A 53415-nucleotide genomic window follows, 5' to 3' on the forward strand; every position below is an offset into this window, starting at 1 on the left:
ATTGGTGCGATACCCGCAAAAGCGTTGCATTCTGCTGGGCCCTGACGATCTGTGCTTTGCCTGCCCTGCCGATTTGCGCCTTGACCTGCCCATCGGCACGCGCCTGTCGCTTTTCCCGATGACCGAGACCACCGGGGTCAGTGCCGGCCTGCGCTGGCCGATCGAGGGGCTGACATTTGCCCCCGATCGGCGTGTCGGCACCTCTAACCGGGTCACGGGGCCTGTCAGGCTGTGCATGGATGGTCCGGGGATGGTGGTGATCCTGCCGCATGATCAATTGCACGCGGCGATTACGGGGCTTATGGCGGGGGCGGGGGCAAGCGGCTGAGGTGGCGCTCACGCACGAAGACGTACAATCCCGCCCCTATGATGATGGCAATGCCCGCCAGCGCCTGGGGATCGGGAAGATCGTCGAAGACCAGCCATCCCAAGACCGCAGCGGCAACGATTTCCAGATATTGCAAAGGTGCGATAACCGCGGTGGGGGCCAGCCTGAGAGCGGCGCTGATGAAAAGATGCGCGACCGTGGCGGCCAGGCCCACCCCGGCCAGCCAGACCCACGCCACCCCCGAGGGCCAGACCGGGTCAAGCGGCGTGATGCCCGAACCGCTGGCGCCCGCCAGTAGCGGCACGATGACAAGGCACGCGGCAAGCGCGGTCCAGGCCTGTAGCGCAACCGGGTGCAGCCTTTGCGCCACCTGCCGCGTCAGCACCACGTAAAGGGCAAAGCAAAGCGCCGTCACCAGCGGCAAGAGCGCCACCGTTCCAAAGGCAGAAAAACTGGGCCGGATCACCAGCATCGCGCCGGCAAAGCCCGCGATGCAGGCCAGCACCCGGCGCCACCCCACTGATTCGCCAAGGAAAATTGCGCCAAGCAGCGTCAGGATGAAAGGTTCCACGAAAAAGATCGCTATGGCATCGGCCAATGGCAGCGTGCCGAGGGCCGTGAAAAATGCGCCGGTTGCCATCAGGATCAGCATCGCCCGCGCCAGGTGCAGACCTGCCTCTGGCAATGTCGGGCGAGAAAGGCAGCCCAGAATCGCCGCCGCGGGCAACAAAACCGCCACCTGGACCAGGAACCGGGCGGCGACGATCTGTCCGACAGGGATCGTTGCGGCAGCCATCTTGGCAAAGCTGTCCATCACCGGGGCAGTCACGGTGAAGCCGATCATCAACAGGATGCCGGTCAAGATCCGGTCTGGCGATTGGGGCATGAGGTCGGTTTGCCGCCTTTGCCATGCGTCGTCCAGCACCATTGCGCCGCGCTGCCGACTTTTCAGCGCCCCGATCCGGGACGATTATCGCCGGAGCCGCTCGCGTCTGGCAGGGTTCTGCCGCTTTCGCTGGAAAAATCCGAACGGCTCGCTTATGTCGGCCTCGATCCAAGCTACAGGAGGCAAGGCGGACATGGCCCGCATCACCTATATCGAGCATAACGGCAAAGAGCATGTCATCGAGGTCGCCAACGGGCTGACGGTGATGGAGGGCGCGCGCGATAACGGGGTTCCCGGTATCGACGCGGATTGCGGTGGGGCCTGCGCCTGTTCCACCTGCCACGCCTATATCCATCCCGACTGGATGGCTAAACTCCCGCCGGTCGAGGCCATGGAAGCCGACATGCTTGATTTTGCCTTTGCGACCGATCCTGCGCGATCGCGCCTGACCTGCCAGATCAAGGTGACCGATGCGCTGGACGGTCTGGTCGTACAGCTACCTGAAAAACAGATATAATTCGCCCTGCGCCCGTGAGCGGCACCCGTTGGGCGGCGGGGTCCTGACTGACAACACCCGCCGCTGGACGCGGCGGGTGTTGTTCAAGCCGGCGGTGCGGCTGGATTACTTTTCCACTTCGCCCGTCATGATCTGACGCAGGAATTTGCTAAAGCCGCCATTCCCGTTGGATTTGCCTCCGCTGGTTTCACCCAGTTCGGTGTCGAACATGGTGGCCTTGTCGCTGAGCAGCGGCCAGTTCATGCGGGACGAAAACGGGGTGGGCGTGCTGGTCATCAACTCGACATGGCCTTCGCCGATACCGCCCAAAAGGGGCCAGTTCATCCGCGAGGACAGCGGGGTCGGGTCCTCGGTCTTGAGTTCGAGATTCGACTTCCGGCTGCTGAGCAGCGGCCAGTTCATCATTTTCGAGAACGGCGTCGGGTCGCTGGTGAGTTTCGCGGGCCCTTCGGGATTGGTATTGTCAGTCATGATCCACCTAACTTTGATCCGGTCCACCAAAAGAAGATTGGCTTCGACCGCAGGATGGGCTTATCGGCCTGCGTTGGGCAAGGTGATTTTTCGCCGCGTCCGGGATTCGCGTCTTGACGGCGGAACCATTGCCTGCGCGATACGCAGTTTACGCCACGACCGTGCGAAATTCGAGTCGTCTCAGCCTTGCGCGGCGCCCGACCGCGCGTTCCCGCCGACAAGGAGATCCTCATGCCCGAACCCCTAGCCGTGCTGCGTATCTCACCGGTGCGCCGGTTCGCCGGTCTGGTCATGCTGGCACTGCTGGCGGGCTTGATGCTTTATGTGGCCGCGCTTCGACCGCCGGATATGCTGGGCTGGCGGGTTTTTCTGCTGGCGCTTGGCGGGGCTGTCCTGGCATTGACCGAGGCGATGCGTCGCGCAACGCTGGGGTCGCTTTGCCTGACGCGGGCGGGGCTTTTCGACGGCGAGGGGCGTCAACTCGCCGCGCTGGACGATATCCGCGCGATATCCCGGGGGCTTTTCGCGATCAAGCCATCGAACGGCTTCACCCTGTTGCTGTCCAGCCCGGGCCCGCGGGCCTGGGCGCCGGGGCTGTGGTGGCGGCTGGGCAGGCGGCTGGGTGTGGGGGGCGTGACCTCTGCCGCGCAGGCCCGCGCGATGGCCGAGATCTTGTCCGCGCTACTGGCCGAACGTGATGCCCGGCGCGATAACGACCGTGGATGAGCCCGGCCTTTACGCACCGTCATCCCATTCCAGGAAACTGTCGAACCGCAGCCGCGTGATGACCCTTGTTTCCATGTTGATCGTGTCGGACAGGCCCACATTGAACAGCGGGACGAAATCGAAATAGGTTTCGACCATGATCTGGCGGTCGGCCTTCATCGCAAGCGGGATCTTGTCGAGGTAATCGCTGTTCAGGTCGGCCGCGGTCAGTTTGGGGTGGGCGCTCGACGTGCTATGAGACCAGTCGAGGTTGAGCTTGCGTTCGGGATCGTCTGCCGCGCAATGGTCTTCGCAATAGACCATGCTGACCCGGATCGCGGCGCTTGCATCGTCGGCCGCGGTCAGGAACTCGAAGACATCGTCCATCCCCTCGATATAGGCAGGGCCGATCTTTGTGCCGATTTCGCGGCTCATCAGGTCGGACAGGGTGTAGGCAGCCTTCTGGTTGACCACGCGCATGTAATAACCGTCGAAGAAGACCAGGCTCATACCCACCCACGCCATCAACAGCGGCAGCACGATCACCAGTTCGGCTGACATCGACCCGTGGACGGAAGATGCGAAGTGGCGCAGACGGGCGGCAATGATGCGGATCATCGGCCTAACCTCCCGAACCGGGCTCGTTCACGAAGAACGAGGTGGATGTGAGGTAAAATCCGTCTTGCGGGGCCTGGTCCAGTTTCAGCCCGAGGCCGACGCCGGGAAAGAACGGATCGACCGTCAGGCAGGCGCGCACCATCATCAGCCCGTTATCGGGCCCCTGGTTGAAAGTCGTGACCGGCAGGATCGTCTCGGTCCGGTCCACGCATTCGGGCGGTTCGCTCGGCAGGTTCCATGTGGTCTTGGAAATCGGCACCATTTCTATGGCAAGGGTGTTTTCGCAATCGTAAAGGAACGCGGCCTGCTTGCAGACGATTGCCTTGAACTCGTCATGCTGGATATCGGGCCAAGTTCCAAGACGCAGGCCCCGCATCGAGATATCCATCGCGCGGTCCAGCAGGAACTGGCGGGCCATGATGATCGAGGTCTCGAAAGACATCAGCATCACCGACACCACCAACGGGAACAGGATCACGAATTCGATCGTGGCGGTGCCTGTCTCGGCCCGTGCCCACCGCTCAAGACGGGCCCTCAAGCGCGTGATCGGGGCAACGCGGGTCACTGTGTCAGCCTCAGCTTGTTGATTGAGGTCGCAATGGCGGCAAAGACCTCGGACAGGTCCGCGCCATTGGCCGCGAAATAGTTGTTGGTATTCGAGGCGCAGGCCTTCATCACTTGCTCTGCGTCGGAGCCGGGCGAGACTTCGAACCCGATCGAATAGATCAGAATGCCCTGTTCCTTGGCGGCGGTGCAGATGTTTTTCAGGCGCGTGTTCTTGACCACGTTGTCGTGGCTTTTCACCGGATCGGACAGGAAATCGAACGTCTCGTACCAGTAGGTCGTGAATTTGGCCCAGACCTGAGGATAGGACATCTGGTAGGGTTCGCCGATGACAGCGTAATCGCAAACCTCGACGGTCTGGTATTTGCACCATCCCCACCAGGTGCAGACTTTCTTGGTTTCGTAATGGCAGTCGGTTTTGACAGGGTCTCCGGCATAGGGTTCGTCCTGCCAGCCGTTTTTGACCTTCTGGTGGTTAGAGTTCACGTAAAGATACTTGTCCTCGGCTTCGCTGTAGACCGAGTAGACGTCGGCGCCGTCCTTCATGCCGCCATTGCCGTCCGGCACCTTGTAATGCCAGATTTCCGAGGGACCGTCGCGATACTCGTCCAGCAGGTAGTGCTGATCGGTGTTCTGGCCGTCGGTCATCAGGACGATGACCTTCATGTTGTAATCTTGGTCGTAGTCATACGGTCGCCCGACAAAGACCTTGTCCACCATCGCCGTGGTCTCGCCCGGCGGGATCTTGCTGGTCAGCCCGGTCACCACCTCGCGCGTGCCGGGATCAAGAAGGGCAAGGCCCCATTTCACCCCAAGGTCGATCGAGGTGTTTCCTGCCGCCTGCAAGGCATCGAGGGCGGCGTAGACCTCAAGGTGGCTATCCATGAAGGGTTTGATCTCGCGCCAGCTTTCGCGCTTGCAGGTCCAGTCCTGCGCGGGCGGGTGATAATCGTTATAGTAGGACTTGGTGGTCCAGGGGTCAAAATGACTGGTCCGACTGAGTTCCAGCAGGGTAGACAGGGACGGGGTGCTGAAATCGGCCTCGTCGAAATCGACGCAATGCGATGACTCGTGTTCGTCGGTGACATTATAGGCGCTCAGCAGCGTGGGGCCGACATTCACCTGTTCCGAGTAGGGCACGATGCTGATCGAGACCTTGCCGTGTTCGGTCGTGCAGGCCGTGCCGGAGCTGGGTTCCGCGGACTGGTTGCACTGCATGTAATAGACGAATTCCTTTGCGGCCTTGCGCAGTTCCTCGATCTTCTTGGTGCTTGTATGGGTCGATTTCCAATCCATGGAGCCCGACACGTCCAGCACCATCGAGATTTCCAGATCGGTGATCCCCTCTTCGGCCGTGCCTGCGGCCGCGGCGGTCAGCGTGTCGATATTGACCAGCTTGAGCAGGAGCGTGTCGAGCTCGGCCTCGGCGGTCGCCGTCACGCGGCGATAACTGAGCGTTCCCGACGCCTTGTTCTCGACGACAGTGATCTTGTCGGCGCTGACATAGTCGCCCAGCCCGGCCTTGTCGAAATAGTCCAGAACCACCTTCTTGGCGTCCAGCTCGTTGCCGAGCCCGGTCGCCGCCAGAACCGCGCGGTCAAGCGTCGATTGCAACTGGGTGCGGGTCATTTCGAACCGCATGAAATCGATCGCGATCCCCGCCATGGCAAGCATCCCGACGAACATGAACAGCGAAAAGATCAGTATTCCGCCTTCCTCGTTCCGGCGGAAACGGATCAGCCGGCGTGCTGTCCGGCCCGGCAGGAGGCGGACATTCCGGGTGCGGCATGACGATTTTGGCATCTCGTTGTTCCTTCTCCGGGTCGGCAACGCAGGGGGGATGCGCAGACTCCGCGTTCGCAGATTTGGCGCGCGGGGTATGGCGAAATTGGGGCGAATTCAGGGGTTTTTATATGAAATTGCGGACGTTTGGTCCGTACCGCGCCTGTATCGGGGGTATTGTTGTCGTCGTGACGACAACCGTGCGATGGGGGGAAATGGTGCCACCGAGGCCGGGCAAGGCGCGGCATCGTTGTGTCTGACCTCTCGACTTGGCGGCCTGCCGCACCGATATTGTCGGCATGAGTCTGCCCCCCGGTTTCCTCGAAGAGCTTCGCACGCGCATCTCGCTGACGCAGGTGGTTGGTCGCAAGGTCGTTTGGGATCTGCGAAAGTCGAACCAGGGCAAGGGCGACATGTGGGCGCCGTGCCCGTTCCACCAGGAAAAGACCGCCAGCTTTCACGTCGACGATCGCAAGGGTTATTACTATTGCTTTGGCTGTCATGCGAAGGGCGATGCGATCTCCTTCGTGAGAGAGACCGAGAATGTCGGCTTCATGGAGGCGATCGAAATCCTTGCCCGCGAGGCCGGGATGCAAATGCCCGCGCGCGACCCGGTGGCGCAGCAAAAGGCAGATCACCGCGGACAGTTGATCGAGGTAATGGAACAGGCGGTGCGTCATTACCGGATGCAGTTGCATACCGGCGCGGCCTCTGAGGCGCGCGCCTATCTCGAACGGCGGGGGCTGAATGCGGATGTGCTGGCGCGCTGGGAAATCGGGTTCGCGCCGCCGGGCTGGCGCGGGCTGTGGACCCACTTGTCGGGCAAGGGCGTGGCGGCGGACCTGATCCTCGGTGCGGGGCTGGCACGCAGATCGGACAAGGGCGGCGAACCCTATGATGTGTTTCGCAACCGCATCCTGTTCCCGATCCGCGACGGGCGGGGCCGGGCCGTTGCCTTTGGCGGGCGGGCCATGGACCCGGCAGATACCGCCAAATACCTGAATTCTCCCGAGACCGATCTGTTTGACAAGGGACGGACGCTGTTCAACCTCGCCCCTGCGCGCGAGGCGGCGGGCCAGGGGCGACCCCTGATCGTGGCCGAGGGCTACATGGATGTCATCGCGCTTGCAGAGGCGGGATTTCCCGGCGCGGTGGCGCCGCTGGGAACGGCGATCACCGAGGACCAGTTGCGCCTCTTGTGGCGGTTGCATCCCGAACCTGTCGTCGCGCTGGATGGCGACAAGGCCGGGATCGGCGCGGCCCGCCGCCTGGTGGATCTGGCGCTGCCGCTGCTAGAGGCGGGGCAGTCTTTACGTTTCGCGTTGATGCCACCGGGGCAGGACCCGGACGATGTCATTCGTGGCGCGGGGGCGGGCGCGATGGAACGCTTGTTGGCCGAGGCGCGTCCGATGGTGCGAATCCTGTGGGATCGCGAGACCGAAGGGCGTGTCCTTGATAGCCCCGAACGAAAGGCCGCGCTCGACCGTGATCTGCGCGCGGCCATCGCCCGGATCAAGGACCCCTCGATCCGCCGACACTACGGCGAAGAGGTCAACCGCCTGCGATGGGAGTTGTTCCGCCCCGCACGCAGCCCCGCGCGCAAGGGCAAGTGGAAAGCCCCGGCACCTGCCGCACCTATGCCTAGCACCCGCAATTCGGCTCTGGCCGCCGGCACGCCCCGGTTCGAGGAGTCGTTGCGCGAGGCCGTCGTTCTGGCAGTGCTGATCACCCATCCCGCCCTGCTGTCGCAATTCGCGGGCGAGCTTGAGCAGCTTGAATGCCATGATCCAGACCACCGGCGGCTTCAGGGGGCGCTTCTGACGCATCCGCATGATGACGACGCGGCGGCGCTGCGCGCCGGGCTGGCCGCGCGGCTGGGCGAGAAGACCCTTGAAAAGCTTTTTGCCCTCAGCCATGTCCGCATTGCCCCGCCGATCCGCGACCCGGCTGATACCGAGAAGGCCGCGCTGTGCCTGGCTGAAGAACTGGCAAAGTTATCGGCAGCGCGTGGTGCGGACCGCGAGATCGAAGACGCGATGCGCGATCTCGAAGGTATGGCCGATGAGGGGCTGACCTGGCGACTGGGGCAGGTGGCCGAAGCCCGCAACCGCGCAGGCCGCGCCGAGAGTGAGGACAAGGCCAACTATGAGCTTGGGCCGAACGGGGCCCGAATCAGCCGGGACGAAAAGGATGCCTTTGCGCAGCTTTTGCAACAGATCGACTTTGGCCGTCGCGGGCGGCGTGGACCTTCGCGTGATGGCTGACTAAATACGGACACGAACAAAGGGATGCGGGTGTTCTTCCCGATGATTCGCGCTATTGATTCGTGCATATCGCCGAAGCGAATCGACCTCCCTCAAGGAGCTTTACATGGCCGCTAAAGACACCGACGACCGCAAGACCGACGAGCAGGAGCCGGAAATCTCGCTCGACATGAGCCAGAGCCGGGTCAAGAAGATGATCGCCGAGGCCAAAGAGCGCGGCTATATCACCTACGACCAGCTCAATCAGGTTCTGCCGCCAGAGCAGGTGTCTTCCGAGCAGATCGAGGACGTGATGTCGATGCTGTCGGAAATGGGCATCAACATCATCGAGGAAGAGGAGGGCGCGGAGGAAGGCGACGAGAAATCGACCGAGGTGGTCGAGGCCTCGACTTCGCGCGAGGTGACCGTCGCGCAGACCCAGTCCGAAACGCTGGACCGCACCGATGACCCGGTGCGGATGTATCTGCGCGAAATGGGCTCGGTCGAACTGCTGTCGCGCGAGGGCGAGATCGCCATCGCCAAGCGGATCGAGGCCGGCCGCAACACCATGATCGCGGGCCTGTGTGAAAGCCCGCTGACCTTCCAGGCGATCACGATCTGGCGCGACGAGTTGCTGAACGAGGATATCCTGCTGCGCGACGTGATCGACCTTGACGCCACATTCGGCCGGTCGATGGAAGGTGATGACGGTGAAGACGAACCGGTGGTCGATGGGTTGGACGTAGAGGCTGCGGCAAACACCAACAAGAGGCGCGACGACCAGCCCGAACTGGATGCCGATGGCAATCCGATCAAGCGCGACGACGACGACGACGACGACGATCAGGCCAACATGAGCCTTGCCGCGATGGAGGCCGCGCTAAAGCCCCGCGTGCTGGAACTTCTGGACCGTATTGCCGAGGATTACATCTGCCTGTCCGATATCCAGGACAAGCGGATGACGGCGACCATCGGCGGCTCGAACCGCTTTTCCGATCGCGACGAGGCAGAGTACCAGAAACTGCGTGCCGAGATTGTCGTGCTGGTCAACGAGTTGCACTTGCACAACAACCGGATCGAGGCATTGATCGATCAGCTTTACGGCATCAACCGCCGGATCATGGCGATCGATTCGAGCATGGTGAAACTCGCGGACCAGGCCCGCATCAACCGCCGGGAATTCATCGACGCCTATCGCGGCCACGAACTCGACCCGCAATGGATGGATCGCATGGGCCGGCAATCGGGGCGGGGCTGGCAGGCCTTCGTTCAGCGTTCTGGCCCCAAGGTGCAGGAACTGCGCGCCGAGATGGCGCAGGTCGGCCAGTATGTCGGCGTCGACATCTCTGAATTCCGCCGTATCGTGAACCAGGTCCAGAAAGGCGAGAAAGAGGCGCGTCAGGCCAAGAAGGAAATGGTCGAGGCCAACCTGCGCCTGGTGATCTCGATCGCCAAGAAATACACCAACCGCGGGCTGCAATTCCTTGACCTGATCCAGGAGGGGAACATCGGCCTGATGAAGGCCGTGGATAAATTCGAATACCGCCGCGGCTATAAATTCTCGACCTACGCGACGTGGTGGATCCGCCAGGCGATCACCCGGTCCATCGCCGACCAGGCCCGCACGATCCGCATCCCCGTGCACATGATCGAGACGATCAACAAGCTGGTGCGCACCGGCCGCCAGATGCTGCACGAGATCGGCCGCGAACCCACGCCCGAGGAACTGGCCGAAAAGCTGCAAATGCCGCTGGAAAAGGTTCGCAAGGTGATGAAGATCGCCAAGGAACCGATCAGCCTCGAAACCCCCATCGGCGACGAGGAAGACAGCCAGCTGGGCGATTTCATCGAGGACAAGAACGCCGTGCTGCCGCTGGACAGCGCCATTCAGGAAAACCTGAAGGAAACCACGACCCGCGTTCTGGCCAGCCTGACCCCGCGCGAGGAACGCGTGCTGCGCATGCGTTTCGGCATCGGTATGAACACCGACCACACGCTGGAAGAGGTCGGCCAGCAATTCAGCGTCACCCGCGAACGCATCCGCCAGATCGAGGCCAAGGCGCTGAGGAAGCTGAAACATCCCAGCCGGTCGCGGAAGCTGCGGAGTTTCCTGGATCAGTAGGGAAGGGAATATGCTGGACCAGACAACTGCCGAGAACGCGTCGAGGTTCCATTGGCATGAGGGAATGAAGTTCGCGCACGAGGGCATCAAATCGTTGATGCTCTTGAACGGTGCTTCGACGGTATCAGTCCTTACTTTTGTTGGAAATACCAACGAAGGGGACGATAGGCTCGTTTATGCAATGGCTTGCTTTGCTCTAGGGGCTTTGTGCGGTCCAGTATCGTTCCTTTTCGCTTACTTGACGCAACTGCAATACGGTAATGACAATTTTGGTGCTGCTTGGAAGCATCATTGGGCGACGTATCTCTTTATTTTTAGCGGAATATGTCTTTTTTTGTGTGGAGTTGCGCTTGCCGGGTTGTCATTCTTGCAGCTTGAGCAAGCGTAGGGTGGGTAGCAACCCACCACCCACCACCCCCAACATGACCGCCCATCGGTGGGTTGCACCCACCCTACGGTCGGCTTGAAACACTTAGTTTCCTCACGCATGGGGCAGACGCTTCTTGCCCACCCGACCGGGCCGGGCACAGCCAGCACCGGACCGGCACCACCCCACCAATCCGCGCGCGCTCACGGCGATGTGACACACCGGCCAAGCCCCTGATTTCAAATGTCCCGTGCGCCTGGCCCCGTCCCTGTGACAATTGGTGCCCCGGACATCGTCGCGCCGTTTGACGTATGTCAATTCAGATTTACACACATCCGGGTATCGACCTGCCATGACAACCGCACCTCACTCTTCGCGAGCGGCCGGCGGACGGGGCGGCTTTCCGTTCCTGCCGCCCTTGCCGCTGTTCCTGCTCAACCCCATCCTGAAGCGCGTCGTTCACAAGATCGCGGCCGATAACCCCGACATGTTCGATCGTCTGGGCCAGCACCGGCACGCTTATTTCCTGATCGATCCGGTGGATGTGCCCCTTATGCTGTATCTGCGCCCCGATCCCGAGGCGCTGGATTTTCGTGCCGTGGGCCGGCGGCGCGCGCCGCCGCCGCACATCGCGCGCATCTCGGGCAAGTTTCTCGACCTGCTGACGCTGATGGATACCGAACAGGATGGCGATGCCCTGTTTTTCTCGCGCGACCTGATCGTGACAGGGGATACCGAGGCGGTGGTCTGTTTGCGCAATGCCCTGGATGACGTGGAAGAGCCCATCGCCGAAAGCGTGGCCGCGATGTTTGGCGCGCCGGGCAAGATGGCGCTCAACTCGCTCCGGCGCATGGCGGAAAATGCCCAGAAAAGAAAAGAGGCCAAGTGATGATCAAGCCCGAACTGATCTGCCCCGCGGGCACCCCCGCGGCCCTGCGCAGTGCCGTGGATGCCGGCGCGGACGCTGTCTATTGCGGCTTTCAGAACGCCACCAACGCGCGGAACTTCACCGGGTTGAACTTCACCGTTCCCGAGCTGGAGAAATCCGTCGCCTACGCCCATGAGCGCGGCACCAAGGTGCTGATCACGCTCAACACCTTCCCGCCGGCGGGCAAGTTCGACCTTTGGAAAGAGGCGGTGGACAACTGCGCCCGTCTGGGCGTGGACGCGATCATCGTGGCCGATATCGCGGTCGCGCATTACGCCAAGACCCACCATCCCGACCTGCGCATCCACCTCAGCGTGCAGGCCGCGGCCTCAAGCCCCGAGGCGATCACCTATTACGTCAAGGAATTCGGGGTGAAGCGGATCGTGCTGCCGCGGATCATGACCGTCAGCGAGATTCGCGGCCTGGTCGAGGAGATCCCCTGCGAGGTGGAAACCTTCATCTTCGGCAACCACGGTCTTATGGTCGAGGGGCGGTGTTCGCTGACCAACTATGCCACGGGCCTGTCCACGAACATGGATGGCGCCTGCTCGCCCGCGGCCTGCGTCAAGTATGAGCGCGATGCCGACGACAACATGTCCACCAAGCTGTGCGACTACACGATCGACCGGTTCGGTCCCAATGAAACCGCCGGTTATCCCACGATCTGCAAGGGTCGCTACAAGTGCGACGCGCGCGACGGCGGCTACTACGCCTTCGAGGAACCGATCAGCCTGAACGCCTCGGACATGCTGCCCGAGTTGATCAATGCGGGTGTTCATGCCTTCAAGATCGAGGGGCGCCAGCGCTCGCGTGCCTATGTCAAGAAGGTGGTCGCCGCCTTCCGCGAGGCGGTGGATTCGATCATGGCGGGGCAAGAACCCAAACTGGCCGACCTCGTGGCCCTGACCGAGGGACAGAAACAGACCGAGGGCGCCCTGAAAACCAAGAAATGGCGGTAATCGAGATGAGTGCAGAACTGACCCTGGGCCCGAACCTGTTCCACTGGCCCGCGCAGCAGAAACTGGATTTCTACAACCGCATCGCGGATGAAAGCCCGGTCGGCACCGTCTACCTCGGCGAGGTGATCTGTTCCAAGCGGACGCCGTTTTTCGAAAAAGAGCTCGACTCGGTTGCCGAACGCCTGGAACGCGCGGGCAAGAAGGTCGTCTATTGCTCGCTCTCCGAGGTGGTGATCAAGCGCGAGCGCAACCTTTTGCGCGAATGGGCCGAACAGGAAGGCCGCGACCTTGAGGTGAATAACACCGCCGCGCTGTTGTATCTCAAGAACAGGCCGCACCGCATCGGTGGCCTGTTGAACGTCTATAACGAGGAAACGATGGCCTACCTGGCCGGCGAGGGCGCGACGCATTTCGCGTTGCTGCCTGAATTGCCGCGCTCCGTCATCGAGGCGCTGGGCGTGCGTGCGCGTCAGTTGGGCGTTGGGCTTGAAGTCCAGGTCTTTGGTCGCGGTTCGCTGGCACTATCGGCGCGCTGTTATCATGCCCGCGCCCACGAGCGGACCAAGGATAACTGCCAGTTCGTCTGCGAAGAAGATCCCGACGGGATGACGCTGAACACGATGGATGATCAGCCCTTCCTTGCCATCAACGGTATCCAGACACTGAGCTATGGCTATCTCGACCTGATGTCGGACATGGCCGATATGCGTGCCCTCGGGGTGACCCATTTCCGCGTGATGCCGCATACATGCGACATGATCGCGGTGACGCGACTGTTCGATGATGTTCTGCAGGGTCGGATGGATGCCGAGGAAGGCGAGGCCAAGCTGCGCGAACTTGGCATCGATGCCCCCTTTATCAACGGGTTCTACCATGGCGCGGCAGGCGATGCCTGGGTGTCGCCGGTGGCGGCCGTCCCGGCCTGAGCGGGTCGTGCGCGGCAAGTGATGGTGACGCCCGGCCTTGGCCGGGCGTTTTCCGTTTTGCCCTCGTCTTGTCCGCGGCGCGCGCAGGGCCTAGCCTCAGTGCGTCATCGAACAGGGGGTGACAATGCAGACGACCTTTTCCATCTTGACGCGCGGGCCGGGCCTTTACGAGTTCATGCACGAGGTGGCCGAATGGCTTGCGGGGCGGGGGGACGGGCTGTTGTCGCTTTTCGTGCGGCACACGTCCTGTTCGCTCCTGGTGCAGGAAAACGCAGACCCTGATGTTCAGCGCGATCTCGACGGGTTCTTTTCCCGGCTTGTTCCGCCGGGCGACGATCCGCAAATGGGCTGGCTGACTCACCTCCTGGAAGGTCCCGACGACATGCCGGCCCATATCAAGGCTGCGATATTGCCTGTGTCGCTGTCGATTCCGGTGCGGTCGGGGTGTCCGATGCTGGGCACATGGCAAGGGATCTATCTGTATGAACATCGCCGCGCGGCACAGCGGCGCGAGATCGCGGCACATTTCGGATGACACCACATATAGGGTAACAAATGCCCCCTACCCAAATTCTGGAGGCTCCCCTATAGTGCCTGTGGATAACACGGACGCACCACCGAGAGAGAGGCCATGCGCTGCCCGTTTTGTGGAAATATCGACACCCAGGTAAAGGATTCGCGTCCTGCCGAGGATCATGTCGCCATCCGGCGCCGGCGTTTGTGCCCCGCCTGTGGCGGGCGCTTTACCACCTATGAACGGGTGCAGTTGCGTGATCTCGTCGTCATCAAGTCCAATGGCCGGCGCGAGGATTTCGACCGCGACAAGCTCGAACGCTCGATCCGCATCGCGCTTCAGAAACGTCCCGTCGATCCCGAGAGGATGGACCAGATGATTTCCGGCATCGTGCGGCGGCTGGAAAGCATGGGTGAGACCGACATTCCCTCCAAGGTGATCGGCGAGATCGTGATGGAGGCGTTGGCTCGGATCGACACCGTGGCCTATGTGCGCTTTGCCAGCGTTTACAAGAACTTCCAGGAAGCGGGCGATTTCGACAAGTTTGTCAGCGAATTGCGCCCAGACACCCAGAAAGAAGAGTGAGCGGGACCGATCACGCCCGCTTCATGGCGCTTGCGCTTTCGCTGGGGGCGCGGGGGCTGGGCCGTGTCTGGCCCAACCCGGCTGTGGGCTGCGTGATCGTCAAGGACGGCCGGATCGTCGGCCGCGGCTGGACCGCGCCGGGCGGGCGGCCCCATGCTGAACCAATCGCGCTGGCCCAGGCCGGTGCGGCCGCGCGTGGCGCCACCGCCTATGTCAGCCTGGAACCCTGTTCGCATCACGGGCAGACGCCGCCCTGTTGCGAGGCGCTGATCGCCGCGGGGGTGGCCCGTGTTGTCACGGCACTTGAGGATCCCGATCCCCGGGTCGCGGGCCGGGGACATGCGATGCTGCGCGCCGCCGGGATCGAGGTGATGACCGGGATTCAGGCGGATGCCGCGCGCCGCGCGCATCGCGGGTTCCTGTTGAACCGGCAGGCGGGCCGCCCGATGGTCACCCTGAAGCTGGCCAGCTCCTTTGACGGGCGTATTGCCACTGCGACCGGCGAAAGCCAATGGATTACCGGGCCCGAAGCGCGGCGGCTGGTCCATATGCAGCGCGCCCGCCATGACGCGGTGATGGTGGGCGGCGGGACCGCGCGGGCGGACGATCCGCAACTGACGGTGCGCGGAATCGGCGTGCCGCGTCAGCCTGTGCGCGTGATCGTTGCACGACGGCTGGACCTGCCCACCACCGGTCAACTGGCCGCGAGCGTTGACGCGGCACCTCTTTGGCTGTGCCACGGGCCGGATGCGCCCGCAGCGCGCGTGGCCGATTGGACGGCGCGCGGCGCGCGGCTGGTCGAGGTTGCAGCCGGGCCGGGCGGCCACCTTGACCCCGCCGCGCTGATGGCAGCGCTGGGCCGGTCTGGGCTGACGCGCGTCTTTTGCGAGGGTGGCGGAACCCTTGCTGCCTCTTTGTTGGCCACGGGGCTGGTCGACGAACTCGTGGGGTTCACTGCCGGTATCGCGCTGGGGGCCGAGGGGCGCCCGGCGCTGGGCGCGCTGGGGATCGAACACCTTGCCGAAGTCCCCCGCCTGCAACTGGTCGAGACATGCGCGATCGGCGGTGACGTGATGCATCGCTGGGAAAGGATCTGAACCTCAGCGCCACCACAGATATGCCTTTCCCGCCAGCAGGCCCTGCACCTTTGACAGCGCGCGCAATCCCGGTCCGGGGCGCGGCAGAGCGCCGCTTGCCAGGCGGTCGGCCACGATTTCCGCCGGGCAGGGGCGGCCGGTCACGGGGTCGCGATAGCGTGGATAGGCAATCAGAACCGCGTGAACCAGCGCCACCAGGTCGGGCCGTGCCGCGCGCCGGGCCGGGACCGGGGCCAGGTCGCGCGTCAATCCCCAGCCCGCGTAGAACGGCACACCAAGACAGGTGACAGGCACCCGCCGGATCAACGCCTCGAAGCCCAGGCCAGAGCACAGCGTCCAGACCTCGTCGACCTCGGCCAACAATTCCGGGGCCCCCGTGCCCTCGATCACCCGATCGGCCAGCCCTTGCAGGATCGCTGGATCGACGGTGCCGGGGCGCAGCCCCGCCTCGACATCGGGATGGGGCTTGTAAAGGATCACCGCCTTCGGGTTCTCTGCGCGGCAGCGTTCCAGCAGCGCGCGGTTGGTTCGTTCCGCCGGACAGCCCAGCTGGATCGCGGCGTCATCCTCGACCTGTCCGGGCACGAGAATACGGTGCCCCTCCGGCAATGGGGGGGGCGAGGCGCCGCCAAGGTTATATTTCGACAGCCCCGCCTCGCAAAGTCGCGCGATCAGCCGCTCGGCGCGCAGCCGCTCGGCCTGGGGCAGGGCACATGCGGCAGCGATCAGCCTCTCCAGCCGATTTTCGCGCGCCGGGTCGTAGCAAAGCCCCAGGTCGTCGGCAACCAGCGATAGCGGGGCCACCAGCGCGGCCCCGAGGCCCCGCGAGCGCAAGAACCCGTCCTCGACCCGCACCGTGCCCGGCGGCGCCGCTGCCGCACCCCAGACCATCGCCCGGCGGCCAGTCGCCGCCGCGCGCGCCGCCGCACTGTCCGCATCGGGGGCAAAGCGGACCGCCCGCTGCCCGCCGAAAAACCCCTGCACCGCGCCGCGTTTCCAAAGCCTCATGCCGGCGGCCACCCAGCCCGCACGGTCCTCGCGCCAGGCGCGGGTCTCGGCTTCAAGTGTCGCAAGCGCATCTTCCAGGGGGCACAGCCGGTCGCGAAACGGATCGTACCAGGTGGGGGCGAGGATCATCGCGCCTGCGAAAAGCTGGGCACGGGTCAGGCGGCGAACGCGCCGGGGCGGGGGGGTTTCGTCCTGGCTGAGCCCCCAGCCGGCATAGAAAGGCTGGCCAAAAACGCGGGGACGATGTCCGGCCAGGATGGCCTCGAAACCCATCTGCGAGGACACGGTATATACCGCGACAGCCCCCTCCAGAAGCGCCCAGGGCGAGACCGGGTCGGTCACAAGGCGCACCGTACCGCCCGCATCATCGCTGCTGAAATGGCCGGGGCGCAGACCATGGGCGGTTTCGGGATGGGTCTTGATCAGGATTTCCGCGCCCGGATTCTCGATCCGGGCAAAGGCCAGCATCTCGTGAAAGGTCGCCCGCGTGGCCCCGCTGGCCGTGACCGCGGCATCGCCCGCGCTCTGGTCCACAACGAGGACGTAACCGGGGGACGGGACGGGGGTTTCCGGCACAAAACCGGTGTATTTCGTCAAGTGTCCGGCCCTGATCCGGGTGATCGCGTCGCGGGCACGGTTCAAGAGCGCGGTATCGTCCAGCGAGTGTCCGGCCAGTATGCTTTCCAGCGCAGACGGTCGGGAGGGGTCGAAATGCACGCCCTGCCCATCCAGCATCAGGCCAAGCGGCGGCGCGGCGCCGCGCGCGCGCCCCGGCAAGACCGAGCGCAGGAAGGCATCCTCGACCCGCAGAACCCCCGCCCCCCGCGCGCGGGCCACGCGCAGTCCCCGCGCGGCGGTGGGGCTGGCGCCCCAGATCCCGACCATGTCCTGGGAGGCGGGTAGACCAACGCGGATATCGTAACCGGCAAGTGTCAGGATACGCCGCAGCCGCGCATCACCCAGGAAACCGCCATTATAAACGAAAAGCCGCCGGGCTCGCGGGCGCCCGGCGGTTTCTGGCATGTCGTGGCCTGCCTCGGCCATATCGCGGTCAGTTTCCGCCCAGGCTTGCAACCGAGTTGGCCGAGGCCGCGGTGCCGGTGATTGCAGAAAGTGTTTTTTGCCATTGTACGAAGGGCGCCTCGGTCACGTAGACCGTGTCGCCATCGCGGATGGCGAAATCTCGGGCAAGGAACATCCCGTTAGGTTCGGTCAGGTCGAGAACGTAGGCAAAGCGCTGTGCCCCGACGAGGTCTTCGCGGCCGAGCACGAGGTTGGCGATTTCCTCGGGTTCGTTGCGCAGGACGAAAACGCCGGTGGGATCGGCAAGGTTGGTCGACAGTCCGCCGACCTGGGCAATGGCCTCGATCGCCGACAAGGTCGTGGTCTCGAATCTCACCCGGCTTTGGGCGCCAGTCGCGCCCAGCGCGGTAAATGCGCGGGTGTCTGCCTCGACGAGGATCTTGTCGCCATCGCGCAATGCGATGTCCAGTTGCGGATGATCATATAGATCCTGGAACCAGATTTCACCCCGTTGCGCGCCGCGAATCACGGTGATGCGGGCAATCTCGGGTGCGATGGCGACGCCGCCCGCGGTGGCCAGCATCGTGGCCAGCGTCCGGTTTGGCCGCTCGATCGGGTAGATTCCCTGGCCGCTGACAGCACCCACAACCGACACGGCTGCGCCGTTTCCGGCCAGTCGCCGTACCACGACCTGCGGATCGGGGGTCTGCGCGTCCAGCTTTTCGGTGATGATCTGGCGCAGCCGGTCGGGCGTGTTGCCCGCCGCCCGCACGCGCCCCGCATAGGGAATGAAGATGAAACCCGCGCCGTCGACCTGCACCTGTTCCAGGACTGCGGCGTTCATGCCTTGGCCGGCAAGCAGCCCGTCATCGACGTTTTCATAGATCGTCAGGCCCAGGGTGTCGCCGGGCCGGATCGTGTCCGACCCGATCAGCCCGGCATTCCTGAAAGCGTCTGAAAAGCCGACCGCCGGTACGATCGAGGTTGCCCGCGTGACGCGGTCATTGACGCTGATGACAAAGGCATCGCCTTGTTTCTGCACCGAACCCTGGAAGATTTCGCGCTTGTTCGGGCCCGAGCGCGGCAGGCCACATGCGGCCACGGTCGCAACGAGGGCGAACAGGGCAATCATCCGCGCCCCACGGGATGTCATGAGTTTCACCGCTCGGTATCCTTGCTCTTGCTTGTAACTGCCTCGGATATTTTGGGGTAACACTACAGAATCGCGCCGCGAAAAACCAGTCAAATGGCTCGGGGCCGCTATTGGGCCAATCGCAGGTGTTGCGCTGCTGCGTCGTCGGGCCGGGTGCGTGCGTCGTAGGGATCGGAGGGCGCCAGAACCATGTCGACAATCCGGCGCATGAGCTGCGCGCGCCCGCGGCGTGAATAGAAACCGCCCGGAACCTGGCTGGTCTCAAGCAGGAAACGGCGGAACACCGCATAGGCGGCGGCATCGGGTCTTTGCGGAGCCGCGAAGAACTGCGCCAGCGGCTGAGGCGAGACAAGCTCTGGCTTGGCGTAGACCGCCGCGCCAAGCGCCCTGAGCGGCAGGCCACGCCAGAGCGCCTGTTGCCCGGCGGTCGAGTTGACCGTCACGGCACTGCTCGCCGCATCCAGAAGGCGCGCAAGCTTGCCCCCTCGAACATAGTGGACGCGCCCCGCGATCCCGTGGCGCCGTGCCAGCCGCGCGATCACGCTACGCTGGGGGCTGCGCCCGTCCTCCAGCGGGTGGGCCTTGAATACCAGGTGGTGGTGTGCGGGCGCCCCGCAGGCAAACCCTTCGACACAGAGCGACAGGAAATCCTCCATCGTTTCGAACGGCCCGTGGTGGCGAAAGCTGGCGTCATGGGCCAGTTGCAGCAGGACCAGGTGATAGGGAAACCCGCCCGCCTGTATCACCCGCGTGGCGGCAAACCGTTCGACCGTATGCAGCGGCAAAAGGGCAAGCCGCCGCAAGTACAGCGCGAATTCTCGTCGGACGGTCAGGCCGCGATGGGGTTGGAAATGTGGATAGCGTCGGTTCAGCGCCAGAACGAACCAATGGTAAAGTGCGCCGTAAAGGATGTGCTCGCGCATGTCGCCCCAATGGGCCGGAGCTTCGACTGGCGGTACGGTTTCATCCGCCAGGCGCGCGCGCAGGTCGGCAATCTCCATCTCCATCAACCGGGAATGCCCGTTGGCCCCGCCGCGTTCATAGGTGACCCAGTAGGGGCGCAGGTAACCTTCCTCGAAGATATGTACGCGCAGGCCCGCCGCATGGGCCGCGTCGATGGCGGTGGCGTGATGCGGGCGTGTGTCTCCGTATAGGGCCAGGTCGGTGATTTGCCTGTCGGCCATGAGCGCGGCGCATGTGGACGGCCAGGCCGCCTGCGGCCCGTCAAAGCGGATCAGCCGCGCGCGGTCGGACCAGAACACCTCGTCGCCGCGATTGAAGGCCACATGCCATGTCTCGGCGCCCGCCGCCGCCAGCCCCCCGGCGAGCCGGTCAAAGAACGGGCCGTGTGGCCCCTGGAGAAAAAGAAAGCGCCGGTACTTGCCCAAAACTTGTCCCATCACACCATATGGCGCCAACTTTTGCGCGCGTGAAAGCCCAGTTTGCGCGGGCGCTGGCAATTCGGTGTCGTTTTGCCATGGATCATGGGCCTTGGCAGGGCGGCTTTAGGGCGCGTCTGCGGCTTGCCCTTCGGTCGCGCAAGGTCTAGGTCAGGCTCCATCACGCCCAAGGAGGCCGCGCCATGTTCACAGGTATCATCACCGGTATCGGCACCGTTCGCACCCTGACCCAAAAAGGCGACCTGACCGCGCGGATCGCCTGCGACTACGCGCCCGAGAGTATCGATATTGGCGCCTCGATCGCCTGTGACGGGGTCTGCCTGACCGTGATCGACCGCGGCAGCGACGGACAAGGCGGCTGGTTCGAGGTTTCCGTGTCCGGTGAGACGGTGTCGAAGACGACTCTGGGTGGGTGGCAACCGGGCGCGCGGCTCAACCTTGAACGCGCCCTTAAGGTCGGGGACGAACTGGGCGGTCATATCGTATCGGGACATGTTGACGGCGTCGCCGAGATCACCGCGATGGCCCAGGAGGGCGACAGCACTCGCATCACCTTTCGCGCGCCGGACGAATTGGCGAAATTTATCGCGCCAAAGGGTTCGGTTGCGCTCAACGGCGTCTCGCTGACGGTCAACGAGGTCGAGGGGCCGTGTTTCGGGGTGAATTTCATTCCTCACACCAAGCAGGCGACGACTTTTGGCGGGGCGGCCGTCGGCGACAAGGTCAACCTTGAGATCGACACGCTGGCCCGCTATGTCGCGCGCCTGCAAGACTGGAACGCGGCATGAGCGACGAGCATTACAAAGACGCCATATCCTCGATCGAGGAAATCATCGAGGATGCCCGCAACGGACGGATGTTCATCCTCGTCGATCATGAGGATCGTGAGAACGAGGGCGACCTCGTGATCCCCGCGCAGATGGCCACGCCCGAAGCGATCAATTTCATGGCGACCCACGGGCGCGGGTTGATCTGTCTCAGTCTTCCCGGTGAACGGGTGGACGCGCTGGGCCTGCCCTTGATGGCCTCGACCAATTCCTCGCGCCACGAGACAGCCTTTACCGTGTCGATCGAGGCGCGCGAGGGCGTTACCACCGGTATATCGGCCCATGACCGTGCGCGAACCGTGGCGGTTGCGATCGATGCGGGCAAGGGCGCGGGCGATATCGCCACGCCCGGCCATATCTTTCCGCTGCGTGCCCGCGACGGCGGTGTGCTGGTGCGCGCGGGCCATACCGAGGCGGCAGTCGATGTCGCGCGTCTGGCGGGGCTAAACCCGTCGGGCGTCATCTGCGAGATCATGAACGAGGACGGCACGATGGCGCGGCTGCCTGACCTCGTTGGCTTTGCCCAGCGTCACGGGCTCAAGATCGGGACGATTTCCGACCTGATCGGCTATCGCCGGCGCCACGACAACCTCGTGAACGAAAGTGCGGTTCGGCCCGTGAGTTCGGCCTATGGCGGCGACTGGCTGATGCGGATTTATACCGACGAGACGCAGGGCGCAGAGCACGTCGTGCTGACCAAGGGCGATATCTCTACGCCAGAGCCCGTTCTGGTTAGGATGCACGCACTGGACCCCTTGCAGGATGTTCTGGGTCTCGGCCCCCATGGACCCTGCGAGTTGGGCCGCGCGATGGATATCATCGCGGCCGAGGGGCGTGGCGCGGTGGTGCTATTGCGCGATACCACGATGAAGCTGATCCACGACGCTGCCGTCTCGCCGCAGACGCTGCGGCAATACGGGCTTGGCGCGCAGATCCTTGCCGCGCTGGGCCTGCACAAGCTGATCCTGCTGACCAATTCTCCCCTGCCCAAGGTCATCGGGCTGGAGGCCTACGGGTTGTCCATCGAGGGAACCCGCCAGATCGAAGGAAAGAGCTGACCCATGGCCGAGCAGGACCCCCACCAAATGCTTGAGTTGCCGCAATTCGACAAGCCGGTGAAGCTGTTGATCGCGGTGGCTCCATTCTACCGTGACATTGCCGATATGCTGATCGCGGGCGCGCGGGCCAGGCTGGACGAGGCCGGTGCCGCCCACGACTTGGTCGAGGTGCCCGGTGCGCTGGAACTGCCCTCGGCGATCGCGCTGGCGCACCGCATGTCGAATTATGACGGCTTTGTCGCGCTGGGCTGTGTGATCCGCGGAGAAACCACGCATTATGACACCGTTTGCAATGACAGTTCGCGCGGCCTGATGCTGTTAGGGATGCAGGGGGCGCTGATCGGGAACGGTATCTTGACGGTGGAAAATCACGAGCAGGCCGTTCGCCGGGCCGATCCCGCCGACATGGACAAGGGCGGTGGTGCCGCGGCCGCGGCGTTGCACCTGGTCGCGCTTGCCCGCCGCTGGGGCGGCGAGACGCGCGGCGTCGGATTCAAGCCGGCCGCCGGCACTGTCCAGATCGCTGAAGGCGGGGAGCGCGCATGAACAGCTCGCGCAAACAGGACAAGCGCCAGATGCGTTCGACCGCCCGGCTTCACGCCGTTCAGGCCCTGTTCCAGATGGAACATTCCGGTCAAAGCGTTGATACCGTGCGTCGCGAGTTCGAGGATTGGCGTTTTGGCATCGGCTATGACGAGGGCGAGGAGCTGGCCGAGGGTGATATCGACCTGTTCCGCGCCACGCTTGAGGGGGCGGTGACCTGGCAGGCGAAGATTGACCAGATGACCGATCGCGCACTGGTGGCAAAATGGCCCATCGCCCGGATCGACCCGACGCTCAGGGCGCTGTTTCGCGCCGCGGGGGCCGAACTGGTTGCCGAGGATGTCCCGCCGAAGGTCGTCATCAGCGAATATGTCGACGTGGCCAAGGCGTTTTTCCCCGAGGGCCGCGAGCCGAAATTCGTCAATGCCGTTCTCGATCACATGGCGCGCGAGGCCCGGCCAGAGGCATTCTGACTGCGGGTAATCGGCTGCACCTGCTTGGGCTGCTCTCGTCGCCGGACACTTCGTGCGCGCGCTTAAAGGCAGGAATGGTACCCTCAGCAGGTGAGGCGGGCAGCCAGGCCGTCGCGCAACCGGCGGTGATAGGCGACAAGCGGCGCGCGCGACTGGACTGCACGTTTCAGCGGCGTGTCAAGCGGCGGAACCAGCACGTTTTCGAGAAAACCGAACAGGCTGGCATCCACACCCGAGGGCGCTGGGCCAAAGACATGGGGCCCATCGCCAAGCATGGTTACAACCGCCTCCAGCGCCTCTTCGGCAATAGCGAGTATCTCGCCGGGGGTGTGTCGGCCCATTCCCTGACCATTCAGCGCCCGAGCAACCTTGCGGCGCACCATCGCAAAAACGGCCCGGCCCATCGGCTTGGGCAGGCGGCCGAAAAACGCCTCTCGGATCGGTTCCGGGCTTTCTATCCAGCGGGACTGGACCAGTGCCCAGTAAAGATGTTCTTCTAGGGTGACGCGCAGCATCAGCGCCTCGGCGCGCTGGCGCGGTGACAGATGCGCATCGGGATCAAAGCCGTGCTGCATGGCCAGGTGATGTTGAATTGCCTGCGAATCGGCGATCGTGCGCCCGCTGTCTACCAGCAGAGGCAGTTTGCCCTTGGGGGCCTTTCGTGGATCGCCCGTTGCGCGCGTGTAGGGCAACCCGCTCATTTCCATCAGCAGCAGCGCCTTGACCGAGAAAGGGCTGGGACTGATCGTGCCCAGAGCGGGGGCAAAGACGTGAAGGGTCAGCATGGATGGCCTTCGGGATGTGATCGGCACGGTGTGCAGACGGGCAAGTTGCCTGAAATTCCGGCGCTCGACCAGTGCGGGCGCGGCTGGTTTCAAGTTTTTTCTTGGAATCTTTCTATTAATGCCTACCTAATGGAAGCAAGCGAAGGAGATATTCATGCCTCGACTCGTGCGCCTGTACATTCACCATTCCCTTATCGGATTTGCGCTGTCGGGCGTGTTCGTTGGGATGCTGCTTTACTTCAACGTTGTCAATCTGTGGCATCTGGTATCCCATTCCTCCTCGGGCTGGCTTGCGGTGGCAATGCTCTTTCTCTTCAACGGGATCGTTTTCTCGGGGGTTCAGTTCGGGATCGCGGTGATGTCGATGGGTGTGGCCGACGATGACGACAGGGGCCGTCGCAACAGCGGCCCGTCACGCGGCATGGCCGAGGCCATGGTGCCGATCCCGGTGCCGGTGCGCGATGGGCGGCGTCGGCTGCGCTAATACTTTACCTTCAGACGTGATGCACCAACTGGCGGTTCCTTGGGCCGCCTTTTTCCTTGCGACTTCGTTTGGGTCCAGGTCCGTTGGCGGTCATGGCGACGATAAGCTGATGGCGCGGGCGGGGGATGGGGCGGGACCACCACGACCGTTGAGGCAACGAATTCCCGAGGACCTGTATACACAGGTGGGCGCCAGGTAACCGGGCCAGGACCCGGACAGAGCCAGCTCCCTCGGATTTGCTTAAGGCCACCGGAATTTGACCTCTTCACGAGATGGGCAGTACCCGCCTGCCAGACACATAGGGCGCGGGGTGCAGGGCTGCAAGGCTTGTCATGTGTTCACATAATGTTCATCATGTGCCCATGACCGAGTCCCCCCTTTCCCTTGCCCCCGGACAGCTTCTGGCGCGGGGTGTCTGCCGACATCTGCGCGCCCTGGGTTTTGCCTGCATCGAGGAACTCGTGCCCTCGCGGGGGCTGCGGGTGGACGTGATGGCGCTGGGGCCCAAGGGTGAAATCTGGGTCGTTGAATGCAAATCGAGCCGCGCCGATTTCACAGCGGACCGGAAATGGCGCGGCTATCTTGATTGGTGCGACCGGTTCTTCTGGGCGGTTGGGGCCGATTTTCCGCTTGACCTGTTGCCGGACGAGGGCGGGGTGATCCTGGCCGATGGTTATGGCGCTGAACTGGTACGCGATGCCCCCGAAATCAGGCTGGCCTCTGCGCGGCGGCGCGTTGTGACGCGGACCTTTGCCCGCCACGCGGCATTGCGTTTGCAAAGCCTGCGCGATCCCAGGCTCAGCCCTTTGACCTAGCCGGGCGCCCGTCCTTGCCGCTCTCGCCCATGCCGCGGGCGCGCACCGCGGCAGCGCGGATTTCCTCGGCGATTTCCTCGGCCTCTTCGGGGGTGAAATCCATCGGCAATTCCAGCCCCTCACCCTCGATATAGAGGCGCACCATCCCCAGGCTCGTCGGCCCGATCTGAAGGTTTGCGGCAAACTCGCTTTGCTTGTCGATGCCCATCGCGCGGCCCTTTCGCGGAACTCAGGTCGTCGGGGTAGCGCGTCGCGCGCCCAGTGGCAAGGGCGGGCGGGATAGGTGGCGTATCGGGGCTTGCATTGCCTGGTTAGGGGCGCTAAACGGCGCAAACCGGGCCGCCTTAGCTCAGTTGGTTAGAGCGCTGGATTGTGGATCCAGAGGTCCCCCGTTCAAGCCGGGGAGGCGGTACCACCTCTTTTTCTCGCACCGATACGTTACTTGCGCGCGGGTACGATTCGCCCCCAGAGCGGTGCAAACCGCCGAGCAGGGAGGGCCCGATGCTGGATCGAGGGATGCGCCGATTGATCGACCCGCCGCTGGACCGGCTGGGCCGGTTGCTCGCCAGCCGAGGTGTGGGCGCGGATGCGGTGACGTTGATCGGGACGGTGCTGGGTTTGATGGCCGCTGCGCTGATCGCGTTGGGCCACAGTGGCATTGCCTTGCTTCCGCTCTTGGCCAGTCGACTGGCCGATGGGCTGGACGGGGCCGTGGCGCGGGCCACGGCAAAGACCGATTTCGGCGGCTTTCTGGATATAACCTGTGACTTCCTGTTCTACGGTGCGATCCCACTGGGATTCGTCGTGATGGACCCTGCGGCGAATGGCGCGGCGGGGGCGTTTCTTTTGACCAGCTTTTATTTCAACGGGGCAACGTTCCTAGGCTTTGCCATTCTCGCAGAGCGACGCGGGATGGAAACTCGGGCGCGTGGGATGAAATCGCTTTATTTCACCGGCGGGCTGCTGGAAGGGACCGAGACCATCGCCTTTTTCGTGGTGCTCTGCCTTTGGCCGGACTGGTTCGTTCCGCTTGCCTGGGGGTTCGGCGCGCTTTGTTTCATCACGGCGCTGTCGCGCGTGGTTCTGGCGAAAAAGGTATTTCCGCCGGGATAGATCTGATTTTCCTGCGAAAATCGAGATATTTTACCGCGCGATCACGATGGTCTGGCGCAGATCGCCGGTGGTGGCGTCGTAGATCAGGATGCGATCATCCCCTGTGACCACCGCGACCCAATCGCGTCCGCGTGTAAAGGCCATGGGCTGGGCGCCCTCGGGCAATACCAGGCTGTCAGGCAGCGGCAGCGCGTCATCGCCGCCCGGCATACGGATGACAAACAGCGCCACGATCACTAGAAACCCGCCAATCATCGTCACCATCAAGAGCGTGACGAGCGTTCGCAGCAGTTTCAGGTTCGGGGGCAGGTCCTCCGTTTCGGGGGTTTCGTTCATGTCCGTGCCTCGCCGCCTTGCCGTTACCATCGGGCCGAACCCGCCCGACCGCCTTGATAAGGCGCTTGCCCGAGATGTGCCAGAGGCTGCGGGGCTGACTCGTTCTCGCCTGGCAAAGCTGATCGCGCAGGGTGGTGTCAGCCGGGATTCGACACCGCTCACCGAGCCGCGCACCAGGGTAAGCGAAGGGGACATCATCCAGATCGTCATTGCCGAGCCTGCCGAGGTCTCTGCGCGGCCAGAGGATATCCCGTTGAGCATCGTCTACGAGGACATGGCCCTGATCGTCGTGAACAAACCTGTGGGAATGGTCGTGCATCCCGCGCCGGGCAACTCCTCTGGTACGCTGGTCAACGCGCTTCTGGCCCATTGCGGCGACAGCCTGTCGGGGATCGGCGGCGAGCGCCGCCCGGGTATCGTTCACCGAATCGACAAGGATACTAGTGGCCTTCTGGTCGTGGCCAAGACCGACAAGGCCCATGCGGGGCTTGCCGCGCAATTCGCCTCCCATAGCGTCGAGCGCCGCTATCGGGCGGTGGTCTTCGGCCTGCCCGATCCCGCGCAGCCGCGCCTGCGCGGCCTTGCCGGGGTCAGCGCCGAGCCGGGCGGAACTCTGCGCATCGCCACCCAGATCGGGCGCCATCGCACCGACCGCCAGCGCCAGGCGGTGCTGGCCACGGGCGGGCGCCATGCGGTGACGCGGATGCGCGTGGTCGAGGCGTTTGGCACGCCCCCCGCCGCGGCGCTGGTCGAGTGCTGGCTGGAAACCGGGCGCACCCACCAGATCCGCGTACACATGGCCCATATCGGCCACGGTCTGATCGGCGATACGGTCTATGGCGGGCGGCGCAGATTGTCGGCGCACGCGGTCGGCGTGATGGCCGCCGCCGCAGCGGCCGCCTTTCCGCGCCAGGCGCTGCACGCCGCCACGCTGGGGTTCATTCATCCCGAAACCGGCGAAAGCCTGCATTTCGTGGCGTCCCTGCCACCCGACATGACGGGGCTGATCAACGCGCTGCGTGGCTGAAACACTCCCGCAATCCTGCGTGAGTGGCTGACATATTCCCCGGTTTGTACCGGAATTACGTCCTTGCTTGATGTAAGGATAAAAGAACCAAAACTTGAACCGTCCGGTTCAGTTGTTAGATTGATCCGCAAGGCCAAGGGAATTTACCCGCAAGATCGAGGGAGTGACAGGAACCCCATGAGCACATATGCCAATCTTCCTGCCCCGTCGCCAGAGCAGGGGCTCAACCGCTATCTTCAGGAAATCCGGAAGTTTCCGCTTCTGGAACCCGAAGAGGAATACATGCTGGCCAAGCGTTGGGTCGATCACCACGACACCGAGGCCGCGCATCGCATGGTTACCTCGCACCTGCGCCTGGCGGCCAAGATCGCCATGGGCTATCGCGGCTATGGCCTGCCCCAGGCCGAGGTGATTTCCGAGGCCAATGTCGGCCTGATGCAGGCGGTCAAGCGCTTCGATCCCGAAAAGGGCTTTCGCCTGGCCACCTACGCGATGTGGTGGATCCGCGCCGCGATCCAGGAATACATCCTGCGGTCGTGGAGCCTGGTCAAGCTTGGCACGACCAGCGCCCAGAAAAAGCTGTTCTTCAACCTGCGCAAGGCCAAGGCTCGTATCGGCGCGTTGGAAGAGGGCGACCTGCGCCCCGAGAACGTGGCGCGGATCGCCAACGATCTTAACGTCACCGAGGAAGAGGTCATCTCGATGAATCGCCGCCTGTCGGGGGGCGATGCGTCGCTGAACGCCATGGTGGGCGGCGGAGACGCCGACACAACGACCGAATGGCAGGACTGGTTGGAAGACGAGGATGCCAACCAGGCCGAGGCCTATGCCGAGCGCGACGAACTGGAAAGTCGCCGCGCCCTTCTGGCAGAGGCGATGGGCGTGCTCAACGACCGAGAAAAGGACATCCTGGTACAGCGGCGCCTGCAGGATCAGCCCGTAACGCTGGAAGAGCTTTCAGGCCTCTACAATGTCAGCCGTGAGCGGATCCGCCAGATCGAGGTGCGCGCCTTCGAAAAGCTGCAAAAACGCATGCAGGAGCTGGCGCGCGAAAAGGGCATGGCGCCTGTCTGACCCCACCGCAAGGTTGCGGCAGGTCAAGGCGCGCGCCGCGTATTTTTCCTAGGCTGTCAGTCGGCAAACAGAAGGAGTGACAGGATGAAACCCGTGCGAACCCTTATACTGATCGCCAGCGAGCACCAGGCGCGGCTATTGTCCAATGACGGGCCCGGTCTCGGGGTGAACGAGGTGGCCGCGTTCGACAAGCCTGGACAGGCGCGCTATGCCGATACGCCCGGCCGCGGGCAGGCCGCGCCGGGCACTGCGCGTCACGGGTTCGACCGCTCGTCGTCCGAGCGGGAGCAGAACCGTGAAGCCTTTGCCACCGATGTCTTGGACATCGCCGGTCGTGAATGGGGCCGCGGCGGCTATGATCGCTTCGTGCTCAGCGCGCCGCCGGAGATGCTGGGGGCTTTGCGCGCGCGCCTCGATGGGCCGTTGCGCGATGCGCTTGCCGGCGATCTGAACAAGGATCTCCTGGGGGTTGAGATCGCCGACCTGCCTCGCCATTTCGAGGATGTGATCGTTTTTTGAACCGGGGCCGCGCTGGACCGGTCCTTGGTCCTAGCCATGGAGGCACGCATGACCGATGCACCTGATCCGACCTCGAACCCTTCGCCTTCGCTCAAACCTGTCGACAAATCCGCAGCCTGGCGCCGTGGTGCCTGGATGCTGGTCTTGTTGATCCTGTTCTCGATCGCCCATTCCGTTCTCGCGGCGACGGCGGTCCTGCAATTTGGCTGGCTGTTGTTCACGGGCAAGGCAAATCCGAACATTTCCGATTTCGGTGAAAAACTTGGAAACTGGCTTGCAATGAACGCGCGCTTTCAGGCGGTGGCAAGCGAGGACAAGCCTTTCCCGTGGAACGAATGGAAATGACCGGACGGATGGGGGCTCTGCCCCCGTCGCCCGTATCCGGGCGACTCCCCCGGGATATTTGACCCAAAGCATTTGACGCAGGAATGCCTCGAGGCCCTGCTTTGGTCGAAATATCCCCGCCGGAGGCTTCCACGCGGCGCCCTCGATGGGCGGTCGCGTGGAAGTTCGTCTCAGGCCTCCATCGCCTCAAGCTCGTCGATCATGCCTTCGATCATCGACAGCCCCTTGCCCCAGAAGGCCGGGTCACTGGCATCCAGCCCGAAAGGCGCCAGAAGATCCTTGTGGTGCTTGGAGCCGCCGGCCTTGAGCATGTCGAAATACTTGTCCTGGAAATCCGCGCCGCTTTCCTCGTAGACGGCGTAAAGCGCGTTCACGAGGCCATCGCCGAAAGCATAGGCATAGACGTAGAAGGGCGAGTGGACGAAATGCGGGATGTAGGCCCAGAAGGTTTCATAGCCCTCCATGAACTCGAAGACCGGGCCGAGGCTTTCGCCCTGCACGCTCATCCAGATGTCGTTGATGTCCTCGGGGGTCAGTTCGCCGCCGCGCCGCGCCTCGTGCAGCTTGCACTCGAAGTCGTAGAAAGCGATCTGTCGGACGACCGTGTTGATCATGTCCTCGACCTTGCCTGCCAGCAGGGTCTTTTTCTGCGCCGATGTTTCGGCGCCCGCCAAAAGCTTGCGGAAGGTCAGCATCTCGCCGAAGACGGAGGCTGTCTCGGCCAGGGTCAGCGGGGTTGAGGACAGGAGTTCGCCCTGGCCGGCGGCCAGTACCTGGTGAACGCCATGGCCCAACTCATGGGCCAGCGTCATCACGTCCCGCGGTTTGCCCAGGTAGTTCAGCATCACGTAGGGGTGTACGTCCGTCACCGTGGGGTGGGCGAAGGCGCCGGGCGCCTTGCCGGGCTTCACGCCCGCGTCGATCCAGCCCTTGCCGAAGAACGGTTCGGCGATCTCGGCCATTTTCGGCGAGAAATCGGCATATGCGTCCAGAACCGTCGTCTTCGCCGCCTCCCAGTCCACGGTTTTCGGCTCTTCGATGGGCAGGGGGGCGTTTCGGTCCCAGACCTGAAGTTTCTCCAGCCCCATCCATTTGGCCTTGAGCGCGTAATAGCGATGCGAGAGGCGCGGATAGGCGGTGACGACCGCGTTGCGCAAGGCCTCGACCACCTCGGGTTCGACATGGTTGGCCAGGTGCCGCCCGGTCTGCGGGGTGGGCATTTTGCGCCAGCGGTCCTCGATTTCCTTTTCCTTGGCCAGCGTGTTGTGGACGCGGGCGAAGGTCTTGATGTTGGCGCCGAAGACGCTGGCCAGTTCGCGGGCGGCGGCCTCGCGCTTCGCACGGTCGGTGTCGGTCAGGAAGTTCAGCGTGCCCTCGATGTTGTAGGCCTCGCCCTCCACCTCGAATTCCAGCCCGGCAATGGTTTCGTCGAAGAGCTTGTTCCAGGCGGATGCCCCCACGACGGACTGGTCGTGCAGGAACTTTTCCAATTCGTCCGACAACTGGTAGGGGCGCATCGCGCGCAGCCGGTCGAATACGGGTTTATAGCGAGCCAAATCGGTATTCGCGGCAAAGAGCGAATCCAGCCGTGCATCTTCGATCCGGTTGATTTCAAGCGTGAAAAAGACCAGCGGTGTGGTAAAGGCAGTGATCTTGTCCTGGCAGTCGGACAGGAACTTTGCGCGCTCTGCATCCATCGTGTTCTGGTAATAGCGCAACCCGGCAAAGGACATGATCCGTCCCGAGATCCGGTCGATCGCCTCGTAACGGTCGATGCAGGTCAGCCAGGCGTCGGCGTCCAGGTCGGCCAGCTTGCCCTCGTAATCGGTGGCGAAGGCGGCGCATTCGGTTTCCAGCCAGCCCATGTCGCGGGCGATTTCGGGCGCGTCGGGGGCTGCGTAAAGATCGCCGAGATCCCATTCGGGCAGCCTGCCCAGATCGGCGCCTCCGCTGGCATTTGCGTCGTGGACGGGGGCGGGCGGGGTGATGCGCATGGGAAACCTCTTTGTTGTGTTTGCACTAGAGATAGAGTGCCGGGGTAGGGACCTTCAAGGGACATGGGGCCGGTCGTGCCGCATGGACAGCGGGCCCGGCTGTCTCTAGGACGGCCACTGACATTCCAAGCCGTCCGAGGATTTCCGATGACAACCTGTTCGCTGTGCGGCGCCGAGGGCGCGTCCGATTACACCGTGGCCCCGCGCGAGGACGTGATCGCGCTTTGCGACATCTGCCGTACCGCTGCGCAGGCGGGGCCGCAGGATGGCCCGCATTGGCAATGCCTGCACGAAGCGGTCTGGAGCGAAATTCCCGCCGTGCAGGTCGTGGCCTATCGTCTGCTCAAGGCGCTGGATACTGCGCCCTGGGCGCATGAGCTTCTGGATATCGCCTATCTCGACCCTGAACTGCTGGCCTGGGCCGAGGCCGGCCTGTCGGGCCAGCCCGAGATCATCCATCGTGACAGCAACGGGGCGGTTCTTGCATCGGGTGACACGGTGACGCTGATCAAGGATTTGCCGGTCAAGGGAGCGGGCTTTACCGCCAAGCGTGGCACGGCGGTGCGCAACATCTCGTTGGTGCAAGACAATCCCGGCCAGATCGAGGGCCGCGTCGAAGGCCAGCGTATCGTCATCCTGACCGAATTCGTTAAGAGGTCGTGAACGCCGCGCGGGCGGACTCGTCGAGGCCTTCGCCCATGTGCGGGATGCCATGGCGCGCGGGGGCTCAGGCCGGGGCGGGCTGGCTGGAATGGGTGCGGAAATGCGCAGCGGTCATGTCGAAGACGCGGCTGCGGATTGCCGGCCGTTCCATCATCACCTCGTGACGCGCGCCCTCGATGAGTTCCAGCCGGCCGCCTGGCCATCCGGCCATCCGGTCGCGAATCGCCTCGGGGCAGACGATCCTCTCGTCGGTGCCGAGCCATGTCAGCGCAGGGCAGGCGGGGGCGGGCAGGCGTGCCAGGTCGCGCAATTCGCGAAGCGCCTCGTGCAGCCAGGTCAGGCTGGGGCCGTTCAGCACCAGTTCGGGATGTTCGATCAACTGGTGGCGCATGTAGGCGAACATCTCGGGGTCGCTGGTCAGGTCGTTATCCTCGAACGCGTTTTGCAACACGAAGCCATCGCCGGCCTTGCCCGGGGTGAAACAACCGCCCAGCCCCAGCGGGCGGCTTGCGGCGCTGACCAGCCAGGCCGCTGGGCGAAGCAGTGGCGGCATCAGGATGCCCCACATCGGCGCGGTAAAGACGGCGGCGGCGACATCCAGCCCGCGCATTAATGCGCGCAGCCCGATCGCCCCGCCCATCGAATGCCCTAACAGGAAAAACGGTCTGGGCAGATCCAACGCCAGCGCGGCGGTGTAAACGGCGTCAAGGTCGCGCTGATAGGCGTCAAAGCGTTCGACATGTCCTACCCGCGGATGGTCGTGCAGTCGGTCGGCCAGACCCTGACCGCGCCAGTCCACCGCCAATGTCGCCAAACCGCGCGCCCGAAAATCGACCGCGGCTCGGCCGTATTTCTCGGCATATTCGGTGCGTCCGCAGGCGAGCAGGACCGTACCACCGGGCGCATCCCGACCCCAGGCGGCGATCCGCAATCGCACGCCGTCCGAGGCCCTCAGCCAACGTGCAAACCCGTCCGACGGGCCGCAGGCGACATCCGAGAACAGCGGCGCAGGGCCCACCGTTTGGACGCTCAGGTAAAGATCTGGGCCAGCTTCATCGCCATGCCCATATCGCCATCGATCCTGAGCTTGCCGGTCATGAAGGCCGCGGTGGGGTTCATGTCGCCCTCAAGCATGGCACGAAAGGTGTCAAGCGTGGCGCTGAGGGTTACGTCGGCATCCGCCTCGCCAAGCCGTGCGCCTTGCGAATCGATAACGATGGCGCCCTCGTCCTCGATGTCGAACTTTGCCACCCCCTCGATGCCGCCGTCGATTTTCTCGCGCAGCACCTCAAGCGCCTTTTCCAGGGTCTCGCTCATTACTATTCCTCCGAAATGTGATCGCGGGGCTGTCGCCGGCCCCGCGAAACGCGCTAATGTCCCACTTGTTATGGCTATGACGTCGTCACTTCTCAATGCTTTCGTTGCGGCATGTTTCGCGGCGGCCTGCCATGGCGCGCCTGTTCATGCCGACGTGTCCCGGACGGACGCCTTGCTGGAAGAGTTGCGCCGGCCCGATCTTCCGAATTGGAAAAATGTCGAAGAGGCGCTTTGGTCGGAGTGGTCGAAATCGGGGTCGGCGGCGATGGATCTTCTGCTGGAGCGTGGCCGCGCCGCCATAGAGGCCGAGGATTGGGGCATGGCGATCGCGCACCTGACCGCGCTCACCGATCATGCGCCCGGCTTTGCCGAGGGGTTCAATGCCCGCGCCCTGGCCTATTTCAAGTCGGGTCTGTTTGGCCCGGCACTGGACGACCTGGCCCGTGCGCTGACGCTCAACCCTGATCATTTCGCCGCGCTGATGGGCCTTGGGACCATCCTCGAAGACACCGGGCGCGATGCTGCCGCGCTTGCCGCCTACAGGGCGGCGCGCGCTATACATCCCCACGATCCTGACCTAGAAGAAGCCGTGAACCGGCTGGAGCCCAAGGTATCTGGTCAGGCGCTCTGAGGCGTGGGCGAAAGGGCAGCGAATGGCGACGGAAGCGAGGGTCACCGCGGTCCTCGGGCCGACGAATACCGGCAAGACGCATTACGCGATCGAACGGATGCTGGCGCATCGGACCGGCGTGATCGGCCTGCCGCTGCGGCTGCTTGCGCGCGAGGTCTATGACCGGATCGTGGCCCTGCGTGGGCCATCCGTGGTGGCACTGGTCACCGGCGAGGAACGGATCTTGCCCGAACGCACCCAGTACTGGGTCTGCACGGTCGAGGCGATGCCCGTCGGAATTGGGGCCGATTTCCTGGCAGTGGACGAGATCCAGCTTTGTGCCGATCCCGAGAGGGGACATGTCTTTACCGACAGGCTGTTGAATGCGCGCGGTTTGCACGAGACCTTGTTTCTCGGTGCCGAAACGATGCGCGGGGCGATCGCGGGGCTGGTGCCCGGGGCGCAATTCATGCGCCGCGAGCGGTTTTCCGAACTGACTTATACCGGATCGAAAAAAATCAGCCGGATGCCGCCGCGCGCGGCGATCGTGGGGTTCTCGGTCGATACGGTCTATGCCAATGCTGAACTGATTCGCCGCCAAAAAGGCGGCTGCGCGGTGGTGATGGGCGCGCTGTCGCCGCGCACCCGCAACGCCCAGGTCGAACTCTACCAGAACGGTGATGTCGATTACCTGGTGGCGACAGATGCCATTGGCATGGGGCTGAATCTGGATGTCAGGCATGTCGCCTTCTCCAGCCTGACGAAATTCGACGGCCGCCGGATGCGTCCCTTGGCCCCCAATGAACTGGCCCAGATCGCGGGCCGGGCAGGGCGCCATACCCAAAGTGGCACCTTCGGCGTCACGGGCGAGGCGCCAGCGCTGGACCCCGAAGTGGCAGAGGCGATCACCGAGAACCGCTTTGCCCCCATCCGCAAGCTGCAATGGCGCAATGCGCGGCTGGACTTTGGCACGCCCGAGCGGCTGATCGCCGCGCTTGAGACCCCGGCCAGTAACGATTGGTTGGCCCGCGCGCGCGAGGCGGACGACCTGCATGCGCTCAAGGTGCTGAGTGCCGATCCCGAATTGCGTGCCCGGCTGCGCGCGCCTGCCGATGTGCGGCTCTTGTGGGATGTGTGCCGTATTCCCGATTTTCGCGGGATTTCTGCTGCCGAACATACCGGCATGCTGGAACGCATCTTCGGGTTCATCCAGGATCAAGGCCGGGTGCCCGACGATTGGCTGGCCGGGCAGGTGCGTCGGATCGACCGGACCGAAGGCGACATTGACACGCTTTCGAAACGGCTGGCCTATATCCGCACCTGGACATATGTCGCACAGCGCACGGGCTGGGTCGCGGACGAAGCCCATTGGCGCGGCGTCACCCGCGCGGTAGAAGACCGCCTGTCGGATGCGCTGCACGGCGCACTGACGCAAAGATTTGTTGACCGGCGGACATCTGTCCTGCTCCGCCGGTTGAAGCAGAAGGAGAGCCTTGTGGCCGAGGTCAACGACAAGGGTGAGGTAACGGTCGAGGGGGAATTCATCGGCCGGCTTGAGGGGTTTCGCTTTCGCCAGGACGCGTCCAGCAGCCCCGATGAGGCCAAGATGCTGCGCCAGACCGCGCTTGCAGCCCTTGGGCCAGAATTCAGCCTGCGGGCCGACCGCCTGTACAACGCCCCGGATACGGAACTGGATTTCACCGAACAGGGTGGGCTGATGTGGGGGGAGCTTGCCGTCGGCAAGCTGGTGGCCGGTGCCGATCCTCTGAAGCCGACGGTGGCCGCCTTTGTCGACGACGAGGCCGGGTCGGATGTCGCAGAAAAGGTCCGCCGGCGCCTTCAACATTTCATCGACCGCAAGATCGCCACTCTGTTCGAGCCGCTTTTGACCCTTCAGCGCGATGAGGCGCTGTCGGGCCTTGCGCGTGGTTTCGGGTTCCGCATGGTCGAGGCTATGGGCATCCTGCCGCGTGATCGCGTCGCCCAAGAGGTCAAGGACCTGGATCAGGATGCGCGAAGCGCGCTGCGAAAGCATGGGTTGCGGTTCGGACAATATACGATCTTCATGCCGCTTTTGCTGAAGCCTGCACCGACGCGTCTGCGGCTGGTGCTGTTTTCGCTGTTCAAGGGGCTGGACGAGTTTCCCGAAAGCCCGCCGCCCGGCCTGGTGACGATCCCGGTCGTGGATGGTCTGCCCGAGGATTATCATGCCTTGTCGGGCTACCGTACCGCGGGGGCCCGTGCGATCCGCATCGACATGCTGGAACGGCTGGCCGACATGCTGCGCGCTGAGGATTCGCGCGGCGGGTTCGAGGCAAAGGCCGACATGCTGTCGATCACGGGCATGACGCTGGAACAGTTCGCCGACCTGATGCAGGGACTTGGCTATCAGGCCGAACGGGGCGAGCGGCCCAAGGTCAAACCGGCCCCCGAGGCGCTGGCGGAAACGCCCCCGGCCGAGGGCGCGGTGACCGAGCCAGAGTTGGAGGGCGGCACGCAGGACCCCGCGCCCCAACAGAGCGAACAGGCAAAGCCCGCCGGGCCAGATGTCGATGAGGACGGCGCGGCACAACAGGCCGCGCCCGCAGGGGAGGTGAGCGAGGCGCCGCCCGAGATCGAGGTTTACTACACTTTCGCATGGGCCCCTCGGCGCAAGCCAGGCCAGCGTCCGCGCGGCGACCGGCCCCAGGGCAAGGGCAAACCGCGTGGCAAGCCGGGGCCCAAGGGCAAGGGGGGCGCGCGTCCCGACAAGACGCAATCTTTCGAATCTCGCCCGCCCCGCAAGGAAAAACCGATCGACCCCGACAACCCCTTCGCCGCCGCGTTGATGGGCTTGAAGGACAAGAAATAGCGCGTGCCCGCCGATCCGTCGACAGCGGGTGCGCCGCGCATCCGCCTGGACAAATGGCTGTGGCAGGCGCGTTTCTTCAAGACGCGGACGCTGGCGGCCAGGGTCGTCGCGGGTGGCCATGTTCGGGTCAACAGTGTCAAGATCGACAAACCCGGCGCCCGCGTCGGTCCGGGCGACACCCTGACCTTTGCCCAGGGGCGCGATATCCGGGTGGTGCGTATCCTGGCACCGGGTACTCGCCGCGGACCCGCGACCGAGGCATGCACCCTCTACGAGGACTTGACCCCGATCAAGGACACGACACCCCCCGCCCCGCGATACGAGGGCGGCGGGCGCCCCACCAAGAAGGCGCGACGCGAGATCGAGCGCGGAACCTGTCCGCCGTTTGAATGAGCATCCCGCCGCTTGAATGATCGAACGCCCTGTTTTAGCTAGGGGCCCACACGAAAGAACGAGAGTCCGCACATGACCTATGTCGTTACAGACAATTGCATCGCCTGCAAATATACCGACTGTGTCGAAGTCTGCCCCGTGGACTGTTTCTACGAGGGTGAGAACATGCTGGTGATCCATCCCGATGAGTGCATTGATTGCGGCGTGTGCGAACCCGAATGCCCGGCCGACGCCATCCGTCCCGACACCGAGCCGGACATGGACGAATGGGTGGAATTCAATCGCAAATATGCCGAGATCTGGCCCTGCCTGATCACCCGCAAGGACCCGTTGCCCGAGGCGACAGAGCGGGACGGCGAAACCGGCAAGCGTGAAAAGTATTTCTCCGAACAGCCGGGCGAGGGCGGCTGAGGGCGATTCGCCCTTCTCGCCCCCCGTTTGCCCCTGTTGGTGCGGGAAATAGGTTTTACCTTCAGGGGGTTGCCCCTGCCTAAGCGGTGCGGTGCTTTCCTTTGGTGGGCATTTCTGTTATCAATCCGTCAGATATGGCCGACCGAAACCTGACCGCATCGCGGGGCTGCTCGCTTGTGGTGCGAAATTTCAGTGCCCGAGACACCACATGACCGGAAAGCCCGTTTCCGGCAGGTGCCTCTCGCTCTGCCAGGGGTCCCTGCGAGGAAGAACTGAATGACCAAGACCAAGAAATCCGAGTTTCGCCCCAATGACTTTGTCGTCTACCCGGCGCACGGGGTGGGCAAGATCGTTTCGATCGAAGAACAGGAAATCGCCGGCATCCCGCTGGAGCTGTTCGTGATTTCTTTCGAGAAGGACAAGATGACCCTGCGCGTGCCGACCAACAAGGCGACCGAGGTAGGGATGCGGTCGCTATCCACGCCCGACGTGGTCTCGAAGGCGATGGACGTCCTCAAGGGCAAGGCCAAGGTGAAACGTGCGATGTGGTCGCGCCGCGCCCAGGAATACGAGCAGAAGATCAACTCGGGCGACCTGATCTCGATCGCCGAGGTGGTGCGCGACCTGCACCGCACCGACGACCAGCGCGAACAGAGCTATTCCGAGCGCCAGCTCTACGAGGCCGCGCTTGAACGTCTGACCCGCGAGGTCGCCGCCGTTTCCGGGGCCGACGAGATGTCTGCGCAAAAGCAGGTGGACGAGGTTCTGGTCTCGCGCGCGGCCTGATCGACACCCGCTTGCGCCGGCCTTGTGCCGGGATCACCATTGAAACCGCGGCCTGTCGGGCCGCGGTTTTTTGTTGTGTCGTTTCTAGGTGGCCTCGATGTCGATCGATTGAAGCACCTCTGGCTCGATTACCTCGACGCCGGCAAGCGCATCCTTGAGTTCCTGCGCCGATTGTTCGAGAAGCGGGAAGGTCCGGTAATGGCAGGGGATCACCGTCTTGAAATCGAAGAAGGTCCGTGCCGCATAGGCCGCCCGCCTCATGTCCATGGTGAAATGCCCGCCCGCGCACAGGATGCCGATATCGGGGGCGTGCAGGTCGTTGAAGATTTCCATGTCCGCCATCACGTCGGTATCGCCCGTCACATAGATCGTGTGCCCCTCGCCCGAGATCATGAATCCGGCCTCGCCACCGGTATAGACCGGCCCGTCCGGCCCCGGCACCGATGAAGAATGGACCGCGTTCACCAGCGTGACCGCGACATCGCCCAGATGCACCGTGCCGCCCTTGTTGAAACCGATTACATCGATCGCCTCTTTTTGCTGCCACCAGGTCATCAGATCGTAGATTCCGACCGCGGGGATCGCCAGCTCGCGCGCGATCGCCACCGCATCGGCGACGTGATCACCATGCCCGTGACTCACAAGCACATGGGTCGCGCCGCTGATCGCCTCGGCGCGGCGGGCTTCGGGGAAGATCGGGTTGCCGCTGAGCCAGGGATCGACCAGCAGCACCTGACCGCCGATCTCTATACGAAAGCCGGAATGGCCGAGCCAGGTGATTTTCATGGACATCTCCCTATCTGAACCTCTGTCGGAGCATAGCAAGGAGCAGCGCGATTGCCATGGACTGGATGCGCCCGATCGATGCCTATTGCGAACGCAGCGACCCATCTTTCTGGGCCGAGCCGGTCAATGCCTTGACAAATGCCGCGTTCCTGGTGGCAGCCGCGGTGATGTGGCCGCGCGTGGCCGGGATGCCTATGGCGCGCGCGCTTTGCGTGGTGCTGGGGCTGATCGGTATCGGCAGCTTCCTGTTTCACAGCCTGGCCAACGCTGTGGCGGGGTTGGCCGATGTGCTGCCGATTCTGGGTTTCATCCTGCTTTACCTGTACGTGGCGCATCGGCGCTTCTGGGGGTTGGGGCGCTGGTCCGCGCTGACCTTGAGCGCGGCCTTTCTGCCCTATGCGGCGGTGCTTGCGCCGCTCTTCGGGATGTTGCCCGGCTTGGGCAGCTCGGCCGGATATGCGCCGGTTGCCCTGTTGATCGGGATCCATGCCCTCTTGCTGCGCGGTCGGGCGCCTGCCACCGCCGCGGGGCTGGGCCTGGGGGCGGGCGTGCTGAGTGTCTCGATTGTCTTTCGCAGCCTGGACGAGCCGCTTTGCGCCGCGATCCCGTTGGGCACACATTTCCTGTGGCATGTCCTGAATGCGATCATGCTTGCCTGGGTGATCGAGGTTTACCGCCGACACGAAACCGCGTGCGCCCAATCCTGAGGGCGCACGTGACGGCAGGGGAAGGGCCATGGGTATTTTTCCCAAGAAGAAGAAGCTGCCGGTTTGCCATGAAAGCATGCGCAAGACAGGGGCGGCGCGTGACGCGCGACGATCAGCCCGGCATGAACACCACGGTCTTGTGTCCGTTCGGCAGAACCCGGCGTTGCAGGTGGAGCCGCACGGCACGGGCCAGAACGCGGCTTTCGATGTCGCGGCCGACCGCAACGTAGTCATCGGCGGATAGCGCGTGGTTCACGCGTTCGGTTTCCTGTTCGATGATCGGGCCTTCGTCGAGATCGGCGGTCACGTAATGCGCAGTGGCGCCGATCAGCTTTACCCCCCGTTCATAAGCCTGGTGATAAGGCTTGGCCCCCTTGAAGGAGGGCAGGAACGAATGGTGGATGTTGATCACCCGGCCCGCGAGCGCGCGGCTGAGGTCATCGGAAAGCACCTGCATGTAGCGCGCCAGAACCACCAGTTCGGCGCCCGTTTCTTCGACCAGCGCCTTGAGCCTGGCCTCTTGCTCGGGCTTGTTCTGTGTTGTCACGGGCCAATGGTGATAGGGGATGGCGTTGGCCTCGGCGGTGGGGCGGCTATCATCGTGGTTGGAAACGATCGCCACGACCTCGGCCTGCATCCAGCCCACGCGGATCTGGTAGAGAAGGTGCAGCAGGGCATGGTCGAACTTTGAAACCATCAGGATGATCCGGGGCCGCCGGTCGGCACTGACGACTTCGGCGGTCATGTCATAGCCGTTGATCACCGGGGCAAGGCGGGTGCGCAGTTCTTCGGCCTCCGCCGGGGTTTCGGTATCGAAAGCCACGCGCATGAAGAACCGCCCGGTTTCGGTGTCGCGGAACTGAGAGCTTTCGCGGATGTTGCCACCCAGCGCGGTGATCGCGTTCGAGACGGTGGCCACGATTCCGCGCTGGTCTGCGCAGGTCAGCGTCAGGATGAAATCTGTCGAGGTCATCGGAAAAATTGCCTTTCTGGGATCGGGGCACGGCCCGTCTTGGGATAGCCCGGCCCGGATTTCAAGCGCCTTTCCGGTTGCGGCATTCCGCGGTCCGGCCGCGACGGGTGCGGGTGCTCTTGCAGCGCGGCCGGTGCGGGGCTAAACGCTGGGGCGAGATTTCAGGCACAAGAAAAGGCGGCCCCATGTCCATCGACATCGACACCGCGCGGCGGGTGGCGCACCTGGCCCGTATCGCCGTGCAAGAGGACGACCTGCCCGAACTGGCGCGCGAGCTGTCGGGTATCCTGACCTTCATGGAGCAGTTGAACGAGGTCGATGTCGAGGGCGTCGAACCGATGACCTCGGTCACGCCGATGCGTCTGAAACGGCGCGAGGACATCGTCACCGATGGCGGCATGCAAGGCAAGATCCTGTCGAACGCGCCCGATGCCCGCGAAGGATTTTTCGCCGTGCCCAAGGTGGTGGAGTAAGACCGATGAGCGATCTGACCAAGCTGACCCTGGCCGGTGCGCGCGATGCGCTGCGCAAGGCCGAGACCACTTCGGTTGCCCTGACCGAGGCGTGTCTGGCGGAAATCGAGGACGCTGGCGCCCTGAACGCCTTTGTTCACATGACACCCGAGATCGCGATTGATCAGGCGCGTGCGGCGGATGCCCGGATCGCGGCGGGTGAGGCGCCGGCGATGTGCGGTATGCCCTTGGGGATCAAGGACCTCTTCTGCACGCGCGAGGTCCCGTCCCAGGCCGCGTCGCATATCCTGAACGGGTTCCGGCCCGAGTATGAATCCACCGTCACCCAGAAGCTTTGGGATGCCGGGGCAGTGATGCTGGGCAAGCTGAACATGGACGAGTTCGCGATGGGCAGCAGCAACGAGAGCAGCGTTTACGGCAATGCGGTCAATCCCTGGCGGCGCGACGATGATGACGCGCCGCTTACGCCCGGCGGCAGTTCGGGCGGCTCGGCTGCGGCCGTGGCCGCGGATATGTGCCTGGCCGCTACCGGGACCGACACGGGTGGGTCCATCCGGCAACCGGCGGCGTTCACCGGCATCGTGGGGCTGAAGCCCACATATGGGCGTTGCTCGCGCTGGGGGGTCGTGGCCTTTGCCTCGTCGCTGGACCAGGCCGGACCGATGACCAAGACGGTACGCGATGCCGCGATCATGCTGGGCGCGATGGCCGGGCATGACCCCAAGGATTCCACCAGTGCCGATCTGGTCGTTCCCGATTTCGAGGCCGCGATTACCGGCGACATTCGCGGCAAGAAGATCGGCATCCCGCGGGAATACCGGATGGACGGCATGCCTGCCGAGATAGAGAAGCTGTGGGCCGATGGCGCCGCGATGCTGCGTGATGCGGGGGCCGAGATCGTCGACATCTCGCTGCCCCATACCAAATACGCGCTGCCCGCCTATTACGTGATTGCCCCGGCCGAGGCGTCCAGCAACCTGGCGCGCTATGACGGGGTGCGCTATGGTCACCGCGCCAAGCTCGCCCAGGGCGACGGCATCGTGCAGATGTACGAAAAGACCCGCGCCGAGGGGTTCGGCCCGGAGGTGCAACGTCGGGTCATGATCGGCACCTACGTTCTGTCGGCGGGCTTCTACGACGCCTATTACAACCGCGCCCGCAAGGTCCGCACGCTGATCAAGCGCGACTTCGAGACCGTCTTTGCCGAGGGGATCGACGCGATCCTGACGCCGGCCACGCCGTCCGCCGCCTTCGGCCTGGGCGAGATGGCAGAGGCCGACCCGGTGCAGATGTATCTCAACGACGTGTTCACGGTGACGGTGAACCTGGCCGGCCTGCCGGGCATCGCGGTGCCCGCAGGGCTGGACGCGAAGGGGCTGCCGCTTGGGCTGCAACTGATCGGGCGGCCTTGGGAAGAGGGCGATCTGCTGAATACCGCCGAGGTGTTGGAACGCGCGGCCGGGTTTGTTTCCAAGCCGTCGAAATGGTGGTAAAAGGCGCGTCGAAATCGTTGCAGAACGACAAGAGCAGGATCGATCCGATGCGCAAGGCTTACCCGGTGCTGGCCATGCTGGCGCTGGTCGCATGTTCGCCCGAGGTGCCCGATTCCGCCGCAGGCGTCGGGTTTGGCAGTTATGACAACTACGCCGCACAGCGCGAGCGCGCGCTTGCCAGCGAGATGACCGTGCGCGCGCCGCAACAAGCAGGCGTGCCATCCGCCGATGCACTATCCGAGGCGTTTCCCTTGCCGGCCAGCGGCGAGACCCGGGGGGCTGAGGCAGACCCTTTGACCGCCGTCATTGATGTCAATAACCCCGGCATTTCCGACGAACAGAGTTTTGACGCCGTGGCCTCGCGCGAGACGATCCAGAGCGATCGCGAGCGGCTCGAGGCGCAGCGCCAGCAATATACGTTTATAGAACCTGAACCGCTGCCGCCGCGACAGGGTGGGGTGGGGCCGAATATCGTGCAATACGCGCTATCGACCACCAACGCACCGGGTGAGGCGCGGTATCGCCGCGGGGGGCTGACCGGCATGTCGCGGTTCCAGAAGGCTTGTGCGAAATACCCCTCGTCCGATCTTGCGCAACAGGCCTTCCTGTCCGCGGGCGGACCCGAGCGCGACAAGCTGGGGCTCGACCCCGATGGCGATGGATTCGCGTGCTATTGGGATCCCACGCCCTTCAGGGCAGCGGTGAACTAGGCGCATGGGCGCGATCTGGCGCCCGTCGCCCAATCATGGGGCCAGGCGTGGCGGCGCGCGGCCCGACATGGTGGTTGTTCATTACACGGGTATGGTGGATATGGCCGCTGCACTGGCGCGGCTTTGCGACCCCGAGGCCGAGGTGTCGGCCCATTACCTGATCGCGCGCGACGGGCGGCTTTTCCAACTGGTCAGTGAAGAGCGGCGAGCCTGGCATGCGGGGGTTGGGTGCTGGGGTATGCTGGACGATGTCAATTCCCATTCGATCGGAATCGAGTTGGACAATGACGGGGCAACACCTTTTGCCGCGCCCCTGATGGCACGGCTGGAGACCGTCCTTCAGACGATCATGCGCCGTTGGGCAATCCCGCCCGCGCGGGTGATCGCGCATTCCGACATGGCGCCGGGGCGCAAGGCCGATCCTGGGCGCCGGTTCGACTGGCAGAGGTTGGCCCGCCAGGGACTGGCGGTCTGGCCCAGTGCAGGACCGAGGCTTGTGCCCGATGCGGTAGCCTTCGCGGCGGAGGCGACGCGGTTCGGCTACGGGATGGCGTGGGCGCCCGAGGCGGTGCTGGACGCGTTTCGCCAGCGCTTTCGTCCCGCCATGCGCGGCCCCCTCGATTCTGTCGATATGGCCTTGATGAGCGATCTTGCGCGCCGCTTTCCCGTTGACCAGGGTCTCGCGGCCCCCTAGATCGTATGGGCGCGGATGGCCGGATGGCCGCGGGCGGTCACGTCCGAGGAAAGTCCGGACTCCACGGAGCAACGGTGCCGGGTAACGCCCGGCGGGGGCAACCCCAGGGAAAGCGCCACAGAGAACAGACCGCCCCTGTGCGCAGGGGTAAGGGTGAAACGGTGGGGTAAGAGCCCACCGCGGGACTGGTAACAGGACCGGCACGGCAAGCCCCACCGGGAGCAATGCCGAATAGGGACCCCGCGCGGGCAATCCGCAGGGCGGCTTCGGCCCAGGGGTCCGGGTTGGCAGCTAGACGTGCATCGGTAACGGTGCGCCTAGAGGAATGGTCATCCAGGGGCGTAAGCCCCGGACAGAATCCGGCTTACAGGCCGTCCGCGCGCGACATCCCGAACCTTGGGGGCTGTGCCAAGCCAGGCTAGGCTGGTCCTTGGTGGGCGAGCCTGCCCGCAACCGCGCCAGGAAGAGAGGGAAGACGCGATGAGTTTTCTGAAAACGATGGCCAGCCTGGCCGTGGGTTTTGCCGCGGCCAAGGGAATCGACAAGTTCCAGAGCCTGGGCGGCGGTGCGGGGCTTGCCAGTTCGATGAAGTCGGCTGCTGCGAGCGGTAATATTGGCAATCATATCGGTGCGCTGCTGGTGCGGATGCAGGTGCCGGGCGGGGCAGATGGCCTGAAAGACAATGTCAAGTGGCTGGGCGACAAGGCGCGGGCCACGGGCGATAGCGCGATGATGGGGATCGCCGGGCTGATGGCGGCGCTGGGGGGCGCGCAATGGGCAGGGTCGGGCAATGCCAAGGATATCCTGAACGCCATGGGTGACGGCACGCCGCCCGGTGCCACCCTCGAGGCCCAGTCACGCCTGTTGATCCGGGCGATGATCCAGGCCGCCAAGGCGGATGGCGCGATCGACGCGGGCGAGCGCGCGCATATCATGGAGGTCCTGGGCGATGCGACCCCCGCGGAACGTGCCTATGTCGAGGGCGAGATGGATCGCCCCGTCGATATCGAGGCGTTGGTGGCAGAGACCGGCAGCTATCAGCGAACAGCGGTCTACGCGGTGTCCGTCATCACCGCCAACGTGCTTAACCCCGCCGAGATCGCCTATCTCGACCGGCTTGCCGCCGCACTGCACCTGGGTCAGGCTGCACGGCAGAGAATTCACAAGGCGATGCGCCTGCCGCAGGTTCTGTCATAGCGGGATATCCGCTTGACTCGGGGCTGGGTATCGGTAAAACGCGGGCTTCATGGAATTCATCGGGCGGCACCGGCCGCCCGCGCGACGGAGATGAGACATGGCGAAGCCGACGACCATCAAGATCCGCCTGAACTCGACCGCGGGCACCGGGCATTTTTACGTGACCAAGAAAAACGCCCGCACGATGACCGAGAAGATGGTGATCAAGAAATACGACCCTGTCGTGCGCAAGCACGTCGAGTACAAGGAAGGCAAGATCAAGTAATCTTGTCCTTCATCGGATTTCGAAAGGCCGCATCACCTGGTGCGGCCTTTTTCTTTCTGTGCGCCGACGGTCATTGTGAAAAGATCGATTTTTCTACGAAAAATCGGGCCTCCGGCAGGGGTATTGGGACCAAGAAGAAGGTGTAGGCGCGCAAAGTAAAAGGGCCGGTGTCGCCACCGGCCCCGATCGGGTCTCTGTCTGGGCGAGATTACTCGCGGTTGCCGAGAAACTGCAGCAGGAACATGAAGAGGTTGATGAAGTCGAGATAGAGGTTGAGCGCCCCCATGATCGCCGATTTCGCCAGCCATTCGCCGTCCATGGCATGAGCATGCTGGATGTAATCGGTCTTGATCCTCTGGGTGTCATAGGCGGTCAGCCCGGCAAAGATCAGAACGCCGATGATCGAGATGGCGAACATCACCGCCGGAGAGGCAAGGAAGATGTTCACGATCGAGGCGACGACCAGGCCGATCACACCCATGATAAGGAACGAGCCCCAGCCCGAGATGTCCTTTTTCGTGGTGTAGCCCCACAGCGACAGCCCGGCAAAGGCGATCGCGGTGATCAGGAAGGTCTGAACGATCGACACGCCCGTGAACACCAGGAAGATCGAGCTGAGCGACAACCCCATCAGCGTGGCGAAGCCGTAGAAATAGACCTGCGCCGCAGCGGCGGAGAGGCGGTTGACCACCGCACCGAAGGCAAAGACCATGATCAGCGGGGCGAACATGATCAGCCATTTCAGCGGCGAGGCATAGATCGCCTGGCCCAGGGCCGAAAGCGTGCCATCGGGTGTTACTGCCAGGCCCGAGATCGCCCAGGCCGCAAGACCGGTGATCAGCATGCCCACGGACATGGTGCCGTAGACCTTGTTCATGTGGGCGCGAAGCCCCTCGTCAATCTGCGCGGTGCGGACACCAGCCTGACCGGCGCGGATCGTGTTGTAGTCAGCCATCGACTGCCTCCTTGATGGTCCATTACCGGCGGGCAAGCACAATCAGCCCCGCCATTGCACCGAAATATCGGCGAGGGCGGGGCTGTTTTCAAGGCATCAGCGGGGTTTGCCCGCGCAAAAGTTATCCAACTCGCGCCCGGCCTAACCGGTCGCCACCTGGCTGTCAGCGCAGCCAGTTCGATGGCACGTCCCAGAGCGGGCGCCGCGCCTCGGCGCGGGCGGCTGCACGGCTGAGGCCGATGTCGCGCAGCATCGCGTCATCGAGTTCGGCAAGCCGGCGGCGTTGGCGCGCAACGCTGAATGCGGCCAAGATGCGCCGGGGCAGGGCACCCGGCAGCAGGGAATGGGCGTGGAGGCGGATATTCGCGGTGATATGCGCCATGGGAATACCTCTTTTGCTATCTTGATGGGTCTTGTGTGTACCATCAGCGTTCTTGATCTATATGCCGTGCCGTGCTTTATTCTTCAAGTGAATGATAATGATATTTTGAATCAGGAATGGTGATATGCCGCGCAACCTGGACATGACCGCTCTGCGCTCTTTCGTGGCGGTTGCTGAGGCCGACGGGGTCACGCGAGCGGCGGGTTTTCTAAACCTCACGCAATCTGCGGTTTCGATGCAGATCAAGCGCCTGGAGGAAGCCCTTGGACTGGCGCTTTTCGACCGGGCGGGGCGCAAGTTGGTACTGACGGGCGCCGGCGAACAGCTATTGGGCTATGCGCGCCGCCTGCTCGCGCTGAATGACGAGGTCTTTGCCCGCCTGACGGCGCAGGAATACGAGGGCGAGATCGTGCTGGGCGTGCCGCACGACATCGTCTACCCGGAAATCCCGAGGGTTCTGAACCGGTTCGCCGCGGAATATCCGCGGGTGAAGGTGCAGCTTTTGTCGTCTTTCACCACGCGGTTGCGCGAACAGTTCGCCCGTGGCGAGGCCGATATCGTGCTGGGCACCGAGGATTCGGTGGGGCCGGGCGGCGAGACGCTGACCGAACGCTCTTTGATCTGGGTTGGCGCGATCGGCGGGCAGGCGTGGAAATCGCGGCCGCTGCGGCTGGCTTATGAACATAACTGCATCTTTCGCAAGCGGGTGCAGGCGGCGCTGGACCGCGCCGGCATCCCGTGGGAAATGGCAGTCGAAAGCGAATCAACCCGCACCATCGAAGCCAGCGTCAGCGCGGACCTGGCCGTGCATACGGTGGTCGAGGGGACCGAACCGCCCTATGTCGAGCGTATCCAACACGGCGGGGCCCTGCCGGATCTGACGACGACCAGGATCAACCTTTACGTCTCTGAGGTTTCGGGCGGGCCGGTCGCGGATGAGTTGGCCGCCCTGATCCGCCAGGCCTATGCGGGCTGATCCATGCAGATCACGACCTTGCCCGTCGCCTTGCGAGTTCTCAGCAAGTCAAGCCCTTCGGCTGAACGCTCCAGCGGCAGGGTATGGCTGACATGGGGGCGCAACAGGCCCTCGTCATACCATTGAAACAGCGTCGCAAGGCTGTCGGTTAGCACCTCGGGGCGGAAGGCCAGGTAGCCGCCCCAGTAAAGCCCCATCACGGTAAGGTTCTTGACCAGCAGGTGATTCGCCTTGATCCGGGGGGCATCGCCGCTGGCAAAGCCGATGACGAGGATCCGTGCCTCTGGATTGCAGGCGCGCATCGCGGCGGTGAACTGATCGCCTCCCACCGGGTCATAGACGACATCCGCGCCCCCAAGCGCCAGAACGGCATCGCGCAAATCCGCGTGGTCGGTGTCGATCAGGTGATCGGCCCCGGCGCGTTCAGCCACCGCAAGCCGTTCGGCCCCGCGAGCACAGGCGATGACCCGCGCGCCCATGCGTTTGCCGATCTCCACCGCGGTCAGCCCGACGCCACCCGCAGCGCCCAGCACCAGGAGTGTCTCGCCTGCTTGCAGGCGCGCCTTGTGGTCCAGTGCAACATGGGAGGTACCGTAGGCCACCTGAAAGGCGGCGGCGTCTGCAAAGGTCATTGCCTCGGGCAGCGGGACGCAGCGGGCGGCCGGGAAACAGCCCTGTTCGGCCAGCCCTCCCGATCCGGCAAAGACCGCAACGCGCCGCCCGGTCAGCTCGGCATCCACTTCGGGTCCCACGGCCTCGACCGTGCCGGCCAGTTCCATGCCAAGGGTCACGGGCAGGGGCGGGCGTTCCTGGTACTTGCCCTCGATCATCAGCAAATCGGCAAAATTCAGCCCGCACGCTGCGATCCGTAACCTGACCTCGCGGGGCCCCGGGATGGGTGTGGGGGTTTCGACCAGGGTCGGGGGGCTGCCATAGGCGGGGATCTGGAAACGCTTCACGTGGTCCTCGGGTATCGTTTCGCCCGCCACCCTAGCCCCGGCCCAGCCGGGATGCCAGACGGGAGAGTTTGGTGAATTGCATCGAATTTGCGCAGGGTGGCTTTGCAAAATGCAATGCGCATCGGCGGATTTTTGCGCTATGCAACCCGGGCGTGCGCGCGACTCGGCCGATTTTTCTGTTTCTGAAATCTGTCCTTTTGCGATGATTTTTGAAATAATAATATAAAACAAAGGGTTTCATTTCAAATTTCGATCGATGGTGACGTGTCTGGTGCGGTTGGCACGCTATTTGCTCACATACGTCCGACAGGAGGAGTTCAAAGATGAAACACCCCGTGGATGTGCATGTCGGCAAGCGGATTCGTCATCGTCGCTGGATGGTGGGCATGACCCAGCAGCAACTGGCGGCACGCGTCGGTATCAAGTTCCAGCAAATTCAGAAATACGAAACCGGCATGAACCGAGTAAGCGCGTCGCGGCTTTGGGATATCTCCGAGGCGTTGGATGTGCCGGTCAGCTTTTTCTTCGAGGGGCTGGACGACAAGGGGCGTGCAGCCGGCACAAGCGTTCAGGACGATATTCTCAGCGACAAGGAAGCGCTGGAGCTGGTCCGGTCCTATTACGCGATTCCCGAGAATCAGCGCCGTCGGCTGTTCGAACTGGCCCGCGTGCTCTCGGATGCCTGAGAGCATCGCTTGACGGCGGGGGCCGGGCGGGGCTACCGGGCGGGCAATCCCGCTCACCCGACCGGAGGCCCCATGCGATCCCATCCCGACTCTGAAAGCCTGATTGCCACGGCCCACGCCCTGGCAGATGCCGCGCGTCATGCCACGCTGGCCCATTTCCGCACGGCCCGCCTGGGGGTCGAGGACAAGGGCGCGGCCGGATTCGACCCGGTCACCGCCGCCGATCGACAGGCTGAGGCGGTGATGCGCGAGATCCTTGCCGAGCGGCGCCCCGAGGACGGGGTGTTGGGCGAGGAAATGGGTACTGTCGCAGGTCAAAGCGGGCTGACCTGGGTGCTGGACCCGATCGACGGGACGCGTGGATTCCTGTCGGGTACGCCGACCTGGGGTGTGCTGGTGGCGGTCTCGGATGCGGGTGGGCCGCTTTTCGGTATCATAGACCAGCCCTATATCGGCGAGCGATTCGAGGGCGGGTTGGGCCGGGCCCGCTTGAGCGGACCGCGCGGCGCCTGCGCGCTGCGCGCGCGCGCGCCGCGGCCGCTGTCAGAGGCGGTTCTGTTCACCACGTTTCCCGAGGTCGGCACCCCGGCCGAAGGCGCGGCCTTTGGCGCGTTATCCGCCCGCGCGCGGCTGACGCGCTATGGCCTGGATTGCTATGCCTACGCGCTGGTGGCGCTGGGCCAGATCGATCTCGTCGTCGAGGCGGGGCTGCACCCCTATGACATCCACGCGCCAATCGCGGTCATCGAAGCCGCGGGCGGCATCGTCACCGATTGGCAAGGTGGACGCGCGCATCGCGGCGGGCGGGTCATCGCGGCGGCCAATGCCGATATCCATGCCGAGGCCCTAGAGGTGTTGCGCGCGGCGCATCTCTAGGCCGGCGGCAGGCCGATATCGGACCCGCTAACGGTTTCGTTTCCCTTGGGTGGGATTTGCCGTCGATGGCCGTCGACCCAGACGGCGGCAATGGCACGGTCGTCGCCCATCATGATGGTTGGAAAGATCGCCTCCCATAGCTCGTTGGCGCGCGCGCTGCGCTGGGCGATGGCCGGCGTCGAGGCCAGGTCTATGGCCACCAGGTCGGCCTCCATTCCCGGCGCGATGTTGCCGATCCTGTCGCCCAGACCCAGCGCGCGGGCAGACCCCGCCGTTGCCAGCCACCACAGTTCGGCCGGGTGCAAGGCCGCGCCGCGCAATTGCGCGATCTCGTAGGCCGCCGCCATGGTGCGCAGCATGGAAAAGGACGACCCGCCCCCGGTATCGGTGGCCAGCCCGATCCGCTGGCCATCGGCGGCAAGCCCGGCCATGTCGAACAGGCCCGAGCCGATGAAGGTGTTCGAGGTCGGGCAATGGATCAGCGACGATCCGCTTTCGCGCAGATGCTGCCGCTCGCGGCCCGTCAGGTGGATGGCATGGCCAAACAGCGCGCCCGGCCCGGTCAGCCCCGCACGTTCGTAGACATCAAGGTAATCGCGCGCCTGCGGATAGAGGGCGCGCACCCAGTCCAGCTCCTCCAGCTGTTCGCATAGGTGCGTCTGCATCAGGCAGTCGGGATGGGCGGCCCAGAGCGCGCCCAGTGCCTCTAGCTGTTCGGGCGTAGAGGTCGGGGCAAAGCGGGGCGTGATCGCATAGATGGCCCGTCCCCTTTTGTGCCAACGCGCGATCAGCGCGGCGCTTTCTTCATGGGCGCGCTGGGCGGTATCGATCAGCCCCTCGGGCGCGTTGCGGTCCATGCAGGTCTTGCCGCCCGCCACACGCATCCCGCGCGCCTCGGCGGCGGCGAACAGGGCCTCGACACTGGCCGGGTGGGTGGTGCAGAAGCTTGCCACGCTGGTCGTGCCATGGGCCAGCAGCAGGTCGAGATAGCGGTTGGCGATCTCTTCGGCATAGGCCCGATCGCCAAAGCGCATTTCCTCGGGAAAGGTATAGTCGTTCAGCCAGTCGATTAGTCGTTTGCCCCAACTTGCAATGATTGCGGTTTGCGGCATGTGGGCATGTGCATCCACGAACCCGGCCGAGATCAGGTGCCCGCTCATATCCGTTAGCCGCGCATCGGGATGGGCCGCGCGCAGCGCCGCGGCAGGCCCGTGCCCGATGATGCGTCCACCCGAGATCAGCACCGAACCCTGCCTCTCGATCCGCGCGGCCGCCACGCCCTCGGTGATCGGGTCTCCATGAAAGGACAGCACCTGTCCCAGGATCAGTTCCTGCCGGTCCATTCTCATCCCTCTTGGCGCTGCCTTGCAGGCAGACTAGGCCCCGGCGGCGGTGGCGTAAATCGTCCTTGCGGGCTGTTGTGCCGGCACGGCTTTGGCTATGTTGCCACCGAAGCGGAGGCCGAGGCGGACATGAACGAAACAGCGATCGAGCAAACCATCCCCGAGGACGAGGGCTACGCGCTGGACAGTCGTACCGTGGCCGCGATCCGGCTGGCCGTGGCCGCGGGAGACCGGACGCGGTTGGGCGCCTTGCTGGAGCCGTTGCACCCGGCCGATATCGCTGACTTGCTGGAACAGATCGATAGCGGGCACCGGCGCGAGATCCTGCTTTTGGGGGCGGGGTTCTTTGACGGCGCAATCCTGAGCGAGCTTGACGAAAGCCTGCGCGAGGAAGTCATTTCCTTCATGCCGAGCGATGTCCTCGCCGAGGCTGTGCGCGATCTCGACTCGGACGATGTTGTCGACCTTCTTGAGGACCTTGGCGCACCCCAGCAAGAAGTGATCCTCGGCGCGCTGGAAACCGCCGATCGGGTCGCAGTGGAACAGGCGCTGACCTATCCCGAGTTCTCGGCCGGCCGCCTGATGCAGCGCGAAGTGGTACGCGCGCCCGAACACTGGACCGTTGGCGAGGCCATCGATCACCTGCGCGCCAACGAAGAGGCGTTGCCAGACCAGTTCTATCACGTGATCGTGGTCGATCCGGGAATGCGCCCGGTGGGTTATGTGACGCTAGGCAAGCTCTTGTCCTCGCGCAGGTCGGTCCGGCTGAGCGAATTGTTCGAGGACAGTTTCCGCACGATCCCGGTTACCCAGCCCGAATCCGAGGTGGCCTATGCATTCAACCAGTATCACCTGATCTCGGCGCCGGTTGTGGACGATGCCGGGCGGCTGGTCGGTGTGGTCACCATCGACGACGCGATGAACGTGCTGGACGAAGAACACGAGGAAGACATCCTGCGCCTGGCCGGTGTCGGTGAAAGCAGCCTGTCGGACCGCGTCGTCGAAACCACGCGCCAGCGGTTTCCCTGGCTGTTCGTCAACCTGATGACGGCGATCGTCGCTTCGCTGGTCATCGCCCAGTTCGAAGGCGCCATCGCGCAGGTGGTGGCCCTGGCCGTGTTGATGCCGATCATCGCCTCGATGGGGGGCAATGCGGGCACACAGTCGTTGACCGTCGCGGTACGCGCGCTGGCCACCAAGGACTTGACCGGATCGAATGTCTGGCGCGTGGTCCGGCGCGAGGTAGCGGTGGGCCTGATCAACGGTGCGATATTTGCACTTGTTATGGGGTGCGTGGGCCTGGTCTGGTTCGGTTCGGCG

60 protein-coding genes, 1 tRNA gene and 2 other RNA genes (2 of these 63 running past the window's edge) are annotated in these 53415 nt (G+C 64.0%); 42 read left to right on the top strand and 21 right to left on the bottom strand.

Features of this window, described 5'->3' with window-relative positions:
• Positions 1 to 328, top strand: partial view of a thiamine diphosphokinase gene (locus EV663_RS00810; protein WP_243697838.1) — the 3' end only. The gene continues 362 nt to the left of window position 1, outside the view; the window shows 328 of its 690 coding nt (coding positions 363-690); its start codon lies beyond the left edge, outside the window; the stop codon is at positions 326 to 328.
• On the opposite strand, the gene EV663_RS00815 is transcribed toward EV663_RS00810, so the two are convergent.
• Positions 300 to 1214 (bottom strand): DMT family transporter, encoded by a 915-nt coding sequence (locus tag EV663_RS00815; protein WP_132949868.1) that lies wholly within the window; start codon positions 1212 to 1214, stop codon positions 300 to 302. The two genes, EV663_RS00810 and EV663_RS00815, sit on opposite strands and share 29 nt — an antisense overlap.
• Before the next feature lie 193 nt (positions 1215 to 1407).
• Between EV663_RS00815 and EV663_RS00820 the strand changes: the two genes are divergently transcribed.
• Positions 1408 to 1731 (top strand): 2Fe-2S iron-sulfur cluster-binding protein, encoded by a 324-nt coding sequence (locus tag EV663_RS00820; RefSeq protein ID WP_132949869.1) that lies wholly within the window; start codon positions 1408 to 1410, stop codon positions 1729 to 1731.
• 105 nt (positions 1732 to 1836) lie between these two features.
• Here the strand turns inward: EV663_RS00820 and EV663_RS00825 are convergent, their stop codons facing one another.
• The gene (locus EV663_RS00825; protein WP_132949870.1) at positions 1837 to 2202 is read right to left on the bottom strand and encodes a hypothetical protein; all 366 of its coding nucleotides are present in this window, start codon (positions 2200 to 2202) and stop codon (positions 1837 to 1839) included.
• Positions 2203 to 2433: 231 nt separating this feature from the next.
• Between EV663_RS00825 and EV663_RS00830 the strand changes: the two genes are divergently transcribed.
• Complete coding sequence (locus EV663_RS00830; protein WP_132949871.1) at positions 2434 to 2928, top strand: hypothetical protein; 495 nt, start codon at positions 2434 to 2436, stop codon at positions 2926 to 2928.
• A gap of 9 nt (positions 2929 to 2937) precedes the next feature.
• Here the strand turns inward: EV663_RS00830 and EV663_RS00835 are convergent, their stop codons facing one another.
• The 3 genes from EV663_RS00835 to EV663_RS00845 are packed head-to-tail and all read right to left on the bottom strand — an operon-like array spanning position 2938 to position 5892.
• Positions 2938 to 3525: a TadE/TadG family type IV pilus assembly protein gene (locus tag EV663_RS00835; RefSeq protein WP_132949872.1), complete on the bottom strand. Its 588-nt coding sequence runs from the start codon at positions 3523 to 3525 to the stop codon at positions 2938 to 2940.
• Between the two features lie 4 nt (positions 3526 to 3529).
• Positions 3530 to 4090, bottom strand: coding sequence for a TadE/TadG family type IV pilus assembly protein (locus EV663_RS00840; RefSeq protein WP_132949873.1), 561 nt, complete (start codon positions 4088 to 4090; stop codon positions 3530 to 3532).
• A complete protein-coding gene (locus tag EV663_RS00845) occupies positions 4087 to 5892 on the bottom strand; it encodes a TadE/TadG family type IV pilus assembly protein (protein WP_132949874.1) in 1806 nt (601 codons plus the stop codon). Before EV663_RS00845 ends, EV663_RS00840 begins: the two co-directional genes overlap by 4 nt.
• A 278-nt stretch (positions 5893 to 6170) precedes the next feature.
• Between EV663_RS00845 and dnaG the strand changes: the two genes are divergently transcribed.
• The 9 genes from dnaG to ribD all read left to right on the top strand — a co-directional run bounded on the left by dnaG (position 6171) and on the right by ribD (position 15612).
• Positions 6171 to 8135: a DNA primase gene (dnaG, locus tag EV663_RS00850; protein WP_132949875.1), complete on the top strand. Its 1965-nt coding sequence runs from the start codon at positions 6171 to 6173 to the stop codon at positions 8133 to 8135.
• Positions 8136 to 8241: 106 nt separating this feature from the next.
• Complete coding sequence (rpoD, locus tag EV663_RS00855; RefSeq protein WP_132949876.1) at positions 8242 to 10236, top strand: RNA polymerase sigma factor RpoD; 1995 nt, start codon at positions 8242 to 8244, stop codon at positions 10234 to 10236.
• Between the two features lie 10 nt (positions 10237 to 10246).
• Entirely contained in the window at positions 10247 to 10624 is a 378-nt protein-coding gene (locus EV663_RS00860) for a hypothetical protein (protein WP_132949877.1), read from the top strand.
• A 331-nt stretch (positions 10625 to 10955) separates the two neighbouring features.
• Complete coding sequence (ubiT, locus tag EV663_RS00865) at positions 10956 to 11492, top strand: ubiquinone anaerobic biosynthesis accessory factor UbiT (protein ID WP_243697839.1); 537 nt, start codon at positions 10956 to 10958, stop codon at positions 11490 to 11492.
• A complete protein-coding gene (gene ubiU / locus EV663_RS00870; RefSeq protein WP_132949878.1) occupies positions 11492 to 12490 on the top strand; it encodes a ubiquinone anaerobic biosynthesis protein UbiU in 999 nt (332 codons plus the stop codon). The genes ubiT and ubiU overlap by 1 nt, the downstream gene beginning before the upstream one ends.
• Positions 12491 to 12495: 5 nt before the next feature.
• Entirely contained in the window at positions 12496 to 13416 is a 921-nt protein-coding gene (gene ubiV, locus EV663_RS00875) for a ubiquinone anaerobic biosynthesis protein UbiV (protein ID WP_243697840.1), read from the top strand.
• Positions 13417 to 13540: 124 nt separating this feature from the next.
• Positions 13541 to 13951, top strand: a complete 411-nt coding sequence (locus EV663_RS00880; RefSeq protein ID WP_132949880.1) for a secondary thiamine-phosphate synthase enzyme YjbQ — start codon at positions 13541 to 13543, stop codon at positions 13949 to 13951.
• A gap of 96 nt (positions 13952 to 14047) precedes the next feature.
• Positions 14048 to 14515 (top strand): transcriptional regulator NrdR, encoded by a 468-nt coding sequence (gene nrdR / locus EV663_RS00885; protein ID WP_132949881.1) that lies wholly within the window; start codon positions 14048 to 14050, stop codon positions 14513 to 14515.
• Positions 14512 to 15612, top strand: coding sequence for a bifunctional diaminohydroxyphosphoribosylaminopyrimidine deaminase/5-amino-6-(5-phosphoribosylamino)uracil reductase RibD (gene ribD, locus EV663_RS00890; protein WP_341799026.1), 1101 nt, complete (start codon positions 14512 to 14514; stop codon positions 15610 to 15612). Before nrdR ends, ribD begins: the two co-directional genes overlap by 4 nt.
• 3 nt (positions 15613 to 15615) lie before the next feature.
• Here the strand turns inward: ribD and EV663_RS00895 are convergent, their stop codons facing one another.
• The 3 genes from EV663_RS00895 to EV663_RS00905 all read right to left on the bottom strand — a co-directional run bounded on the left by EV663_RS00895 (position 15616) and on the right by EV663_RS00905 (position 20196).
• On the bottom strand, positions 15616 to 17643 hold the full coding sequence (locus EV663_RS00895) for a capsular polysaccharide biosynthesis protein (protein ID WP_243697841.1): 2028 nt from the start codon (positions 17641 to 17643) through the stop codon (positions 15616 to 15618).
• 28 nt (positions 17644 to 17671) lie between these two features.
• Positions 17672 to 18796: a polysaccharide biosynthesis/export family protein gene (locus EV663_RS00900; RefSeq protein ID WP_132950393.1), complete on the bottom strand. Its 1125-nt coding sequence runs from the start codon at positions 18794 to 18796 to the stop codon at positions 17672 to 17674.
• 107 nt (positions 18797 to 18903) lie between these two features.
• Positions 18904 to 20196: a capsule biosynthesis protein gene (locus tag EV663_RS00905; RefSeq protein ID WP_132949883.1), complete on the bottom strand. Its 1293-nt coding sequence runs from the start codon at positions 20194 to 20196 to the stop codon at positions 18904 to 18906.
• Between the two features lie 182 nt (positions 20197 to 20378).
• On the opposite strand from EV663_RS00905, the gene EV663_RS00910 reads away from it, so the two are divergent.
• From EV663_RS00910 to nusB, 4 genes are read left to right on the top strand one after another with little or no spacing between them, the layout of a single operon-like run.
• Positions 20379 to 20984 carry a riboflavin synthase gene (locus EV663_RS00910; protein ID WP_132949884.1) on the top strand — a complete coding sequence of 202 codons (606 nt, stop codon included), beginning with the start codon at positions 20379 to 20381 and terminating at the stop codon, positions 20982 to 20984.
• On the top strand, positions 20981 to 22081 hold the full coding sequence (ribB, locus tag EV663_RS00915; RefSeq protein ID WP_132949885.1) for a 3,4-dihydroxy-2-butanone-4-phosphate synthase: 1101 nt from the start codon (positions 20981 to 20983) through the stop codon (positions 22079 to 22081). The genes EV663_RS00910 and ribB overlap by 4 nt, the downstream gene beginning before the upstream one ends.
• Positions 22082 to 22084: 3 nt before the next feature.
• Complete coding sequence (locus EV663_RS00920; RefSeq protein ID WP_132949886.1) at positions 22085 to 22627, top strand: 6,7-dimethyl-8-ribityllumazine synthase; 543 nt, start codon at positions 22085 to 22087, stop codon at positions 22625 to 22627.
• On the top strand, positions 22624 to 23097 hold the full coding sequence (nusB, locus tag EV663_RS00925) for a transcription antitermination factor NusB (RefSeq protein WP_132949887.1): 474 nt from the start codon (positions 22624 to 22626) through the stop codon (positions 23095 to 23097). Before EV663_RS00920 ends, nusB begins: the two co-directional genes overlap by 4 nt.
• Before the next feature lie 83 nt (positions 23098 to 23180).
• Here nusB and EV663_RS00930 read toward each other — a convergent pair whose 3' ends face one another.
• A complete protein-coding gene (locus EV663_RS00930) occupies positions 23181 to 23882 on the bottom strand; it encodes a glutathione S-transferase family protein (protein WP_132949888.1) in 702 nt (233 codons plus the stop codon).
• 154 nt (positions 23883 to 24036) lie between these two features.
• Here EV663_RS00930 and EV663_RS00935 point away from each other — a divergent pair, with 154 nt between their 5' ends.
• Positions 24037 to 24366 carry a hypothetical protein gene (locus EV663_RS00935; protein WP_132949889.1) on the top strand — a complete coding sequence of 110 codons (330 nt, stop codon included), beginning with the start codon at positions 24037 to 24039 and terminating at the stop codon, positions 24364 to 24366.
• Between the two features lie 129 nt (positions 24367 to 24495).
• On the opposite strand, the gene ssrS is transcribed toward EV663_RS00935, so the two are convergent.
• Positions 24496 to 24652: non-coding RNA, 6S RNA (ssrS, locus tag EV663_RS00940), on the bottom strand.
• Between the two features lie 76 nt (positions 24653 to 24728).
• On the opposite strand from ssrS, the gene EV663_RS00945 reads away from it, so the two are divergent.
• A complete protein-coding gene (locus EV663_RS00945) occupies positions 24729 to 25181 on the top strand; it encodes an MmcB family DNA repair protein (protein ID WP_132949890.1) in 453 nt (150 codons plus the stop codon).
• Here EV663_RS00945 and EV663_RS00950 read toward each other — a convergent pair.
• Positions 25165 to 25389: a DUF6324 family protein gene (locus EV663_RS00950; protein ID WP_132949891.1), complete on the bottom strand. Its 225-nt coding sequence runs from the start codon at positions 25387 to 25389 to the stop codon at positions 25165 to 25167. The two genes, EV663_RS00945 and EV663_RS00950, sit on opposite strands and share 17 nt — an antisense overlap.
• Positions 25390 to 25519: 130 nt before the next feature.
• On the opposite strand from EV663_RS00950, the gene EV663_RS00955 reads away from it, so the two are divergent.
• Positions 25520 to 25596 (top strand) — tRNA-His (locus EV663_RS00955).
• An 86-nt stretch (positions 25597 to 25682) separates the two neighbouring features.
• Entirely contained in the window at positions 25683 to 26294 is a 612-nt protein-coding gene (locus tag EV663_RS00960; protein WP_132949892.1) for a CDP-alcohol phosphatidyltransferase family protein, read from the top strand.
• A 30-nt stretch (positions 26295 to 26324) separates the two neighbouring features.
• On the opposite strand, the gene EV663_RS00965 is transcribed toward EV663_RS00960, so the two are convergent.
• Positions 26325 to 26630 (bottom strand): DUF6476 family protein, encoded by a 306-nt coding sequence (locus tag EV663_RS00965; protein WP_132949893.1) that lies wholly within the window; start codon positions 26628 to 26630, stop codon positions 26325 to 26327.
• On the opposite strand from EV663_RS00965, the gene EV663_RS00970 reads away from it, so the two are divergent.
• The 4 genes from EV663_RS00970 (at position 26629) to EV663_RS00985 (ending at position 29595) form a co-directional block, all read left to right on the top strand.
• Positions 26629 to 27657, top strand: a complete 1029-nt coding sequence (locus tag EV663_RS00970; protein WP_132949894.1) for an RluA family pseudouridine synthase — start codon at positions 26629 to 26631, stop codon at positions 27655 to 27657. The genes EV663_RS00965 and EV663_RS00970 overlap by 2 nt on opposite strands.
• Positions 27658 to 27834: 177 nt before the next feature.
• On the top strand, positions 27835 to 28731 hold the full coding sequence (rpoH, locus tag EV663_RS00975) for an RNA polymerase sigma factor RpoH (RefSeq protein WP_132949895.1): 897 nt from the start codon (positions 27835 to 27837) through the stop codon (positions 28729 to 28731).
• Between the two features lie 84 nt (positions 28732 to 28815).
• Positions 28816 to 29250, top strand: a complete 435-nt coding sequence (locus EV663_RS00980) for a baeRF12 domain-containing protein (protein ID WP_132949896.1) — start codon at positions 28816 to 28818, stop codon at positions 29248 to 29250.
• A 48-nt stretch (positions 29251 to 29298) separates the two neighbouring features.
• Positions 29299 to 29595 (top strand): DUF4389 domain-containing protein, encoded by a 297-nt coding sequence (locus EV663_RS00985; RefSeq protein ID WP_165910103.1) that lies wholly within the window; start codon positions 29299 to 29301, stop codon positions 29593 to 29595.
• A 170-nt stretch (positions 29596 to 29765) separates the two neighbouring features.
• Here EV663_RS00985 and EV663_RS00990 read toward each other — a convergent pair whose 3' ends face one another.
• Positions 29766 to 31589: a M3 family oligoendopeptidase gene (locus tag EV663_RS00990; RefSeq protein WP_132949898.1), complete on the bottom strand. Its 1824-nt coding sequence runs from the start codon at positions 31587 to 31589 to the stop codon at positions 29766 to 29768.
• 147 nt (positions 31590 to 31736) lie between these two features.
• On the opposite strand from EV663_RS00990, the gene EV663_RS00995 reads away from it, so the two are divergent.
• Entirely contained in the window at positions 31737 to 32252 is a 516-nt protein-coding gene (locus EV663_RS00995; RefSeq protein ID WP_132949899.1) for an alkylphosphonate utilization protein, read from the top strand.
• Positions 32253 to 32316: 64 nt separating this feature from the next.
• On the opposite strand, the gene EV663_RS01000 is transcribed toward EV663_RS00995, so the two are convergent.
• A complete protein-coding gene (locus EV663_RS01000) occupies positions 32317 to 33270 on the bottom strand; it encodes an alpha/beta fold hydrolase (RefSeq protein WP_132949900.1) in 954 nt (317 codons plus the stop codon).
• Between the two features lie 11 nt (positions 33271 to 33281).
• Entirely contained in the window at positions 33282 to 33569 is a 288-nt protein-coding gene (locus EV663_RS01005; RefSeq protein ID WP_132949901.1) for an SCP2 sterol-binding domain-containing protein, read from the bottom strand.
• Between the two features lie 76 nt (positions 33570 to 33645).
• Here EV663_RS01005 and EV663_RS01010 point away from each other — a divergent pair, with 76 nt between their 5' ends.
• From EV663_RS01010 to EV663_RS01030, 5 genes are all read left to right on the top strand, one after another.
• Positions 33646 to 34200 carry a tetratricopeptide repeat protein gene (locus tag EV663_RS01010; protein ID WP_243697842.1) on the top strand — a complete coding sequence of 185 codons (555 nt, stop codon included), beginning with the start codon at positions 33646 to 33648 and terminating at the stop codon, positions 34198 to 34200.
• Between the two features lie 22 nt (positions 34201 to 34222).
• Positions 34223 to 37030 (top strand): helicase-related protein, encoded by a 2808-nt coding sequence (locus EV663_RS01015; protein WP_132949903.1) that lies wholly within the window; start codon positions 34223 to 34225, stop codon positions 37028 to 37030.
• A 3-nt stretch (positions 37031 to 37033) separates the two neighbouring features.
• Positions 37034 to 37423, top strand: a complete 390-nt coding sequence (locus EV663_RS01020; RefSeq protein WP_132949904.1) for an RNA-binding S4 domain-containing protein — start codon at positions 37034 to 37036, stop codon at positions 37421 to 37423.
• A 72-nt stretch (positions 37424 to 37495) separates the two neighbouring features.
• Positions 37496 to 37834 (top strand): ferredoxin FdxA, encoded by a 339-nt coding sequence (gene fdxA, locus EV663_RS01025; RefSeq protein WP_132949905.1) that lies wholly within the window; start codon positions 37496 to 37498, stop codon positions 37832 to 37834.
• A gap of 276 nt (positions 37835 to 38110) precedes the next feature.
• Positions 38111 to 38620 carry a CarD family transcriptional regulator gene (locus EV663_RS01030; RefSeq protein WP_132949906.1) on the top strand — a complete coding sequence of 170 codons (510 nt, stop codon included), beginning with the start codon at positions 38111 to 38113 and terminating at the stop codon, positions 38618 to 38620.
• A gap of 84 nt (positions 38621 to 38704) precedes the next feature.
• Here the strand turns inward: EV663_RS01030 and EV663_RS01035 are convergent, their stop codons facing one another.
• Positions 38705 to 39406, bottom strand: coding sequence for a metal-dependent hydrolase (locus EV663_RS01035; RefSeq protein ID WP_132949907.1), 702 nt, complete (start codon positions 39404 to 39406; stop codon positions 38705 to 38707).
• Positions 39407 to 39462: 56 nt separating this feature from the next.
• Between EV663_RS01035 and EV663_RS01040 the strand changes: the two genes are divergently transcribed.
• Complete coding sequence (locus EV663_RS01040) at positions 39463 to 40113, top strand: ceramidase domain-containing protein (RefSeq protein WP_132949908.1); 651 nt, start codon at positions 39463 to 39465, stop codon at positions 40111 to 40113.
• A 112-nt stretch (positions 40114 to 40225) separates the two neighbouring features.
• Here the strand turns inward: EV663_RS01040 and purU are convergent, their stop codons facing one another.
• Positions 40226 to 41086 (bottom strand): formyltetrahydrofolate deformylase, encoded by an 861-nt coding sequence (purU, locus tag EV663_RS01045; protein WP_132949909.1) that lies wholly within the window; start codon positions 41084 to 41086, stop codon positions 40226 to 40228.
• A 185-nt stretch (positions 41087 to 41271) separates the two neighbouring features.
• Between purU and gatC the strand changes: the two genes are divergently transcribed.
• The 7 genes from gatC to rpmG all read left to right on the top strand — a co-directional run bounded on the left by gatC (position 41272) and on the right by rpmG (position 45918).
• The gene (gatC, locus tag EV663_RS01050; RefSeq protein WP_132949910.1) at positions 41272 to 41559 is read left to right on the top strand and encodes an Asp-tRNA(Asn)/Glu-tRNA(Gln) amidotransferase subunit GatC; all 288 of its coding nucleotides are present in this window, start codon (positions 41272 to 41274) and stop codon (positions 41557 to 41559) included.
• 5 nt (positions 41560 to 41564) lie between these two features.
• Entirely contained in the window at positions 41565 to 43052 is a 1488-nt protein-coding gene (gatA, locus tag EV663_RS01055; RefSeq protein WP_132949911.1) for an Asp-tRNA(Asn)/Glu-tRNA(Gln) amidotransferase subunit GatA, read from the top strand.
• 47 nt (positions 43053 to 43099) lie between these two features.
• Positions 43100 to 43762, top strand: coding sequence for a hypothetical protein (locus EV663_RS01060; RefSeq protein ID WP_132949912.1), 663 nt, complete (start codon positions 43100 to 43102; stop codon positions 43760 to 43762).
• Between the two features lie 4 nt (positions 43763 to 43766).
• On the top strand, positions 43767 to 44456 hold the full coding sequence (locus tag EV663_RS01065; protein WP_243697843.1) for an N-acetylmuramoyl-L-alanine amidase: 690 nt from the start codon (positions 43767 to 43769) through the stop codon (positions 44454 to 44456).
• An 11-nt stretch (positions 44457 to 44467) separates the two neighbouring features.
• Positions 44468 to 44839, top strand: an RNA gene (rnpB, locus tag EV663_RS01070) — RNase P RNA component class A.
• A 97-nt stretch (positions 44840 to 44936) separates the two neighbouring features.
• Entirely contained in the window at positions 44937 to 45653 is a 717-nt protein-coding gene (locus EV663_RS01075) for a DUF533 domain-containing protein (protein WP_132949913.1), read from the top strand.
• A 97-nt stretch (positions 45654 to 45750) separates the two neighbouring features.
• Complete coding sequence (rpmG, locus tag EV663_RS01080; protein ID WP_008233681.1) at positions 45751 to 45918, top strand: 50S ribosomal protein L33; 168 nt, start codon at positions 45751 to 45753, stop codon at positions 45916 to 45918.
• Positions 45919 to 46126: 208 nt separating this feature from the next.
• Here the strand turns inward: rpmG and EV663_RS01085 are convergent, their stop codons facing one another.
• Both EV663_RS01085 and EV663_RS01090 read right to left on the bottom strand, forming a co-directional pair.
• A complete protein-coding gene (locus EV663_RS01085; RefSeq protein ID WP_132949914.1) occupies positions 46127 to 46873 on the bottom strand; it encodes a Bax inhibitor-1/YccA family protein in 747 nt (248 codons plus the stop codon).
• Positions 46874 to 47036: 163 nt separating this feature from the next.
• Positions 47037 to 47255: a YjiS-like domain-containing protein gene (locus EV663_RS01090; RefSeq protein WP_132949915.1), complete on the bottom strand. Its 219-nt coding sequence runs from the start codon at positions 47253 to 47255 to the stop codon at positions 47037 to 47039.
• A 124-nt stretch (positions 47256 to 47379) separates the two neighbouring features.
• On the opposite strand from EV663_RS01090, the gene EV663_RS01095 reads away from it, so the two are divergent.
• Positions 47380 to 48231: a LysR family transcriptional regulator gene (locus EV663_RS01095; RefSeq protein WP_132949916.1), complete on the top strand. Its 852-nt coding sequence runs from the start codon at positions 47380 to 47382 to the stop codon at positions 48229 to 48231.
• Here the strand turns inward: EV663_RS01095 and EV663_RS01100 are convergent.
• The gene (locus EV663_RS01100; RefSeq protein ID WP_132949917.1) at positions 48219 to 49190 is read right to left on the bottom strand and encodes an NADPH:quinone oxidoreductase family protein; all 972 of its coding nucleotides are present in this window, start codon (positions 49188 to 49190) and stop codon (positions 48219 to 48221) included. The two genes, EV663_RS01095 and EV663_RS01100, sit on opposite strands and share 13 nt — an antisense overlap.
• Positions 49191 to 49513: 323 nt before the next feature.
• On the opposite strand from EV663_RS01100, the gene EV663_RS01105 reads away from it, so the two are divergent.
• Both EV663_RS01105 and EV663_RS01110 read left to right on the top strand, forming a co-directional pair.
• Positions 49514 to 49876, top strand: coding sequence for a helix-turn-helix domain-containing protein (locus EV663_RS01105; RefSeq protein WP_132949918.1), 363 nt, complete (start codon positions 49514 to 49516; stop codon positions 49874 to 49876).
• Positions 49877 to 49948: 72 nt separating this feature from the next.
• Entirely contained in the window at positions 49949 to 50752 is an 804-nt protein-coding gene (locus EV663_RS01110; RefSeq protein WP_132949919.1) for an inositol monophosphatase family protein, read from the top strand.
• Here EV663_RS01110 and guaD read toward each other — a convergent pair.
• A complete protein-coding gene (guaD, locus tag EV663_RS01115; RefSeq protein ID WP_132949920.1) occupies positions 50749 to 52095 on the bottom strand; it encodes a guanine deaminase in 1347 nt (448 codons plus the stop codon). The genes EV663_RS01110 and guaD overlap by 4 nt on opposite strands.
• 129 nt (positions 52096 to 52224) lie before the next feature.
• On the opposite strand from guaD, the gene mgtE reads away from it, so the two are divergent.
• Positions 52225 to 53415: the 5' portion of a magnesium transporter gene (gene mgtE / locus EV663_RS01120; RefSeq protein ID WP_132949921.1), read on the top strand. It continues 195 nt past the right edge of the window; 1191 of the gene's 1386 nt are visible here — the first part of the coding sequence; the start codon lies at positions 52225 to 52227; its stop codon lies off the right edge, out of view.

This window comes from Rhodovulum bhavnagarense (assembly GCF_004343505.1).
GTDB classification, from domain to species: domain Bacteria; phylum Pseudomonadota; class Alphaproteobacteria; order Rhodobacterales; family Rhodobacteraceae; genus Rhodovulum; species Rhodovulum bhavnagarense.

What these genes read in the sequence shown, in the direction of transcription:
- EV663_RS00960 (WP_132949892.1), top strand. Translation starts at nt 25,683, where the DNA reads ATGCTGGATCGAGGGATGCGCCGATTGATCGACCCGCCGCTGGACCGG.
- EV663_RS01090 (WP_132949915.1), bottom strand. Translation starts at nt 47,255, where the DNA reads ATGGCGCATATCACCGCGAATATCCGCCTCCACGCCCATTCCCTGCTG.
- EV663_RS00860 (WP_132949877.1), top strand. Translation starts at nt 10,247, where the DNA reads ATGCTGGACCAGACAACTGCCGAGAACGCGTCGAGGTTCCATTGGCAT.
- EV663_RS01105 (WP_132949918.1), top strand. Translation starts at nt 49,514, where the DNA reads ATGAAACACCCCGTGGATGTGCATGTCGGCAAGCGGATTCGTCATCGT.
- ubiU (WP_132949878.1), top strand. Translation starts at nt 11,492, where the DNA reads ATGATCAAGCCCGAACTGATCTGCCCCGCGGGCACCCCCGCGGCCCTG.
- EV663_RS00880 (WP_132949880.1), top strand. Translation starts at nt 13,541, where the DNA reads ATGCAGACGACCTTTTCCATCTTGACGCGCGGGCCGGGCCTTTACGAG.
- EV663_RS00945 (WP_132949890.1), top strand. Translation starts at nt 24,729, where the DNA reads ATGACCGAGTCCCCCCTTTCCCTTGCCCCCGGACAGCTTCTGGCGCGG.
- EV663_RS00920 (WP_132949886.1), top strand. Translation starts at nt 22,085, where the DNA reads ATGGCCGAGCAGGACCCCCACCAAATGCTTGAGTTGCCGCAATTCGAC.
- EV663_RS01095 (WP_132949916.1), top strand. Translation starts at nt 47,380, where the DNA reads ATGCCGCGCAACCTGGACATGACCGCTCTGCGCTCTTTCGTGGCGGTT.
- ribB (WP_132949885.1), top strand. Translation starts at nt 20,981, where the DNA reads ATGAGCGACGAGCATTACAAAGACGCCATATCCTCGATCGAGGAAATC.
- EV663_RS00830 (WP_132949871.1), top strand. Translation starts at nt 2,434, where the DNA reads ATGCCCGAACCCCTAGCCGTGCTGCGTATCTCACCGGTGCGCCGGTTC.
- ubiT (WP_243697839.1), top strand. Translation starts at nt 10,956, where the DNA reads ATGACAACCGCACCTCACTCTTCGCGAGCGGCCGGCGGACGGGGCGGC.
- EV663_RS00905 (WP_132949883.1), bottom strand. Translation starts at nt 20,196, where the DNA reads ATGGGACAAGTTTTGGGCAAGTACCGGCGCTTTCTTTTTCTCCAGGGG.
- EV663_RS00815 (WP_132949868.1), bottom strand. Translation starts at nt 1,214, where the DNA reads ATGCCCCAATCGCCAGACCGGATCTTGACCGGCATCCTGTTGATGATC.
- EV663_RS00845 (WP_132949874.1), bottom strand. Translation starts at nt 5,892, where the DNA reads ATGCCAAAATCGTCATGCCGCACCCGGAATGTCCGCCTCCTGCCGGGC.
- EV663_RS00950 (WP_132949891.1), bottom strand. Translation starts at nt 25,389, where the DNA reads ATGGGCATCGACAAGCAAAGCGAGTTTGCCGCAAACCTTCAGATCGGG.
- EV663_RS00965 (WP_132949893.1), bottom strand. Translation starts at nt 26,630, where the DNA reads ATGAACGAAACCCCCGAAACGGAGGACCTGCCCCCGAACCTGAAACTG.
- EV663_RS00820 (WP_132949869.1), top strand. Translation starts at nt 1,408, where the DNA reads ATGGCCCGCATCACCTATATCGAGCATAACGGCAAAGAGCATGTCATC.
- EV663_RS01110 (WP_132949919.1), top strand. Translation starts at nt 49,949, where the DNA reads ATGCGATCCCATCCCGACTCTGAAAGCCTGATTGCCACGGCCCACGCC.
- EV663_RS00980 (WP_132949896.1), top strand. Translation starts at nt 28,816, where the DNA reads ATGAAACCCGTGCGAACCCTTATACTGATCGCCAGCGAGCACCAGGCG.
- EV663_RS01035 (WP_132949907.1), bottom strand. Translation starts at nt 39,406, where the DNA reads ATGAAAATCACCTGGCTCGGCCATTCCGGCTTTCGTATAGAGATCGGC.
- ubiV (WP_243697840.1), top strand. Translation starts at nt 12,496, where the DNA reads ATGAGTGCAGAACTGACCCTGGGCCCGAACCTGTTCCACTGGCCCGCG.
- fdxA (WP_132949905.1), top strand. Translation starts at nt 37,496, where the DNA reads ATGACCTATGTCGTTACAGACAATTGCATCGCCTGCAAATATACCGAC.
- EV663_RS01005 (WP_132949901.1), bottom strand. Translation starts at nt 33,569, where the DNA reads ATGAGCGAGACCCTGGAAAAGGCGCTTGAGGTGCTGCGCGAGAAAATC.
- gatC (WP_132949910.1), top strand. Translation starts at nt 41,272, where the DNA reads ATGTCCATCGACATCGACACCGCGCGGCGGGTGGCGCACCTGGCCCGT.
- EV663_RS01030 (WP_132949906.1), top strand. Translation starts at nt 38,111, where the DNA reads ATGACCAAGACCAAGAAATCCGAGTTTCGCCCCAATGACTTTGTCGTC.
- EV663_RS01010 (WP_243697842.1), top strand. Translation starts at nt 33,646, where the DNA reads ATGACGTCGTCACTTCTCAATGCTTTCGTTGCGGCATGTTTCGCGGCG.
- purU (WP_132949909.1), bottom strand. Translation starts at nt 41,086, where the DNA reads ATGACCTCGACAGATTTCATCCTGACGCTGACCTGCGCAGACCAGCGC.
- guaD (WP_132949920.1), bottom strand. Translation starts at nt 52,095, where the DNA reads ATGGACCGGCAGGAACTGATCCTGGGACAGGTGCTGTCCTTTCATGGA.
- rpoD (WP_132949876.1), top strand. Translation starts at nt 8,242, where the DNA reads ATGGCCGCTAAAGACACCGACGACCGCAAGACCGACGAGCAGGAGCCG.
- EV663_RS00985 (WP_165910103.1), top strand. Translation starts at nt 29,299, where the DNA reads ATGACCGATGCACCTGATCCGACCTCGAACCCTTCGCCTTCGCTCAAA.
- EV663_RS01065 (WP_243697843.1), top strand. Translation starts at nt 43,767, where the DNA reads ATGGGCGCGATCTGGCGCCCGTCGCCCAATCATGGGGCCAGGCGTGGC.
- EV663_RS00995 (WP_132949899.1), top strand. Translation starts at nt 31,737, where the DNA reads ATGACAACCTGTTCGCTGTGCGGCGCCGAGGGCGCGTCCGATTACACC.
- EV663_RS00900 (WP_132950393.1), bottom strand. Translation starts at nt 18,796, where the DNA reads ATGACATCCCGTGGGGCGCGGATGATTGCCCTGTTCGCCCTCGTTGCG.
- rpoH (WP_132949895.1), top strand. Translation starts at nt 27,835, where the DNA reads ATGAGCACATATGCCAATCTTCCTGCCCCGTCGCCAGAGCAGGGGCTC.
- EV663_RS01060 (WP_132949912.1), top strand. Translation starts at nt 43,100, where the DNA reads ATGCGCAAGGCTTACCCGGTGCTGGCCATGCTGGCGCTGGTCGCATGT.
- EV663_RS00935 (WP_132949889.1), top strand. Translation starts at nt 24,037, where the DNA reads ATGCCTCGACTCGTGCGCCTGTACATTCACCATTCCCTTATCGGATTT.
- EV663_RS01075 (WP_132949913.1), top strand. Translation starts at nt 44,937, where the DNA reads ATGAGTTTTCTGAAAACGATGGCCAGCCTGGCCGTGGGTTTTGCCGCG.
- EV663_RS01085 (WP_132949914.1), bottom strand. Translation starts at nt 46,873, where the DNA reads ATGGCTGACTACAACACGATCCGCGCCGGTCAGGCTGGTGTCCGCACC.
- EV663_RS00895 (WP_243697841.1), bottom strand. Translation starts at nt 17,643, where the DNA reads ATGCCAGAAACCGCCGGGCGCCCGCGAGCCCGGCGGCTTTTCGTTTAT.
- EV663_RS00910 (WP_132949884.1), top strand. Translation starts at nt 20,379, where the DNA reads ATGTTCACAGGTATCATCACCGGTATCGGCACCGTTCGCACCCTGACC.
- EV663_RS01015 (WP_132949903.1), top strand. Translation starts at nt 34,223, where the DNA reads ATGGCGACGGAAGCGAGGGTCACCGCGGTCCTCGGGCCGACGAATACC.
- nrdR (WP_132949881.1), top strand. Translation starts at nt 14,048, where the DNA reads ATGCGCTGCCCGTTTTGTGGAAATATCGACACCCAGGTAAAGGATTCG.
- EV663_RS00825 (WP_132949870.1), bottom strand. Translation starts at nt 2,202, where the DNA reads ATGACTGACAATACCAATCCCGAAGGGCCCGCGAAACTCACCAGCGAC.
- EV663_RS00835 (WP_132949872.1), bottom strand. Translation starts at nt 3,525, where the DNA reads ATGATCCGCATCATTGCCGCCCGTCTGCGCCACTTCGCATCTTCCGTC.
- dnaG (WP_132949875.1), top strand. Translation starts at nt 6,171, where the DNA reads ATGAGTCTGCCCCCCGGTTTCCTCGAAGAGCTTCGCACGCGCATCTCG.
- EV663_RS00930 (WP_132949888.1), bottom strand. Translation starts at nt 23,882, where the DNA reads ATGCTGACCCTTCACGTCTTTGCCCCCGCTCTGGGCACGATCAGTCCC.
- EV663_RS00990 (WP_132949898.1), bottom strand. Translation starts at nt 31,589, where the DNA reads ATGCGCATCACCCCGCCCGCCCCCGTCCACGACGCAAATGCCAGCGGA.
- gatA (WP_132949911.1), top strand. Translation starts at nt 41,565, where the DNA reads ATGAGCGATCTGACCAAGCTGACCCTGGCCGGTGCGCGCGATGCGCTG.
- EV663_RS01040 (WP_132949908.1), top strand. Translation starts at nt 39,463, where the DNA reads ATGGACTGGATGCGCCCGATCGATGCCTATTGCGAACGCAGCGACCCA.
- EV663_RS00970 (WP_132949894.1), top strand. Translation starts at nt 26,629, where the DNA reads ATGTCCGTGCCTCGCCGCCTTGCCGTTACCATCGGGCCGAACCCGCCC.
- nusB (WP_132949887.1), top strand. Translation starts at nt 22,624, where the DNA reads ATGAACAGCTCGCGCAAACAGGACAAGCGCCAGATGCGTTCGACCGCC.
- rpmG (WP_008233681.1), top strand. Translation starts at nt 45,751, where the DNA reads ATGGCGAAGCCGACGACCATCAAGATCCGCCTGAACTCGACCGCGGGC.